Consider the following 57671-nt stretch of genomic DNA (forward strand, 5'->3'; position numbering starts at 1 on the left):
CCGGCACGCTGTTCACCCTGCAGGCCGCCGCCCGGCAGATGATCAGCCAGGGCCATGGCGGCAAAATCATCAACATGGCCAGCCAGGCCGGGCGGCGGGGTGAGCCGTTAGTCGCGGTGTACTGCGCGACCAAGGCGGCGGTGATCAGTCTTACGCAGTCGGCGGGGTTGAACCTGATCAAGCAGGGCATCAACGTCAACGCCATCGCACCGGGTGTGGTGGACGGTGAGCATTGGGATGGGGTGGATGCGCTGTTTGCCAGGCATGAAGGCCTGGCGCCCGGCGAGAAGAAGAAGCGGGTAGGGGACGAGGTGCCGTTCGGGCGGATGGGCACCGCAGAGGACCTGACCGGAATGGTGATCTTCCTGGCGTCCAAGGATGCCGACTACGTGGTGGCGCAGACCTACAACGTCGATGGCGGCAACTGGATGAATTAAAACCGCGGATCTGGAATGTGATCATTGTGGCGAGCCTGCTCGCCACAAGTGTTCGCCTGTTTATAGCGGGTTCACTCGGCAAAACTGCGATCAAAAAAATACACCGCTCCAGGCTTGAGGTTCTCTAGCGTCGCCTGGGGCCTGCCCCCTTCACCCTGCTTCTTGCGCCCCGTCTCCCGCAGATACCCCGCCTCGGTCAGCTTCAATAACCGCTGGCGGATACTGGTCTTCAGCACCGGGCGTTCCAGCACCAGGGAAAAGATCGTCGTCGCTTGCGGCGCGCTGAATTCATCGCCCAGGAACATCAGTGGCAAACTGCTGTACAGCGATTTGGATACCAGCCGCTCCTGCACCGCTGCCACGATCAGGTTGTGATCGAACGGCAGCTTGATGCTCCCGTCAGCCACTGCGCTCAACGAAAACCACGCCTGATGGTCAGCCAAGACCACCTCATCCGCCAGGATCGCCAGGTAGTACGTGGACGAGGACCAGCAGCGCGGGTCGCGAAACGCATCGCCCACCGTGCCCACTTGCTCGCTCCAGGCCAGTTTTAGTCCGACCTTGTCACTGGCGCGCAACCGCTCCACGGCATCCTTGAGGCTCAGGTCCTGCACACCGCCATTCACCACCACACCCGGCAGCGCCCAATGCCCGGCGAAGGGCTCGGCGTCGCGCTTGTTCAGCAGCAGTTTCAGTTCACCGGCCGCGCGGCAATAAAACAGCACGCAGAGGTCGACGGTATGGAGGTAGGCGCTAAGGGGCATGTGAACATCCTTCTGAACGGCGAAGAGGGCTCAGTCTAACGGATCGAAAAGATATGTCATGTTCTCGATAGAGAATAGATAAGCAAATGTTTCTTGCAATGAAAGTACATGACATGTACTTTTGTTGCCAGGCCACAGGAGAACCGCCATGACCCTCTCGAAAACTGCTATTGCATCCTTTGATGTCGACGCCCAGAAGAGCTTCACGCCGCTGTGCCCCAACGAGTTGCCTGTGGCCGGTGGTGACCTGATCGGCGCCGAACTCAATTACATGGCCAGCCTCGCCGGCCATCGAGTCGGCAGCAAGGATGCCCATACCCCCCAAGCACCCTGGGTGGTCGCGCAGCCCAGCGAGATGCTGCAACCCACCGGCCTGGTCCACGCCGACCTTACGTGGGTCAGTCACTGCGTACCGGGCACCGAAGGCTTCACCTTGCTGGACGAGTTGCCCACGCCTTATGACTACGACTACTTCATCTGGAAAGGCGTCGAGCCCGACCTGCACCCCTACGGTGCCTGCTACCACGACCTGCACGACAAGCTGTCCACCGGAGTGATCGAGTACCTCAAGGCCCAAGGCGTCACTCGCGTAATCGTCGGCGGCCTGGCCCTGGACTACTGCGTCAAGACCACCGCCCTGCAATTGCTCAAGGCCGGCCTCGAAGTCGTGCTGCACCTGCCGGCGTGCCGAGGAATCAGCGAGGAGGGCGGCGTGCAGGCCGTCAATGAGTTGCTCAAGGCCGGTGCCAGCATCAGCCGCACCCGCGAAGAACTGGCCGCGATGGCCGCGCGTTAAGGAGACTGACCATGGAAAGTGCCTACGACTACGAAGCCCCGGTCATCCAGGGCCTGCTCGACACCGACTACTACACCTTCACCATGATGCAGGCGGTGTTGCACCAGTACCCCAACGTCGATGTGGAATACAACTTCATCGTCCGCTCCAAGGAAAGACTCGGCCACTTGATCCCGCAGTTGCGCGCCGAGTTGGACAAACTTGCCAGTTTGCAGATGCGTGAAGGCGAGCTGCGTTTTCTGTTCAACCCACGTTTTCGCGAGTACCTCACCCCGGACTACGAGCGTTTCCTCGGCCTGTTTCGCTTCAACCTGCGCTATATCCACGTCAGCGAAGTTGACGGCCAACTGAACATCCGCGTGGTCGGCCCGATGCTGCACTGCATCATGTTCGAGCAGCCGGTGCTCGCGTTGGTCAGCGAACTGCGCAACCGCGACAAATACCCGCAGGTGACCCTGGAAGACGTCACTCGCAAGCTCTACCAGAAGTTTGACTGGCTGGAGAAAAACCTCAGCCGCGATGAACTGGCCGACCTGCGCGTCTCCGACTTCTCGACCCGTCGGCGGCTGTCCTTCAAGGCCCAGCGCGAAGTGGTGGATATCATGCGTCGCGACTTCCCCGGCCAGTTCGTCGGCACCAGTAATGCGCACCTGGCCTACGAATTCGATTTGCCGCTGATCGGCACCATGGCCCACCAATGGCTGATGGTGCACCAGCAATTGGGTCGTCTGCGCGAAAGCCAGAACGCCGCCCTGGAGAACTGGGTGCATGAATACCGTGGCCGTCTCGGTATCGCCCTGACCGACTGCATCAGCACCGACTTCTTCCTCAAGGACTTCGACCTGTACTTCGCCAAGCTCTACGACGGGCTGCGCCAGGACTCCGGTGATCCCATCGCCTGGGCCGACAAAGTGCTGGCCCGCTACAAACAGCTGGGCATCGATCCGATGACCAAGGACCTGATGTTCTCCGATGGCCTGAACTTCGAAAAATGCCTGCCGATCCTGCGCCACGTGCGTGGCAAGGCCAAGTTCGGTTTCGGCATGGGCACCAGCCTGGCCTGCGATGTGGAGGGCGTGGAGCCGCTGAGTATCGTGATGAAACTGGTGCGGGTGCACGGCGAACCGGTGGTGAAGTTTTCCGATGACCCGATCAAGAACGTCTGCGAAGACGCCTCGTTTTTGCAGTATGCAGCCCAGGTATTCAACGTCGGCACTGTGGAGGTGTGACATGCAAGACCGTATCGCGCAGGAACTGAATATCGACCGGCAGTTGGGGCAGGGCGGTGAGGCCAAGGAAATCCAGCGACGCATCGACTTCATCAAGACCACGTTGCGTCACTCGGGCTGCAAGGCCTTGGTGCTGGGTATCAGCGGTGGCGTGGATTCCCTCACTGCCGGCCGTCTGTGCCAATTGGCGGTGGAGCAACTGCGTAGCGAACACTACGCCGCACGCTTTATCGCCATGCGCCTGCCTTACAACATCCAGGCGGATGAAAGCGATGCCCAGGCCTCCCTGGACTTCATCACCCCGGACCACGTCGAGACCCTCAATATCGCCGCCAGCGTCGACGGCCTGATGACCAGCCTGGTCGCCAATGAGGCCAGCGCCAGCCATGTCGACTTCATCAAAGGCAACGTCAAGGCCCGCACTCGGATGATCGCGCAGTACGCCGTGGCCAACCTGCACAATGGCCTGGTGGTCGGCACCGACCATGGCGCCGAAGCGCTGATGGGGTTCTTTACCAAGTTTGGCGACGGCGCCTGCGACCTGGCGCCACTGTCCGGCCTGACCAAAACCCAGGTGCGCCTGCTCGCCAGCGCCCTCGGCGCCCCGGCAGAGCTGGTGCACAAACACCCCACCGCAGACCTTGAAGAGCTGGCGCCGGGCAAGCTGGATGAGCAGGCCTATGGTTGCTCATACGAAGAGATTGATGCGTACCTGATGGGCGAACCGGTGAGTGAGCGGGTGACGGCGATTGTCGAGGGGGCCTACACAAAGACCGCGCACAAGCGGGCGCTGCCGATTGTTCCGGTTTGATTTAGGAACGGTCCTGCTTTCGAACTGATTTTTTCATCTCGTTGTGTGTACGAATACTGCGCTCTCGGGAAGTTACTCCTGCGCGTGCCTGTCTATTTTACTGATATGACTTGGAACTATCCTGTTTTTACCGGCCACAGATCAAGGGTTGACCCGGAGCTCTTTTTACTTGGGTTGACCATTATAAAATCCCTGACCTGAGGTATTCCTGTTATGGACCTTTGTTTTCGTCAACAACCCCATTTTCAACCCGCGGCCAGCACGGGGCTTTGTTTAGTCAATATCAGCCGACTCAACCAAATGGGTAATACCGGATACAGCAATGGCGGCAATATGCCTGCATCCGCAGTAGCACGAGACTTTTCAGCCAACTTTGATTACTTCCGAACCCCAGGAACGCCATTTGTGTCACGCGAGACACTTGGTTGCATGGCTGACCGGCCATTGATCGGCGACAGATATCACGACCCGATGACATTGATAGCCAGGGCGATTCGCAATAATCCCGACATGGAACACCAACTCGATGCGATCAATCATTGTGGTGATAACGACGGGCTTATCAGCCAAGGTGATGTATCGGCCGTTATTCAACATTTTGACGCTCAAGAGGCCGCCCTCAGTAACCCGCCGCGAGGAGGTGGCGCATCTTGGCGCTCTCAGGGGGCTATGCAGCAGCAACGCGTGAATCAGCTGTTTTTCCTTGCGCATTCGGCCCAGTCGCCCAAGTATGACGATCAGGACTACGTGCAGCCGCAGCTATGTTTTGCGGGCGTGTACAGCACCCAGGACGGGGGCCCAGGCAGCAATCCCTATGCCGGTGAGGGTAAGGAAGACTTCAGCAACAAAATTCTTTCCCATTTCAGCCCCCTGGAAGATCCAAATCAGCCTGGAGCGATCACCGACAGGTCTCTTAACGCCGTCGCCGCGGGCCGTCGACTAGACGGTCAACCCGCTACTCAGGACGAGATGGATATCGCCAAGGAACTGTTGTCGCGTGGTGGTTTGTTCAAGGAACTCGATCAAGGAAAAACCGGGAAACTGGATGGTAGTTTCACCAGGGACCACTTGGGCTATGTTTCGGAGAACGCTGTTGAAATGAGCCAGTTGGAAATTCTCCAGAACGTTAAAAAACACTTCTCCGCCTACGGTGATGGTGATGACTATGTGAATCTGAATGAGATGAAAGAAGCGGCAGGCTTAGTGCCATCGGAGAAAACCTTCACCCCGGAACAGCGCATAACAGCGACCAAATTCCTTCAGGACAAAGAACTTCGAGACGAGACGGACGTTGGCGTTGATGCCAAAGGAGGGCCTGGGTACAAAGACGGCCGGTTTGATATGGACAACGTGAACCATATGATCAAGAAAAAAAGCAAAGCGGGCGCCGAAACATGATTGAGTGAACCAACGGGGCTGCCGCTGACGTCGACAGCCCTGAAGCCCTTTGGATTTACATGGATATAATGTCCTGTGGTCAGGGTTTGCAGTATTCGGTACGTCAAAGCGCAGGAACATTGGATCCACTTGCGGTATAACCCTCGGACGCTTTAGTTCTCCGAGGCCCCGTTTTTCATGCAAAGCCCTTTGCAACGTCCGCTGTGGCAGGTCTACCTGATCTTTCTGGCACCGATGGTGCTGTCGAACTTCCTGCAAAGTTTTTCTGGCACGCTCAACGGCATCTACGTTGGGCAAATGCTCGGCACCCAGGCGTTGGCAGCGGTGTCGGGGATGTTTCCCATCGTGTTTTTCTTTATCGCACTGGTGATCGGCCTGGGGGCGGGCGCGTCGGTGTTGATCGGCCAGGCCTGGGGTGCCCAGGAAACCGCAATGGTCAAGTCGATTACCGGTGCGACGCTGACCCTCGGCGCGCTGGTGGGCTTGATCGCTGCGGTGCTGGGCAGTCTGTTCGCACGCCCGGCATTGCAGGCATTGGGCACGCCGGTGGATGTGCTCGACGACGCGGTCGGCTATGCCCAGGTAATGATGCTGATCATGCCGTTGTTGCTGGTGTTCATCCTCTATACCCAACTGCTGCGGGGCGTCAGCGACACGATTTCGCCGCTGCTTGCGCTGGTGGTCTCGACCCTGGTCGGCCTGCTGCTGACTCCGGCGCTGATTCGTGGCTGGGTCGGCCTGCCGCCCTTGGGCATCCAGAGCGCGGTGTACGCCGGCCTGGTGGGTAACGCCCTGGCGATGCTGTTTTTGATTTTGCGCCTGCGCCATAAACACCACGTGATGGCGCCGGATCGCGAACTGCTCGCGGCCTTGCGCCTGGACCGCGTGATCCTTGGCAAAGTCCTGCGCATCGGCCTGCCCACCGGCTTGCAGATGGTGGTGTTGTCGCTGTCGGAACTGGTCATCCTGGCGCTGGTCAACGGCCACGGTTCCCAGGCCACGGCGGCCTATGGGGCGGTGACGCAGATCGTCAACTACGTGCAATTTCCGGCGCTGTCGATTGCCATCACTGCCTCGATCCTGGGGGCCCAGGCTATCGGCGCCGGGCGCCTGGAACGCATCGGGCCGATCCTGCGTACCGGATTGCTGATCAACACCTGCCTCACCGGTGGCCTGATTGTGCTGGGCTACGTGCTGTCCCACTGGCTGCTGGGGCTGTTCATCACCGACGACGCTGCGCGGGTCAAGGCAGAACACCTGCTGCACATCATGCTCTGGAGCATCCTGGTGTTTGGCTTCCAGGCGGTGATCGGCGGGATCATGCGCGCCAGCGGCGTGGTGCTGATGCCGGTGGCGATCTCGATCTTCTGCGTGCTGTGCGTGGAGCTGCCGATAGCGTACCTGCTCAATGCCCACTTCGGCCTGGAAGGCGTGTGGATGGCATTTCCGGTGACGTACCTGGCGATGCTGGGGTTGCAGACCGCTTACTACCGGTTGGTGTGGCGGCATAAACAGATCAAACGGTTGGTATGAACATGGCAAACCCCTACGCCGAATTATTCCAGGTCCCTGGCGCCCGGGCTTTTGTATTGGCAGGCATGCTGGCGCGCATGCCGGTGTCGATGACCGGCATCGGCATTATCACCATGCTCTCCCAGGTACATGGCGGCTACGGCCTGGCAGGTTCGGTGGCGGCGATATTCGCCTTGGCTACCGCGATTTGCGCACCCCAGGTATCACGGCTGGTGGACCGCTACAGCCAGGGGCGGGTGCTGCCGATTGCCGCGTTGATCGGTGGCGGGGCGTTGTTGATGCTGTTGCTGTGCACGCGGTTGCAGGCACCGACCTGGACGCTGTTCCTGTGCGCCGCCCTGGCCGGTTGTATACCGAACATGTCCGCAATGGTGCGGGCGCGCTGGACCGAGTTGTACCGGGGCCAGCCCAAGCTGCAAACCGCGTTTGCCCTGGAGTCGGTGCTGGATGAAGTGTGTTTTATTGTCGGCCCGCCGCTTTCGGTCGGCCTGAGCGTGGTGCTGTTTCCCGAAGCCGGGCCACTGGTGGCCGCGCTGTTGCTGGCGGTGGGCGTGACCACGTTCGTGCTGCAACGGGCGACTGAGCCACCGGTGCACGAGCATCACGATCAGCATGCCGGTTGGCTGATTTCGTCACCTTCGGTACTGATCCTGATGATCCTGCTGCTGGCCATGGGCGTGATCGTCGGTGTGGTGGACGTGGTCAGTGTCGCCTTTGCCCAGCAGCAGGGTCAGCCGGCGGCGGCGAGTATCGTGCTGTCGGTGTACGCCATCGGTTCGTGCCTGGCGGGGCTGGCTTTTGGCACGCTCAAGCTCAAGGCGCCGCTGCCCCGGCAGTTCCTGTTCTGTGGCGTAGCCACGGCCTTGACCACGTTGCCGTTGCTGCTGGTCACGAACATCCCTGGCCTGGCGGTGGCGATCTTTATCTCCGGGCTGTTCTTTGCCCCGACCCTGATCGTGTCGATGGCGCTGGTGGAGCGGATTGTCCCCGCTAGCCGCCTGACCGAAGGCATGACCTGGCTGATCACCGGCCTCAGCATCGGTGTGGCCATCGGCGCCGCCAGCTCCGGTTGGATGATTGACCACATGGGGGCTGCCAGTGGGTTCTGGGTGGCGTTGGCGGCGGGCGCGGTGGTAATGGGTTCGGCGGTGCTGGGGTATCGGCGGTTGGGCTGAGGTTTACACTTGGTATCGTCCACTGTGTCGGTGCCACTCGTTATTGCCTGCGAGCCAGGCTTTCACGCCTCCCAAAAAACGCTTGAGTGACGGTTGCGCCTGTTTGAGCAAGCGGCGTTCCTTGGCTTCATAGCGATGCACGATATCGTCGTGCATCTGGGCGGTCAGCCACACGCCTTGCTGCAACGAGCAGTGGTGTTCACGGGCCAGTAATATAGGCAGGTTGAAGTCGCCTATTTCAGGCAGGCTCTCTTTGTGGGCAGAGTACACGTCATTGGCAATGATGGTCGCGCTGGCGGCGAGGGTAACGACTTCTCGTACCTGGGCCGCGAAATACGTCTCGGCGTCGAGTTCATAGCCGTCGACCACATCAATCAAGGCCATGCAGGGTAGAAAACTGTTGACCTGTCGGTGTGCCAGGTACTCCCAGATACACGGCAGGCTGTGTTCGATGCGCCATGTGGCTTCGGCATTCATGGTCACGAACATGGCAACGGTCTCCAGCCGCACGCGAGCCATCTGGGATGCTGTGCCGAAGCGAGACAGATGGTTCATATACCCCTTTAATCCCCGCAACACCGGATCACGTTTCAGCGCCTGCTCCAGTGCCAGGTCATGCGGCGGGTTCAGGTGCGCTCTGTCCAGCGCGGCGAGTGCCAACGACAGGCGTGGGCCCAGTAACCTGGGGTTGGCGCCACTTCGCTCATCATCACAGTAGTGATCGTCCACTGCGAACAGCGCAGCGATGCATTTAGCCGAGAGCAACAGGCGGTCCGGGTTATCGGTGCCGGGGTGGCACAGCATGGCAAATCGGCCGAAATTCGAGGCCCTCACCTGGTCCCATTGCCCCTCGAAAATGCCCACTCGCCTGACCCAGGACAGCAACAAGTCGTTGACGTGATTGCCCAGCGCTTCATCCATCCGCACCGGTACGGGGTATTCCAGCTCCGGTATTTGCAGGCGGGCAGGGGCGTCGGGCGGTGGGCAGTGGATGTCGTTCATAGCAAGACTCCGAAGTGTCGGTGCCATTGGACGTTACTGCGGACCAAGAAGCAGAAAAGATAGGAGATGACTGATCTGTAAATCTAGAAGGTCTGGCGCCAAACACAACTCGTCCATTCGGCGCTATCTGGAATCAACCCGCTCATTCAGCCAATCGCGGGGAATGTTTCTGCGCAATGATGTTGCAGGAATTCATTCAGCGCCTGGCGCGTCAAATCATTGAGCGTCACTTTTTTGCGCATCGCTGCCAGGGCGGCCGCCAGGTGCAGGTCATGGCCGACCCGTACATTGAACGAGCCCTTGCACGGTTTTTCGGGTGTTTGCCCGAGGGACTGGCATGTAGCCAGGTAGTCGTCCACTGCCTCATGAAATGCCGCATCCAATTCTGCGACGGTTTTACCTTCATAGCTGACCAGCGCCTTGATGAACAGGATCTTGCCGAACAGGCAGTTGTCTTCGAGGCTGGCTTCGATGGAGCCGATGTAGCCTTTGTAATTGAGTTGGTTGTTCACGGAATCAGTTCTCCTGATCGCAATTGTTCGATGATCTGGCGCCGAATGTAGTGTTTCAGTTCGTTGCCGGGGTGGGGCCTGTGCAAGGTGATCATTGCACTGGGATCGCCGATGTCGAATTTGACGCGGCTTCCGGCTCCTTCAATCTGTGTGTAGCCCAGCCGGTGTAACAGTGTGACGAGTTCGGGCCAGGTGAATATCGTTTGCTCGTTGAGCAATTTGGCGAGCAGCTTTTCATTTTTTGACACGGCGATCCCTGCGTGTAACTAAATGTAGTTGCAAAAATTGGTGTATGTCAATGCTAGCTCGCCTTTGCATGGCTTTCCCGGGATTGATGTAACCCTTGATGACACCGCGCTCCAGCCCCTCCACCCGCAGCTAATTTTTCCCTCCGCGGTTCGTTTTATAGGGACGACGTGCCTTTGTGCTTCCTGCCTATTGCTCCGGACTCCAACAAATGAATGCTGAAGACTCCTTGAAACTTGCTCGCCGGTTTATCGGGTTGCCCCTGGAAAAACGCCAGCTGTTCCTGCAGGCACTGCAGAAAGAAGGGGTGGATTTCTCCCGGTTTCCGATACCGGCAGGAGTGGATGCCGAGGATCGCCAGGCGTTGTCCTATGCGCAGCAGCGCATGTGGTTTCTCTGGCAGTTGGACCCTGCCAGCGGTGCCTACAACCTGCCCGGTGCGGTGCGCCTCAAGGGCGCACTGAACCTGAAAGCGCTGGAGCAGGCGTTCGCCAGCCTGGTGGCGCGGCATGAAACCCTGCGTACAGTGTTCCAGCGCCAAGCGGATGAGCGTCTGTTGCAAGTGGCAGCGGAGCCGATGCTGGCGGTTGACGTCGTGGATTTCAGTGACTTGGCACCGCACGCACGTGAGCAGGCAGTCAATGACGCAGCGACCCGTCAATCGGTGCTGCCTTTCGATCTGGAGCATGGCCCGCTGCTGCGTGTGCAATTGCTCAAGTTGGACGCGCAGGAGCACGTGCTGCTGCTGACACTGCATCACATCGTCTCCGACGGTTGGTCGATGAACGTGCTGATCGAAGAGTTCATCCGCTGCTACGACGCCCATGAGCGCAACGAAACTCCACAATTGCCGGCACTGCCGATTCAATACAGCGATTACGCCCTGTGGCAACGCCGCTGGCTGGAAGCGGGGGAGCAGGCCCGTCAATTGGCGTACTGGGAGGCGCGCCTGGGCGATGAGCACCCGGTGCTGGAACTGCCGACGGACCACCCGCGCCCGGCCATGCCCAGTTACCAGGGCACCCGCCATAACTTCGCGATTGAGCCGGCACTGGCCGCCCAATTGCGTGCCTGCGCGCAAAAGCACAACGTCACGCTGTTCATGCTGTTGCTCGGTGCCTTCAATGTGCTGCTGCATCGTTACACCGGCCAGGGCGATATTCGCGTCGGCGTGCCGATTGCCAACCGTAACCGTGGTGAAGTCGAAGGGCTGATCGGTTTTTTCGTCAATACCCAGGTCCTGCGTACCGAACTGACCGGGCAAACCCGCGTTGCCGAGTTGCTGCAAGGCATCAAGGAGCACGCCCTCGGCGCCCAGGCCCATCAGGAGCTGCCGTTCGAGCGCCTGGTGGAAGCCCTCAAAGTCGAGCGCAGCCTCAGCCATACGCCGCTGTTCCAAGTGATGTACAACCACCAGCCGGTGGTGGCCGACATTGCCTCCGTCAGTACCGCCTCCGGCCTGGAACTCGCGTTGGTGGAGTGGCAAGGTCGCACCACCCAGTTCGACCTGACTCTCGATACTTATGAGAAATCCGGCACGCTGCACGCCGCATTGACCTACGCCAACGACCTGTTCGACGCGCCGTCCATCGCGCGTATGTCCCGGCACTGGATCAGCCTGTTGCAGGCCATGGTTGCCGATGGCGAGCAGCGCATCGGCGAGTTGCCGATGCTGGCTGCCGAAGAGCAGCAGGTCATGGTGCAGGCCTGGAACCAGACCGCGCAGGCGTACCCGACCGAGCGCGGTATTCATCAACTGATCGAAGATCAGGTCCAGGCCACGCCCGATGCTCCGGCGCTGGCCTTCGGCGCTGTCTCCTTGACCTACGGCGAGCTTGACGCCCGCGCCAACCAATTGGCCCATGCCTTGCGCGAACAGGGGGTTGGCCCCGATGTGTTGGTGGGAATCTGCGTCGAGCGTTCCGTGGAAATGGTCATTGGTCTGCTGGCCATTCTCAAGGCCGGCGGCGCCTATGTGCCGCTTGACCCCGAATACCCCCAGGAACGCCTGGCCTACATGATCGAAGACAGCGGCATCCAACTGCTGCTCAGCCAGCACAGCCTGTTGCCGTCGCTGCCCACTGACGGCATTCAGGTGATCGCCCTGGACCACGCCCCCGGCTGGCTTGACGGCTACAGCAGCGCCTCGCCCGCAGTCGCCATCCACGGGCTGAACCTGGCCTATGTGATCTACACCTCCGGTTCCACCGGCAAGCCCAAGGGCGCCGGTAACAGCCACCGTGCGCTGGTCAACCGTCTGTGCTGGATGCAGCAAGCCTATGGCCTCGACGCCAGCGATGCGGTACTGCAGAAAACCCCGTTCAGCTTTGACGTCTCGGTCTGGGAGTTCTTCTGGCCGCTGATGACCGGTGCGCGCCTGGTGGTCGCGGCCCCTGGCGAACATCGCGAGCCGGCGCGTCTGATCGAGACCATCGGTCAGCACGGCATCACCACCTTGCACTTTGTCCCCTCCATGCTCCAGGCGTTTATCCATGAGCCGGGCGTACAGGGCTGCAACAGCCTCAAGCGCATCGTGTGCAGCGGCGAAGCCTTGCCACTGGATGCGCAACTGCAAGTCTTCGCCAAACTGCCCCTGGCAGGGTTGTTCAACCTCTATGGCCCGACCGAAGCGGCCATCGACGTGACCCACTGGACCTGCGTCGACGAAGGCCGTGACGCCGTACCTATTGGCCGCCCAATCGCCAACCTCGGCACCTATGTGCTCGATGCGCAGCTCAACCCGGTGCCCGCCGGCGTGTCCGGCGAGCTGTACCTGGGCGGCACCGGCCTGGCCCGCAGTTACCACTGCCGTCCGGCGCTGACCGCCGAGCGTTTTGTGCCCAGCCCTTTCGGTGATGGTGCGCGTCTGTACCGTACCGGCGACCGCGTGCGCCAGCGTGACGATGGTGTGATTGACTACCTCGGTCGCCTCGACCATCAGGTCAAGCTGCGCGGCCTGCGCATCGAGTTGGGAGAAATCGAGACGCGCCTGATGCAACACCCAGGCGTGCGTGAGGCAGTAGTGCTGGTGCAGGGCGGCAAGCAGTTGGTGGCCTACCTGGTGCTGGAAGGCGAAGCGCCGACCGACCTCAAGGCCTGGCTGCTCAGCAGCCTGCCGGAATACATGGTGCCTACCCACATGATGCACCTGGCCAAGCTGCCGGTGACCGCCAATGGCAAGCTCGACCGTAAAGCGCTGCCGCTGCCGGACGTGGCGCCGCAGCAGGCGTACAGCGCCCCGGAAAACGCCCTGCAAAAAGCCCTGTCAGCAATCTGGGTCGATGTGCTTGGCGCGGAGCAGGTCGGTCTGGACGACAACTTTTTCGAGCTGGGCGGCGATTCGATCATCTCTATCCAGGTGGTCAGCCGTGCGCGCCAGGCGGGGATTCGCCTCAGCCCGCGCGACCTGTTCCAGTACCAGAGCGTGCGCAGCCTGGCGCTGGTCGCCACCTTTGAACAGGCCAGCGTTATCGACCAAGGGCCGGTCAGCGGCGAGGTCATCCTGACGCCGGTACAGCACGGCTTTTTCGCCGAGGCGATCCCGGCGCGCCACCATTGGAACCAATCCTTGTTGCTGACCCCACGCGAGGCCCTGGACTCGGTGCGCCTTGAAGCGGCGCTGACGCAGCTGATTAACCACCATGACGCCCTGCGCCTGCGCTTTGTGCAACGTCCCGATGGCTGGCAGCAAACCCACGCTGCGCCCGTCGCCGAGCCTGCGCTGTGGCACTCTCATGCCGCCGACGATACGCAACTGGCAGCGCTATGCGACGAAGCCCAGCGCAGCCTCGACCTGACGCAAGGCCCGCTGCTGCGCGCCGCCCTCGTCGCCATGGCCGATGGCACCCAGCGCTTGCTGCTGGTGGTGCATCACCTGGTGGTGGATGGGGTTTCATGGCGCATCCTGCTGGAAGACCTGCAACAGGCTTACCGCCAGGCAACGTTGCCGGCCAAGACCAGCGCCTATCAAACCTGGGCGCACCAACTGCACACCCGCGCGCAAACCCTCGGCGAACAACTGCCTTACTGGCAGGCGCAGTCCATCGACGCCGAGTTGCCGTGCGACAACCCCCGTGGCGGGCTGCAAAACCGCTTGGGCTGCAAGATTGAAACCCGCCTCAGCGCCGAGCAAACCCGTCATTTGCTGCAAGACGCGCCGGCGGCTTATCGCACTCAGGTCAACGACCTGTTGCTGACGGCGTTGGCGCGGGTAGTCAGCCGTTGGAGCGGGCAGGCTGGGGCGCTGATCCAGCTGGAAGGCCATGGGCGTGAAGATCTGTTCGACGCCGTCGACCTGACCCGCACGGTGGGTTGGTTTACCAGCCTGTTCCCTGTGCGTCTGCAGGCGGACGGCGAGCTGTCGAGCGCAATCAAGTCGGTCAAGGAGCAACTGCGTGCCGTGCCCGACAAGGGGCTGGGCTACGGCCTGCTGCGCTATCTGGCTGCGCCTCACGTGCGTGAAGCCCTTTCGGGCCTGGCCGCGCCGCGTATCACGTTCAACTACCTCGGTCAGTTCGATCGCCAGTTCAATGAGTCCGCGTTGTTCGTGCCCGCCACTCAGGGCAGCGGCCAGGCCCAGGACCCCGAAGCGCCGTTGGCCAACTGGTTGACGGTGGAAGGGCAGGTCTATGGCGGCGAACTGGCGCTGCAATGGGGGTTCAGCCGCGAGATGTTCCAGGCGTCGAGCATCCAGCGCCTGGCGGATGATTACGCCGCCGAACTCACCGCCTTGATCCAGCACTGCTGCGAAACGCCCGCCGGGCAGGTGACGCCATCGGACTTTGCGCTGGCAACCCTGACCCAGCAGCAATTGGATTATTTGCCCGTGGCCGGCCCGGCCATCGCCGATATCTACCCGCTGTCGCCCATGCAGCAAGGCATGCTGTTCCACACCCTGTACGAGCCTGAGGTCCAGGCCTATATCAACCAGTTGCGCCTGGATATTGAAGGCCTTGATCTGCTGAGCTTCGGTCGTGCCTGGCAGGCAGCGTTGGACCGGCATGACATTTTGCGCAGCAGCTTTCACTGGCTCGGCCTGGACAGCGCCCATCAAGTGATCCAGCGCCAGGTCGATTTGCAGTTGCAAGTGATCGAAGCCGCGCATCCTGACCTCGACGCCTTGGCCGATGCCGAGCGTCAGCGCGGTTTTGAGTTGAACACGGCGCCCCTGTTTCGCCTGATGTTGGTGCGCGGTGCCGGTACGGGCTGGCACATGATTTTCACCAGCCATCACATCCTGATGGATGGCTGGAGCAATGCCCAGTTGCTTGGCGAAGTCATTGCCGACTACGCAGGCCACGTTTTGCCCGTGCCGTTGGGACAGTTCCGCGATTACCTGGATTGGCTGCAGCAGCAAGCCTCGGGTGAAATGTTCTGGAGGGAAGCCCTGGCGCCGTTGCAAGCCCCAACCCTGCTGGCTGAAGCACTGCGCGTGCCGGTCGAAGGGGCGGGCATGGCTGACCATCACACCACCCTGGATAGCCAGTTCACCCGTGCACTCGGCGATTGCGCACGCCAGCACAAAGTCACCCTCAACACCCTCCTGCAAGGCGCCTGGAGCCTCTTGCTGCAACGCTACACCGGTCAGGATTGCGTGGCCTTCGGTGCCACTGTTGCCGGACGTTCGGCGCCGTTGCCGGGTATCGAGCAGCAACTGGGCCTGTTTATCAACACACTGCCGATCATCAGCGCGGCCTCGCCGGCCCAGTCCGCCGCCACTTGGCTCGCTGAGCTGCAAGCGCTGAATCTCAGCCTGCGCGACCATGAACACGTACCGCTTTACGACATCCAGGGCTGGGCCGGTCAACCCGGTGGCGCACTGTTCGACACCTTGCTGGTGTTTGAAAACTTCCCGGTGGCGCAAGCGCTCAAGCAAGGCGCGCCGGCAGGCCTGACCTTTGGCAAGATGCATAACCATGAGCGCACCCACTACCCGCTGACCCTGGGCATCGAGCTGGGGACCGGCTTGCGCCTGGAGTTCAGCTACGACCGGGCGCGGTTCACCGAGCAACAGGTCGCGCAATTGAGCGCCAATCTGCAGCACCTGCTGGTGCAACTGGTGGCGGATACCGAGGTGCCACTGGGCAACCTGCAATTGCTGGACAGCAGCACGCAGGCTTCGCTGCTCGCCATCAGCCAATCCCCTGGCACGCCCCGGCGCCAGGTGCGCGTGCATGAACGCATCGCCGCCCAGGCCCAGGCCACCCCGGATGCGCTGGCGGTGCAGGCAGGCAGTGAACGCTTGAGCTATGCCCAGCTCAATCAGCGGGCCAACCGCCTGGCTCACCGCCTGCTGGAGCAGGGCGTGGGCCCGGGCCAGCGCGTAGGCCTGGTTTCCCGCCGTGGCCCGCAGTTGATCGTCAGCCTGCTGGCGGTGCTAAAAAGCGGCGCGGCCTACGTGCCGCTGGACCCCAATTACCCCGCCGAGCGCCTCAGCTACATGCTGGCAGACAGCCGTCTGAACCTATTGCTCAGCGAGACCGGGTTGCTGGCAGAGCTGCCATTGCCCCATGGGCTCAAACGTGTGGATTTCAGCGCTCAGGGTCAAGAGCTGGCGGGTTACCCGTCGACCAACCCAGCCAACCACGCCACCGCCGCCGACCTCGCCTATGTGATCTACACCTCCGGCTCCACCGGCCAACCCAAGGGTGTGGCCATCGATCATGCTGCACTCGATCAGTTCTGCGACACAGCGGCGGATTACAGTGCGCTGACGCCGGCCGACCGCGTGCTGCAATTTGCGACGTTCAGCTTCGACGGGTTTGTCGAGCAATGCTATCCGCCGCTGTGTGTCGGCGCGGCGCTGATCATGCGCGGCGATGAGCTGTGGGACGCCGGGTTGCTGGCGCGGGAAATCGTCGAGCAGGGCGTGACCCTGGCCGACCTGCCCGCGGCCTATTGGTACTTGCTGGCCAAGGAATGCGCTGTCGATGGTCGCACCCTGGGCAACCTGCGCCAGCTGCATGTCGGCGGCGAAGCCATGGCCGTGGAGGGCGTACGTGCCTGGCACGAGGCCGGGTTGGGCAATGTTCGTTTGGTGAACACTTATGGCCCGACCGAGGCCACCGTGGTCTCCAGCGTGCATGAATGCCAGCTTGCAGATGCCAATGACGCCTTCGGCATGCCGATCGGGCGGGCTATCGACGGGCGCTCGCTGTACGTACTGGACAGCGGATTTGAATTGCTGCCCACCTGCGGCGTCGGCGAGCTGTGCATCGGTGCTGCGGCGGGCTTGGCCCAGGGCTACTTCGATCGTCCGGCGCTGACCGCCGAACGCTTCCTGCCGGACCCGTTCTCCGGCGTGCCGGGATCGCGGCTCTACCGCAGCGGCGACCTGGCTCGCTACAACGACAACGCGGCCCTGGAGTACGTGGGCCGCATTGACCATCAAGTGAAAATCCGTGGGTTCCGGATCGAGATGGGGGAAATCGAAGCCTGTCTGCAAGCCATGCCCCAGGTGCGCGAGGCGGCTGTGATTGCGTTGGACGGGCCAACCGGTGCGCAGTTGGTCGCCTATGTCGTGCCCCAGTCGAATGCCTTGGAGGCGCAAGCCTTGACGGCGGCTTTGCGTCAGTCCTTGCCGGACTACATGGTGCCGAGTTTCCTGATGCTGATCGACCTGTTGCCTCTGAGCCCCAACGGCAAGCTCGACCGAAAAGCCCTGCCAAAACCGGATGTCAGCCAACGGCAAAAACACTATGTGGCACCCCGAACGGCCCTGGAAACCCAGGTCGCGCAGGTTTGGCAAAACGTGCTGGGGCTGGAACAGGTTGGGCTGGACGATCACTTCTTTGAGTTGGGTGGGCATTCGCTGCTGGCCACCCAAGTGGTTGCACGCCTGAAGACGCTGCTGGCCTGCGACCTGACCCTGCGCGACCTGTTTGGTGCGCCGCGATTGGCAGACTTTATCGCGGCAGTGGCCACGCGCACCGGGCAGGACGCGGCACCGGCGCGCAGCCCGTTAGTGGCCCACGGCGAAAAAACCAGCGCGATGCTTTCTCTGGTGCAGCGCCGGCTATGGGTAGTGGAACAGCTGTCGCAGGCCAGTGGCGCCTATGGCATGCCGCTGGCCGTGCGCTTGCGCGGCGAGTTGTCGGTGCCGCTGCTGATCAGCAGCCTGGCACAGGTGATTGCCCGCCACGAAACCCTGCGCACGGCCTACATCACCGACGAGGAGGGTGATCCGCTGGCGGTCATCGCCGCGCACGTAGAGGTCGACTTGCCGGTATTGGACTTGTCGTCCCTGGATCCGGCCGAGCAGCAGCGCCGGGTCGCCACCGCCGTTGAAGCCAACACCCGCCAATCCATCAGCCTGTTGCAGGCGCCCTTGTTGCGTGGACAGGTGCTCAAGCTGGGCCCCACCGAACATGTGCTGCTGTATTCGATGCACCACATCATCTCCGATGGCTGGTCGATGGCGGTGCTGGTCAATGAACTGGTGGGCTTCTACGGCCGGGCGAAGGCGGGGGTGGTTGAGCCGCTGCCTGCGCTGCCGGTCCAGTACTCCGATTACGCCCTCTGGCAACACCAACTGCAACACACCGGCGTGCTGGCCGCGCAGGCGCGTTACTGGGAGCAGGCACTGGCCGGGCACAGCGGCGTATTGCAATTGCCCACCGACCAGCCGCGCCCCCAGGCGCCGACCCATGAAGGTCGCGACCTAGGCTTCACGCTGCCCGTGGCGTTGCACGAAGGGCTCAAGGCGCTGTCGGCGCGTGCCGGTGTCACGCTGTACAGCACGATGCTGGCCGCGTTCCAGATCCTGCTGCATCGCCTCAGCGGCAGCGATGACGTGCTGGTCGGCGCCGACGTTGCCGGGCGCCAGCAGCCTGAGCTGGAAGGGCTGATCGGTTTCTTCGTGAACATTCTGCCGCTGCGCTCGACCTTTGCGCCGCTGCAACCGTTCAGCGCTTTCCTGGCCACCACCCAAGGCACCGCGCTGGACGCTTTCGATCACCAGGACCTGCCCTTCGACATGATTGTGGAGGCCTCGCCACGCCCGCGCCAACGGGGTTTCAACCCGCTGGTACAGGTGCTGTTCGTCATGAACAACCTGCCGGTACAGGGTGGCCGGATGGACGGGATCGAGGTTGAAGTGCTGCCGACTCGTGGCGGTTACTCCAAGTTCGATATGGCCCTGTTCATCGATGAGGACGCAGGCGGCGTGCACGGTACCTGGCAGTACGCCAGCGACCTGTTTGAACAACAACGCATCGAGTCCTTCGTCAACGCCTGGACGGGAATTCTTGAACAAATTGTGTGTGATCCGAACATTCAATTAGGGGATATCACCATGCCTAGCAACACTGTTGAACACGCCACGACGCCCGTACCGCCAGCCATCAAGGCCGACAAGCTGGGCAAGTTCCTGAAAAAATCCCAAAGCCGCACCGACAAGCCTGCCGGCGCGCTGATGCGTGAATCGCTGTTGGTCCCCGGACAGGATTTTCCATTGCTGATGGAACCCACCGATCCGGGCCTGGACCTGGTGGCTTGGATCAAGGACAACCGCGCCCTGGTGGAAGAGAAGCTGGCCCGCCACGCGGGGGTTCTGTTCCGTGGATTTGCCCTGCGCGATATTCATGACTTCGAAGCGTTTGCTGAAGCCGTACAGCCGGGCCTCTATGGCCAATACGGCGACTTGCCGAAAAAAGAGGGCGGTAAGAACACCTACCGGTCCACGCCGTACCCCGAAAAGAAAATGATCCTGTTCCATAACGAAAGCTCCCATCAGGACCGCTGGCCGCGCAAGCAGCTGTTCTTCTGCGAGCAGCCATCGCCAATCGGCGGTGCCACGCCGGTGGTGGACTGCCGGCAGATGTACCTCAAGTTGCCGGCGACGATCCGCGAGCGTTTCGAGGACAAGGGGTTGCTGTACGTGCGCACCTTTGCCGACAAGCTGGACGTCTCCTGGCAGCACTTCTTCAAGACCGACGTGCGTGCCGACGTCGAAGCGCGTTGCCGGGCGGCGGGCATCGCCTGGACCTGGCTGGATAACGATGAACTGCAAATCCGCACCCCGTGCCCGGCGATCATCCGGCACCCGGTGACGGGGGAAAAAACCTTCTTCAACCAGGTTCAGTTGCATCACATCTTCTGCCTGGACCCGGACGTGCGCGAAGACTTGCTGGCGCTGTTCGGCGAGCAGCGTATGCCCCGGCACGTGTACTACGGCGATGGCTCGCCGATTGAAGACGAGGTCATGGCCCTGGTGGGCGAGCTGTACGAAGCCTGCGCAGTGCGGTTCGACTGGCACAAGGGCGATGTCATCCTGCTGGACAACATGCTGGCTGCTCACGCGCGGGATCCTTTCGAAGGCCCGCGCAAGATTGTCGTGGCAATGGGCGAAATGATTGAACGCAGCGCGCTGAACGTGGCGCACAGCGAGACCGAAAAGGAAGAGGCCGGAGCATGAGTACTGCACAACAGGGCACCGTGGACGCGGGACTGGCGTTGCTGGTCGAACAGCAACAGCATCTGGACGCCCGGCAACAGGGGACGAACTGGGGCGATCTGAGCCACTGCGTGAAACTGGATATTCGCGGCGAACTGGACCCGGTGCGCCTGCAACACGCGCTCGACAGCCTGGCGGTGCGCCACGAAGCATTGAGTGCGCAATTTGCGCCCGTCAGTGGTTATCACGGATTGCGCCAGCGGGTCGCGCCGGCTGAAGCGGTGAGCTTGACCCAGTGGCTCGACGTGGCGTCGCCCCAACAGGTGGTTGCACGCCAACAGCAGTGGTGGCGGCAGCAACAGCCGCTGATCGGCGCGTTGTTACAGCGCCTGGAAACGGACCACTGGCAACTGCTGATAGGCGTGGCGCGTTATGCCGCGGATGCCGGGACCCTGGCCCTGATCCAGCAGGAGTTGGTGGCCGCTTATGGGCAGCAAGGGTTTGAAGAGGACGAACCGGGGCAGTTTTCCCAGTACCTGGAATGGCGCAGCGAGGTGATCTTCGACGAAGACGCAGACACCGCCAAGGCTTACTGGCAGCAGTACCTGCAAGGGCACGAGAATCTGGTCAACGGGCCAGACTTGCCCTATCGCCTGACCTGCGCAGAAGTCCTGCCGGCAGAACGCTTGAGCGTGCCACTGGATCAATCGTTGTTGGCCCGCCTGCGCACGGTGGGGCTGCCGCTGGACGTGCTGATACACGCCGCCTGGTGGGTGCTGCTGGCACGCATCAGTGGTCGCGACTCTTTCCTGGCGGGCTGGCGGCATGATGCGCGCCAGGACTATGAGTTTTTCAGCCACAGCCTGGGCCTGTTCGAGAAAACCCTGCCGTTGGCGATTCGTATTGATCCGGCCAGCACTTTCCGTGAGCTGGTGACCACCCTTGCCGCACAGTTGGATCAGCACCGCACCTGGCAGGAATACTGGGCACCGTTGTCATTCCCCCAACAGGCCGCGCCTGCGGTCGGTTTTGGCAATCGGTTGGTGTCGGCACCGCTTGAAGTCGCCGGGACGGTCTGGGCGGGCAGCGACCTGCCGGCCCGTCTGCCTGAGTTCGAGTTGGCACTGCAGCTGGAAATCGCCGTGTCGGGCGAACCTCAAGGTTTATCACTGGACTTCACTCCCGCACGCTATTCGGCGCACGCCGTCGAGACGCTGTTGGGCCAGCTGCGCCAGTTGCTCCACAGCATTGCCGATAAACCGGATGAAACCCTTGCGCGTCTGAACCTGCTGGATAACGAGGAAAAGAGCCGGTTGCTGGCGCTGAACCCGCCGGTTCAGGGGATGCAGGCGCTGCAGCTGTTGCCCCAACGTATTGCCGCTTGGGCTGGGCAGACGCCGGATGCCGTGGCGTTGGTCGCGGCGGGCCAGACCCTCAGCTACGCCGAACTGGACGCCCGCACCGCGCAATTGAGTGCCGAATTACTAAGCCAGGGTGTGAGCGCTGGGTCGATTGTGGGCCTGGCGCTGCCGCGCTCGGTGGAACTGGTCGTCGCTATTCTCGCCACCTGGCGTGCGGGCGCAGCCTATCTGCCGCTGGACCCGCAATGGCCAGTGGCGCGCCAGGCTGAAATCGCACGGCACGCCGCCGCGAGCCTGATTCTGGTGGCACACGCGCCGAGCCAGGACGATCCGCTGACCTCGTTCAAGCTGCTCAACCTGGGCGACGCGACCCTGGATGTGCCGGCGGCCCCGGCGGTATCCGTGCAGGCCCATGATGTCGCGTATGTGCTCTTCACCTCCGGCTCCACCGGCCAGCCCAAAGGCGTGGTGATCGAGCATGGCGCGTTGCTCAGCTATGTCGCGAGCAGCAGTCAGCAATTGGGCCTGTCCGCCTGCCGCGATTTTGCCTTCAGTTCCACGGTAGCGGCGGACCTGGGCAACACCACCTTGTTCGGCGCGCTGTACAACGGCGCTACGCTGCACGTCGCGGATGACGTCACCCTGCAAGATCCCCAGCGCTTCGCCGGGTTCCTGCGGGAAAACCGCATCGATTGCCTGAAAATCGTGCCTTCACACCTGGCCGCCTTGCTTGAGGCTGATGCCGCCGTATTGCCTGGCACGCTGGTGCTGGGCGGTGAAGCCATCGGCGCAAGCCTGGTGCAGCGCATTCGCCAGCTGCGGCCCGACTGCCGTGTATTCAACCATTACGGCCCCACCGAAGCGACGGTGGGGGTGATGGTGCATCCGTTACTCCCCGCTGAGGACGTGACCCATGGCGTGCCGCTGACACAGGTGCTCGCCGGCAACCAGGTGTTCGTACTCGGTGCGGACGCACAACTGCTGGCGACGGGGGAACTCGGTGAGTTGTTCATCGGTGGCCGACAGCTGTGCCGAGGCTACTTGCAGGGCGAGGCTGACGCAGATGCGTTTATCCATAGCCCACTGGTGGGCGGCGAGCGCCTTTACCGCACGGGAGACCTGGCCCGTTACCGTGTGGAGGGTGGCGTGCAGTTGTATGGCCGCCGTGATCATCAGGTCAAGGTGCGGGGTTTCCGCATTGAGCTGGCGGAGATAGAGGCGCAGTTGCTGCGGTTGCCCGAGGTCAGTGAGGCCGTGGTGGTGCTGGTGCAGGAGGAGCCGCAAGCGTTCGTGGTCATGCGTGCGGCGACGGCAGAGGACGCAGGGCCTCAATTGAAAAACCAACTGGCTCAGCACCTCCCGGCGGCCATGGTGCCACGCCAGATTGTGAGCCTTGAACGCATGCCGCGCCTGCCAAACGGCAAGGTTGACCGCAAGGCGCTGCAGCACGCTCAACCCGTGGTTTCCCAGACGCTGTACGTCGCGCCACGGGATGCGCTTGAAACGCTGTTGTCCACGCGCATGGCCCAATTGGTCGGTTTGGAACGGCTGAGCATCGAGGAGGACTTTTTCGCCGCAGGCGGGCATTCCTTGTTGGTGATCAAGCTCGTGGCAGGTATCCGCAAACTGCTGCAATGCGAGATTCATCCGGGTGTGGTGTTTGATCACCCCAGCGTGGCGGCACTGGCGCGGGTGCTGCGCGAGCGTGAGAGTGTCGCGGGGCAGTTGGAGAAAATCGCCCAGGCGCGTTTGCGCCTGGATGCAATGACCCCTGAAGAGAAAGCGGCGCTTGTGGAGAAGGCCAAGCAGTTGCAAGCGAGCAAGGAGCAGGGATAGGCATATGAAACGGGGCTGGCAATCAGCCCCGTTGGTTAATGGCGGGAATGCTCAAGTGGCGCTTAGCGCTGTTCCCCCAACCAGCTCAACACCCCTTCATAGATACCCGCAACCGCACCGGTAATACCGTTCATGCGCAGAAAGTCATGGGTCAACCCCGACTCTACGTGCAGGCTCACCGCTGTGCCGCTCGCCGCCAGCATCTGGGCGTAAGCCTGTCCTTCGTCATACAGCGGATCGTATTGGGCCAGGCTGATATAGGCCGGGGCCAATGCTGTCAGCCCCTGCGCCAGCAGTGGCGAGACCCGCCAGTCGAGGCGCTGTTGGGCATCCGGGCAATAGTGGTGGTAGAACCATTGCAGCGTGGCCGTTTCCAGCAGGTAATCCTCGGCATACTGGCGATGGGAATCACGCTGCCGCGAGGTATCGGTGACGGGGTAAAACAGCAACTGGGCCCAGGGTTTGAACGCCAGTTGCAGCGGCGCTTTCACTGCGGTGATCGCCAGGACGGTCGCCAGCGTTGCCCCCACACTGTCACCTGCCAGGGTAATCCGGGTGTTGTCCAGTTGCAGGTTGCCAGCCTGTTCGGCCAGCCAATTGGCGGCGTCAAGGCTGTCGTTGACAGCGGTCGGGAAGCTCGCCTGTGGCGCCAGACGGTAAGCGGGCGCGAACACCGCGTACTCGCCGCTGGCCGCGAGCCTGCGGCAGATGGAGTCGTGGGAGTCCAGGCTGCCCACCACATAACCGCCGCCGTGGAAATACGCAATCACCGGCAATTGCGCGGTGCCCGGCGCCCGGTATAGGCGGGCGGGCAAGGCATGGCCATCGCGGGCGGTGAACGTCAGTTGGCTGACCACCACCGACCCTGGCGGGCTGGGGTCGAGAATGGCCGAAGTCTGTTCGAACTCCCGCCGTGCCTGTTCAACACTCAGTGCGTGCATGGGTTGGCTTTTACCGGTCAGGCGACCCATCTGTGCCAATTCCAGAAAACCTTCGAGATCAGGGTCCAGGGGCATTGCATGTTCCTTGTGAAATAGGCTGAAGCGCCGCCCCTGACCATCAGGGGCGGCGACGGTTTCAACTGGCTACGGGTTGCAGCGCCAGGTGCTGCAACAGACCCTGAAGCAGGGTCGGGTGGTTGAGAATGTCGTAGTGGCCGGCGGCGATCTGTTCGTTGCTCCGGGCGCTGGCCATGTTCGATGCAGGCTGGCCGGCAATCGCCTTGGCCCACCAGCAATGGGCCTGCGCCCGGGTGGGCGGCAAGCCGTCCAGGCGCGTGGACAACGCCTTGAGTTTCATCGCTACCTGGAAGGTGTGAGCCAGCTCCTCGGTGCTGATTGCGGCGTACGCCGAACGGGCGGCAGCACCTGCCTGGACCTGCGCGATCAGCTGCTCCAGCGCCGCGCTGTCCGTCGTCGCCCCGATCTCAAAGGTTGGCAACTCCTCGGCCGAGAGGCCGAACAGTACCGCGAGGAACCCGCGCAGGTCCTCGCTCCAGTCGTCACTCAAGACGTCCTCGCCAGTGGGTACAAAACTGTCCACCAGGCCGAGAAACTCCACGCGTTGGCCCTGGCTTTCCAGCTCCTGGGCCACCAGCACCGCAAGGGTGCCACCCAGCGACCAGCCCATCAGGTGGTAAGGGCCGCTGGCTTGCTGCTGGCGGATGTACTGGCTGTAATCGATGGCCATGGACGCCAGCGAATCATCGTTCCACTGACGGTCCAGCAGCATGCGACATTGCAGGCCGTAGACGCTGCGCTGTCCATCCAGGCGACGGGCCAGGGGCTCGTAGTCGAACACAGTGCCAAAACCGGCATGCAGGCAGAACAGCGGCGCGCTGAGCGTTGTTTCACTGTTGAGCAGCACCAGCGGATTAAGGCTCGCATCGTCTTCGGCAAACCCGGACAACTCGGCGATGGTGGGCTTGCCGATCATGTCCCGCAGTTTCAGCTCGATGCCGATATCCGGTTGGCTGCGCACCTTCGACAGCACCTTGAGAATGCGCAGCGAGTCGCCGCCCAATTCGAAGAAGTTGTCGGTGACGCCCACGCTCTCCAGTTCCAGCACCTCCTGCCAGATCGCCGCCAGTTGTGCCTCCAACGAATTGCGCGGTGCAACGAAGACGCGGCCCTTGAAATCCGGGTCAGGCAGGGCCAGGCGGTCCAGCTTGCCGTTGGGGTTGAGTGGGAAAGCTGGGAGCGCGAGGATTTGCGCCGGCACCATGTAGTCGGGCAGTTCCACCTGCAAAGCCGCTCGCAGGCGTTCGCCCAGCCCGGCCGAAGCGTCGGCTACCACGTAACCGATCAGTTGCTTGCCGCCGGCGGTATCGCGGGCGACCACCACGGCGTCTTGCACATCGGGGATCTCGCGCAGGCGTGACTCAATTTCTCCCAGCTCGATCCGGAAACCGCGGATCTTCACCTGGTTGTCCAGGCGGCCAAGGTAGTCGATCACGCCGTCGGTGCGCTGGCGCACCAGATCCCCGGTGCGATACAGGCGTGTGCCGTCGGCAGCGAACGGGTCAACCACAAACCGTTCGGCGCTCAGGCCGGGCCGCTGGTGATACCCACGGGCGACGCCTTCGCCGCCGATGTACAGCTCGCCCGCCACACCATCGGGCAGGGGGTTGAGGTGTTCGTCCAGCACATACAGGGTACGTTCACCGATGCGGGTGCCGATCGGCGCGTACACCGCGTCGCAGCGTTCATCGACACTCACTTTCCACAGCAGCGGGGTCACCACGGTTTCGGTGGGGCCGTACCCGTTGGTCAGGTACTGCGGCTTGAGCACGCGCTTGACCAACTCGAAGTTGGCCTCTGCCACCGCGTCGCCGCCGAAGCAGTAAATGCGCACGGGCGGTGGTGCATCGGTTTGGCTGTCGCCGTACTCGGCCAGCTGTTGCAGATACGCCGGAGGGAAGCACGCGATGCTGATGCTGTGCGCGTGCAGCGCCTGCCAGGTTTCTTCCGGTGTCCACAGCTGGTTACCCCTGACGACCAGGCATCCGCCGCTTTGCAGCGTCGATAGCCAACGCTCTTGGGCACCGTCGAAGGCGAACGACATGAACAGCAATTCACGGGTGCTGCTGTCCATCTCGTAACGCTCGGCGATGGCCTGGCAATGCATGCGGATTTGCCCGTGGGCCACGGCCACCCCCTTGGGCTTGCCGGTGGAGCCCGAGGTGTAAATCAGATAGGCCAGGTTATGGTCGTGCACCTGGGTTGCCGGGCACGTCGCCGGCCAGTCCGACAGCGGCAGGCGATCCAGCTCGATAAGGGTCGCCTCGCCCAGGCCGTCGAAGCGCGACCGCAGCGAGTGCTGGCTGATCAGTACGCTCATGGCAGAGTCTTCGACGATCCACTGCACGCGGTCCTGTGGGTAGTCGATGTCCAGCGGCACGTAGGCGGCGCCGGTTTTCATGACGCCATAGAACGCGACAATGACGTCCACCGAGCGCTCCAGAGCGACGCCGACGAACATCTCCGGGCCAATGCCCTGGGCCATGAGGCAGTGGGCCAGGCGGTTGGCCCGCGCATCCAGTTCGCCGTAGCTCAACGCGATACCGTCGCACACGATCGCCACTGCGTCTGGCCGCTCCAGTGCGTGTTGCCGGATCACCTGTGCCAGGTGCGCGCGTGGCGCCTTGGCTGGGTTCAGGTGGTTGCGTTGCAGCAACAATTGCTGTTCGGGGCCTGCCAGCATGTTGAGGCTGCCGACGTTGGCCTGGGCGTTGTTCAGCAGTTCCAGCAGCAGGGTTTCAAAGCTGCGCAGGATTTGTGCGGTGGCGGCCTCGGTAAAGCGGTTGCGCAGGTACAGGAACTCGATCTTCAGGGTGTCGCCGAGGTTGATCGCTAGGTCCATGGCAAAGTTGGTCACATCGCGGCTGCTGACGTCGCCGAAGCTCAGGTGTTCCTGCCCGGCTTCCTGCAGACGCTCGTCCACCGGATAGTTTTCAAACACCAGAATGCTGTCAAACAGCGGCTGGCCACCTTGGCCCGACCAGCGTTGTACATCCGCCAGGGACGCATGCTCGTGGTCGCGCACTTCCAGGTTATAGGCCTGCAACGCTTGCAGCCATAGGGCGACGGGCATATGCGGTTGCGGGGTCTGGATAATGGGCAACGTGTTGATAAACAGCCCGAGCATGTCCTCTGAGCCTGGCAGGCTGGCCGGACGACCCGCGACCGTCGCGCCGAAGCACACGGTGTCCTGGCCGGTATAGCGCTGCAACAGCAGTAACCAAGTGGCCTGGATCAGCGTGTTCGGCGTGACGCGCAGGCGTTGGGCCTGCTCACGCAAGTGTGCGGTTTGCCGCGTATCCCAATTCAGATACAGCGCCGCGTGGCCTTCCAACTCCATGGCCGGCTTGGGCGACAGGCTGTTGGCGAGGGACGAGGTGCCGTTCAAGTCCTGGAGCTTGGTTTTCCAGAACTGCTCCAGTACCGCTTGGGATTGATCTTGCAGCCAGCGGATGTAATCGCGGTAATGCCCGCGTTTGGGCGGTGCGGCCTGGCCGTTGTAGATCGCGAAGACTTCACCCAACAGCCGCGAGTTGGACCAGCCGTCCATGAGGATGTGGTGGCTGGTCCAGATCAGGTAGTGCGTCTGCGCGTCGAGCTGTACCAGGGTCAGGCGTGCGAGCGGTGCACGCAGAAGTTCGAAGCCACGGGCGCAATCCTGGCTCGCGAGTACTTCCAGGTCCTGGGCGCTGACGTCCCGTTGCTGCCAGTCGAGGACGTCGACCGGCATCTTCGCCGCGCGGTAGACCACTTGCAGCGGTTCGGTCAGTTGGTTGTCAGCCCAGAACCCGGTACGCAGGATTTCATGGCGCTCAATCACGGCGTTCCAGGCGGCGGTGAACCGCGCAACGTCCAGCCCGGTGACCGAGACGGCCATCTGGTTCACGTACAGTGCGCTTTCCGGTGCTTCCAGTGTGTGGAACAGCATGCCCTGTTGCATCGCCGACAACGGGTAGAGGTCTTCGAGCTGTGGCAACGGCACCGGCAGGCGGTCCAGTTGCGCCTGGCTGATACGCGCCAGCGCAAAGTCGGACGGCGTGACCCCCATGTTGGCGGTGTCGCAGCAGTGCTCGATCAGGGCCAGCAACTCGCGCTTGAGGTCATCGGCCAGGTGCGCAATGGTCGCCTCGTCGAACATCTCACGGCTGAATTGCCAGCCCAGGGTCAGTTCATCGCCGTATACCTGGCCATTGAGGCTCAGCCAGTTGCCCAGTGGCGCATCCGGCGCCTGCTCACGGCCGCTGCCTTCGACGGCGGGGGCCAGCAACGAGCCCTGTTTGGCATCGAAGCTGCCATCGAACTGGCCCAGGTAGTTGAAGGTGATGCGTGGCGCCGGCAAGGCGCCGAGGCTGGCCCGTGCCTGCGGCGTGCCGAGGTAGCGCAGGGCGCCATAGCCCAAGCCTTTGTCGGGAATTGCCCGCAACTGTTCCTTGATCTGCTTGATGGAGTCGCCAAGGGTGCCGGCCGGTACCAGCTTGACCGGGAACAGGCTGGTGAACCAACCCACCGTGCGAGTCAGGTCGATGTCATCGAACAGGTCTTCGCGGCCATGGCCTTCCAGCTCCACCAGGCAATGCGCGGCGCCGGTCCAGCGGCTGATGACACGCGCCAGGGCCGTCAGCAGCAGGTCGTTGATCTGCGTGCGATAGGCCTTGGGCGCCTGTTGCAGCAACTGTCTGGTCTGCCGGGCGTCGAGGTGGGTATGCAGGGTGTGGCTGTAGCGATTGTCCAGGCTGCCATGGGGGCGTTCGCAGGGCAGATCGGGCGTGTCGGTATCGAGTTGCGCCAGCCAGTAGTGCAATTCGTCCTGGGCGGTCGGGTGTTGCGCACGGTGTTGCAGGCGCTCGGCCCAGGCCTTGACCGAACTGGTGCGGGCCGGCAATTGCACCGATTGCTGGTTGCTGACCTGTTGATAGGCGTTTTGCAGGTCTTCAAAGAGAATCCGCCAGGACACGCCATCCACTGCCAGGTGGTGAATCACCAACAGCAGGCGCTGGCTGCCGTCGGCCACGTGGATCAATACGGCGCGGATCAGCGGGCCATGTTGCAGGTCGAGGCTGGCCTGGGCTTGATCGCACAGGTCCGGCAGTTGCTCGACGCTGGCGTCTACCTGTTGCAACTGCCAGTCGGCCATTGGCCGGTACTGGGCGCTCCAGTCGCCAGCGTGTTGCTCAAAGCTCAAACGCAGGGCGTCGTGGTGCTCAATCACTGCGAGCAACGCCTGTTGCAGTGCCTCGGCCACCAGCGGCTGGGCAGGTTGGAGCAGTACCGACTGGTTCCAGTGATGGCGCTCTGGGATCGCCGTTTCAAAAAATGCCTGGTGAATCGGCAGCAACGTGAGCGGGCCCGTGGCTGGGCCCTGGTCGATTACGTGGGCACTTGCGCCCATACGGGCCACGCTGGCCAGGCCTTGCACGGTCTGGTGCTGGAACAGTTCCTTGGGTGTAAAGCCGATGCCCTGCTGGCGGGCGCGGCTGACCACCTGGATGGAAATGATGGAATCACCGCCCAGTTCGAAGAAATTGTCGTTCAGGCCAACGCGTTCCAGTTTCAGCACGTCTTGCCAGATCGCGGCGATCTGCTGTTCCAGCGGGCTGTGTGGGGCCACGTAGGTTTTTTGCAGCAGGTTCGCATCGGGTTTCGGCAGGGCCTTGCGGTCCAGTTTGCCGTTGGGGCTCAGGGGCAGTTGATCGAGGAAGATCAACTGGGCAGGCACCATGTAGTCGGGCAGGTGTTCGCCCAGGCGTTGCTTGATGTGGCTGCGCAGTTCATCTGCGTCACCGGCTTCGCTGGGCACGGCGTAGGCGACTAACTGGCCGTCGGCCGCAATCACCACGGCTTCGCGTACGCAGTCCAGTTCCATCAGGCGGGTTTCGATCTCGCCCAGCTCAATGCGCAGGCCACGGATTTTTACCTGGTGGTCGATACGGCCCCGGTATTCGATGACGCCGTCGGGACGGTAGCTGGCCAGGTCACCGGTGCGATACAGGCGTTGGCCGTCACCGAACGGGCTGGTCATGAAGCGCTCGGCGGTAAGGGCAGGGCGGCGGTGGTAACCCCGGGCCAGGCCTTCGCCGCCCAGGTACAGCTCGCCGATGACACCGGCCGGCACCGGTTGCAGCTCGGCATCGAGGATGTAGGTGGTGAGGTTGGCGATCGGCTGGCCAATCGGCACGCTGGCCTTGCCTTCTTCGCGGCAGGTCCAGTGGGTCACGTCGATGGCGGCTTCGGTAGGGCCGTAAAGGTTGAACAACCCGGCGTTCGGCAACTTGGCGAACACCTGTTGCTGGGCGTCCACGGGCAAGGCTTCGCCGCTGCACACGATGCGTGTCAGGCGGGTGCACTGGGCGACGTTCTCGTCCAGCAGGAACACCTGCAGCATCGACGGCACGAAGTGCAGGGTCGTGACCTGGTAACGCTGAATCAGGCTGACCAGGATCGCCGGATCGCGATGGTCGCCAGGCCCGGCAACGGCCAAACGGGCGCCGGTCATCAGCGGCCAGAAGAACTCCCACACCGACACGTCGAAGCTGAACGGGGTCTTTTGCAGCACGGTGTCGTCGGCGGTCAAGGCATAGGCCTGCTGCATCCAGCACAGCCGGTTGGTCAGGGCCGCATGCCGGTTGCCGGCGCCTTTGGGCTTGCCGGTGGAACCTGAGGTGTAGATGACGTAGGCGAGGTTTTCGCCGTCAACGGCGACTTGCGGGTTGGTGTCGGCATAGCCGCTGACGTCCAGTTGATCGAGGGCCAGCACCGGCAGTGCGGCCGGGATCGGCAACTGCGTGAGCAGGTGTTGCTGGGTCAGCAGCAGGCCAATACCGCTGTCTTCGATCATGTAGCTCAGGCGGTCTTGCGGGTATTCGGGGTCCAGCGGCACATAGGCGCCGCCGGCCTTGAGCACGGCGAGCAGGCCGATGACCATCTCCAGGCTGCGCTCGGTGGCAATGCCCACCAGTGCATCTGGGCCGACGCCCAGTTCCATCAGCTTGTGGGCAAGTTGGTTGGCGCGCTGGTTGAGCTGGCGATAGCTCAGTTGATGGTCGCCGAACACCAATGCCGGCGCATCGGGCGTGGCGGCCACTTGGGCTTCGATCAATTGCTGGACGCTGTGGTCGAGCGGGTAGTGGGTGGTGGTGGCGTTCCATGCTCTGACGATCTGCTGCTGCTCGGCGTGGTCCAGCATCGGCAGGTCGGCAACCCGCTGTTGTGGGTCGGCAATGAGGCTTTGCAGCAAGTGCAGCCAATGCCGCCCAAGGCGCTCGATGGTGGTGGCGTTGAACAGGTCGGTGGCGTAGGTGAGTGTTGCGCTCAAGCCCTCGGCCGATTCGCTGGTGCTGAGGGTCAGGTCAAATTGCGAGGTGCTGCCTTCCCAGTCCAATCCCTCGACCTGCAACGCCAAAGGCAGTGACGGGCGTTCGGTGGCGCTGGGTTTGTCGGCACTCTGGTGGTTGAACATCACCTGGAACAGCGGGTTATGGCTGAGGCTGCGCTCCGGTTGCAAGGCCTCCACCAGTTGCTCGAACGGCAGGTCCTGATGCGCCTGGGCATCCAGTGCATGTTGCTTGACCTGTTGCAGCAGAGCCTCGACCCGCAGGTGCGAGCTGAACTCGGCTTTCATGACTTGGGTGTTCACGAAGAAGCCGATCAGCCCCTCGGTTTCGACCCGGTTGCGGTTGGCAATCGGCACACCGACGCGAATATCGTTCTGGCCGCTGTAGCGGTGCAACAGCGTCTGGAAAGACGCCAGCAACAGCATGAACGGCGTCACACCCAGGCGATGGGCAAAGGCGTGCACTGCATCGCCCAGGCCAGGCGTGAGGGTAAGTGACAGGTGGGCACCCCGGTAGCTTTGTTCAGCCGGGCGCGGGCGATCTGTCGGCAACTCCAATACGCTGTTTTCGCCGGCCAACTGGGCGGTCCAGTAGGCCAGTTGACGTTCGCGCTCGCCGGCTTGCATCCATTGCCGTTGCCAGGCGGCATAATCGGCGTACTGGATGGGCAACGGCGCCAGCGAGTGAGGCTGCCCAGCCTGGGCGGCGCCATACAGGCTGATCAGTTCCTCCACCATCAACTGCACCGACCAGCCATCGGAAACGATGTGGTGCTGGGTAAGTACCAGTACATGTTCATCGTCCGCCAGGCGCAGCAGCCTGACTCGCAGCAGCGGGCCGTTTTGCAGGTCGAACAGTTGCCGGGTTTCGTGCTCCACAAACGTCTTGATCGTGGCGTCGTCCGGTGTGCCGCTCAGCGTCTCGACCACCAGCGCCAGCGGCGCATGGTCGGCGATGATTTGGCGCGGTTGTTCGTTTTCCACCACGAAGGTGGTGCGCAGTGCCTCGTGACGGGCGATCAGTTGATTGAACGCTTGCTCCAGCGCCGCGACATCCAGCGCGCCTTTGAGGCGCAGTGCGGCCGGCAAGTGGTACGCGGCGCTATGCGGGTCCAATTGCCAGAGGAACCACTGGCGCTCCTGCGCGTAGGACAGGGGCAGCGATTGAGTGCGTTCGACGGGCACCAGTGGCAGCTCATGCTGCCGTGCGCGACCGTCCAGGCCGGCGACGAAATCCCCGAGCACGCTGCGTTCGAACAGGCTGCGCAGGGCGACATCCAGCCCCAGGGCCTGACGCACCCTGGAAATGATCTGCGTCGCCAGCAACGAATGGCCGCCGAGTGCGAAGAAGTCATCCGTGAGGCCCACCTGCTCAAGGTTGAGCACGCTTTGCCAGATTCCGGCGACCTGGGTTTCCAGGGCCGTTCGCGGCGCCACATAGTGGTTTTGCTGTTGGCTGGCATCCGGCTTGGGCAGCGCTTTACGGTCCAGCTTGCCGTTCGGGCTCAGGGGCAGCACATCAAGGAACATCAGGAAGCCCGGCACCATGTAGTCAGGCAGCACGGCGGCCAACGCGGCCTTGATCGACTGACGCAGCTCTGCGTGCTGCAAGGCCGTGGCATGGGGCACCACATAACCCACCAACTGCAAGCCGCTGGCTGCCGGTTGGGCGAGGACGATGGCGTCTCGCACCACGTCTTGCTCCAGCAGTCGGGCCTCGATTTCGCCCAACTCGATACGGAAACCGCGAATCTTCACCTGATGGTCGATCCGGCCGACATATTCGATCACCCCCTCGGGGGTGTAGCGCGCAAGGTCGCCGGTGCGGTACAAGCGGCCGCCGCCTTGGCTGAACGGGTCGGGCATGAAGCGCTCGGCCGTCAGGTCCGGGCGATTGAAATAACCGCGTGCCAGCAACTCGCCGCCGATCATCAGTTCGCCCACCACGCCAATCGGCGCCGGGGCACCGCTGTCGTCCAGCAGGTAAATGCTGCGCCCGGCCAGAACCTTGCCGATGGGCATGGTCAGTGGCGTCGGGCGGGCGCCGGTTACGTAGTCGGTGCAATCGAGGGCAGTAACCGTGACCGTGGCTTCAGTAGGGCCATAGGTGTTGAGCAATTTGACGTGGCCAAGGCCGGCCTGGCTCCACGCGGCGAGGCCTTCCGGCGGCATGGCTTCACCACCGGCGTGCACTTGCTTGAGTCGCCCGTAATCCCGTGGACCCGCCGCGGCAAAATCCTTGGCCAGCAGGTTCCAGTAGGCCGTGGTCAGGTCGACCACACTGATCTGGTGCTTGAGCAGTGCGCGGTAGAACGTCTCGGTGTCCCAGATTTCAGTGCCGCGCAGCACCACCGACGCGCCGCAGATCAGTGCCGGGTACAACTGCTCGACGAAACCGTCGAAGTTGAAGGTGGAAAACTGCAGGATGCGGTCGCCGCCATTGAGATTGAAAAACCCCAGCGACACATAGGCATGGCGAGTCAGCGAGGACTGGTTGATGCCCACGCCTTTTGGCCGGCCCGTGGAACCGGAGGTGAACATCACATACGCAAGGTTATCGGCATGGGCGCGATTGGCCAGGTTGCTATCGTCCAGATCGGCCCAGGCTTGGTTCTGGTCCAGGCACAGGTGCGCCACATCGGCAGGAATCTTCAGGCGTTCGCGCAAGTGGCCCTGGGTCAGCATCAGTTGCGTGCCGCTGTCTTCGATCATGCACAGCAACCGATCCTGCGGGTATTCCGGGTCCAGGGGCACGTAGGCGCCGCCGGCCTTGAGCACCGCCAGCAAGCCGATGATCATGTCCAGGCCGCGCTCCACGGCAATCCCCACCAGCACGTCGGGCCCGACGCCCAGGCTCACCAGATGGCGGGCCAGGCGATTGGCCTGGGCGTTGAGTTCGGCGTAACTCAGCTGGCGGTCTTCGAAGAGCAAGGCCGGGGCTGATGGTTGCTTCGCCACCTGGGCTTCAAACAACTGATGGACCCGTTGTTCACTTGGGTATTCGAGGGTGGCACTGCTCCAGTCATGGAGCATCAGGTGCCGTTCTTCACGCCCAAGCATGTCCAGTTCACCCAGGCGTTGCTGCGGGTTACGGACGATGGCCTGCAACAGGTTTTGCCAATGCCCTGCCAGACGCTGGACGGTTGGGGCTTCAAACAGGTCGATGGCATAGGTGAGGGTGGCCAGCAGATCGTCGGCGGACTCGGTGGTATCCAGCGAGAGGTCGAACTGGGTGCTGGGCAACGTGCCTTCCAAGACTTCAAGGCTCAGGCCGGGCAAGCTGACGCTGTGTTGGGGCTGCACGCTGGCATGGTTGTACATCACCTGGAACAGCGGGCTATGGCTGAGGCTGCGCTCCGGTTGCAGGGCTTCCACCAGTTGCTCGAAGGGCAGGTCCTGGTGAGCCTGGGCCTGCAAGGCATGGTGTTTGACCTGTTGCAGCACGTCGACAAACCGCGCCTGGCCGTCGAGTTCTGTACGCAATACCTGGGTGTTGACGAAAAACCCGATCAGCCCTTCGGTTTCCACGCGGTTGCGGTTGGCAATCGGCACACCGACACGGATGTCGGTTTGCCCGCTGTAGCGATGCAACAGGGTTTGGAACGAGGCCAGCAAAAGCATGAACAACGTCACGCCTTGCTGCTGGGCCAATTGCTTGAGCGACTGATTCAACGGGTGGCCCAGCGCCAGTTCCAGTTGGGCGCCGCGGTAGCTCTGCTCGGACGGCCGGGTATGGTCGGCGGGCAGTTCCAATACCGTCTGCTCGCCACCCAACTGTTCGGTCCAGTAGGCCAGTTGGCGCTCGCGCTCTCCAGCTTCCATCCACTGACGCTGCCACACGCCATAGTCGGCGTACTGCACAGGCAGGTCGGGCAGGCTGGCGGGTTGCTGCTGGCTGAAACCTGCGTACAGGGCAATCAGCTCCTGGATCATCACGTTGATCGACCAGCCATCGGAGACAATATGGTGCTGGGTGAGGATCAGGACGTGATCGTCATCCGCCAGTTTCAGCAGTTTTACCCTGAGCAGCGGGCCGTGCTGCAAGTCGAACAGCTGCTGGATTTCGTGTTCCACACACGCCTGGATCACTTGCTCGTCTGCGCCCGGCCGTGACTCGACGGTGATTGCCAGCGGGGCGTGGGCGGCGATCCGTTGCACGGTACGCTCGCCGTCCTGGGCGAACGAAGTGCGCAGGCTTTCATGGCGCTCGATCAGGTGGTCAAAGCTGCGCTGCAGTGCCTGGGTGTCCAGATGGCCTTGCAGGCGCAGGGCCGCCGGGATGTGGTACGCGGTGCTTTGAGGGTCCAGTTGCCAGAGGAACCACTGGCGTTCCTGGGCATACGACAGGCGCAGTGGCTGATCGCGTGCGACCCGTACCAAGGGCGGCTCATGGCGGGCCGGTTCTTGCTCCAGGGTGGCCACGAACGCCTGCAAGGTGCTGCACTCGAACAGGTTGCGCAGGGGCACATCGGTGTTCAGGGCATGCCGCACTCGGGAGACGACCTGGGTGGCCAGCAGTGAATGACCGCCCAGCTCAAAGAAGTCATCGTGCAGGCCGACGGTTTCACGCTTGAGCACGTCTTGCCAGATCGCGGCGATCTGCTGTTCCAGCGGGCTGTGTGGGGCCACGTAGGTTTTTTGCAGCAGGTTCGCATCGGGTTTCGGCAGGGCCTTGCGGTCCAGTTTGCCGTTGGGGCTCAGGGGCAGTTGATCGAGGAAGATCAACTGGGCAGGCACCATGTAGTCGGGCAGGTGTTCGCCCAGGCGTTGCTTGATGTGGCTGCGCAGTTCATCTGCGTCACCGGCTTCGCTGGGCACGGCGTAGGCGACTAACTGGCCGTCGGCCGCAATCACCACGGCTTCGCGTACGCAGTCCAGTTCCATCAGGCGGGTTTCGATCTCGCCCAGCTCAATGCGCAGGCCACGGATTTTTACCTGGTGGTCGATACGGCCCCGGTATTCGATGACGCCGTCGGGACGGTAGCTGGCCAGGTCACCGGTGCGATACAGGCGTTGGCCGTCACCGAACGGGCTGGTCATGAAGCGCTCGGCGGTAAGGGCAGGGCGGCGGTGGTAACCCCGGGCCAGGCCTTCGCCGCCCAGGTACAGCTCGCCGATGACACCGGCCGGCACCGGTTGCAGCTCGGCATCGAGGATGTAGGTGGTGAGGTTGGCGATCGGCTGGCCAATCGGCACGCTGGCCTTGCCTTCTTCGCGGCAGGTCCAGTGGGTCACGTCGATGGCGGCTTCGGTAGGGCCGTAAAGGTTGAACAACCCGGCGTTCGGCAACTTGGCGAACACCTGTTGCTGGGCGTCCACGGGCAAGGCTTCGCCGCTGCACACGATGCGTGTCAGGCGGGTGCACTGGGCGACGTTCTCGTCCAGCAGGAACACCTGCAGCATCGACGGCACGAAGTGCAGGGTCGTGACCTGGTAACGCTGAATCAGGCTGACCAGGATCGCCGGATCGCGATGGTCGCCAGGCCCGGCAACGGCCAAACGGGCGCCGGTCATCAGCGGCCAGAAGAACTCCCACACCGACACGTCGAAGCTGAACGGGGTCTTTTGCAGCACGGTGTCGTCGGCGGTCAAGGCATAGGCCTGCTGCATCCAGCACAGCCGGTTGGTCAGGGCCGCATGCCGGTTGCCGGCGCCTTTGGGCTTGCCGGTGGAACCTGAGGTGTAGATGACGTAGGCGAGGTTTTCGCCGTCAACGGCGACTTGCGGGTTGGTGTCGGCATAGCCGCTGACGTCCAGTTGATCGAGGGCCAGCACCGGCAGTGCGGCCGGGATCGGCAACTGCGTGAGCAGGTGTTGCTGGGTCAGCAGCAGGCCAATACCGCTGTCTTCGATCATGTAGCTCAGGCGGTCTTGCGGGTATTCGGGGTCCAGCGGCACATAGGCGCCGCCGGCCTTGAGCACGGCGAGCAGGCCGATGACCATCTCCAGGCTGCGCTCGGTGGCAATGCCCACCAGTGCATCTGGGCCGACGCCCAGTTCCATCAGCTTGTGGGCAAGTTGGTTGGCGCGCTGGTTGAGCTGGCGATAGCTCAGTTGATGGTCGCCGAACACCAATGCCGGCGCATCGGGCGTGGCGGCCACTTGGGCTTCGATCAATTGCTGGACGCTGTGGTCGAGCGGGTAGTGGGTGGTGGTGGCGTTCCATGCTCTGACGATCTGCTGCTGCTCGGCGTGGTCCAGCATCGGCAGGTCGGCAACCCGCTGTTGTGGGTCGGCAATGAGGCTGTGCAGCAAGCGCAGCCAGTGGCGTCCCAGGCGTTCAATCGTCGCCGCGCCAAACAATGCGGTGCTGTACTCGATGCTCGCGGTGATGTGCTGTGGCGCGTAGTCCACGTCCATCGACAGGTCGAACTTGGCCTCATGTTGCGCCACCGGCAGGAACGCCAGGCTCAACTCACCCAGCTTCAGCGCGCCGGTTTGTTCCTGGCTCACACGCCAGTTGAACAGGGTCTGGAACAGCGGATTGGCCTGTGTGCTGCGTTGCAGTTGCAGGTGCTCAATGATCAGTTCAATCGGGTAGTCGGCATGTTCCATGGCCGCCCGCGATTGCTGGCGCAACGCTTGGAGAAACTCGCCTGTGGTCAGGTCGTCGGTGAGTTGCGTGCGGTAGATCTGGCTGCTGACGAAGAACCCCACCAGGTCCTGGGTCTCGCTCTGATTGCGGCCTGCATTTGGCACGCCGACAGTGAAGTCCTGCTGGCCGCTGTAGCGGCTGAGCAGCAGTTGCCAAGTGCCCAGCAGCACGATAAACGGCGTCACCTCCTGTTGCTGGCAGAAGCCTTGCAACTGTTGGCTCAGGGCTGAGGGCACTGACAGCTGGAGATTGCCGGCGCGGTGCTGTTGGCCGGCATTGCGGGGGAACTCGGTAGGCAGGTCCAGCGTGGGAATCTCGCGTCCCAGGTAATCCGTCCAATACTCGGCGGCGCGCTGTTGTTCAGGCGTGTTCGGGTAATCCTCGCGCTGCCAGCGGGCGTAGTCGGCGTACTGGATGGCAGGTCGCGCCAACGGCGTCGTGTCGCCCTGGCAGGCGCGTTGGTAAGCCTGGATCAGGTCGTGCATCAGGATCGGGTTGGACCAGGCGTCCGAGGCGATGTGGTGCATGTTCAACAGCAGGATGTGGTCATCGCGCTCAAGTTTGATCAGGGTGGCGCGAATCAGCGGCGCACGCGCCAGGTCAAACGGTGCACCGGCCTCGGCGGCCAGGCGCTCCGTGACGGCGGCGGTACGCGCGTGTGGTGCCAGGCCGGACAGGTCCTCTTCGCGCAAGTGGATGCGGGCTTGCGGGTCGAGCACTTGCCGGGGTTCATCATCAACGGTGTGGAATGCGGTTTTCAGCACGTCGTGCCGGTCGATGACCTGTTGCAAGGCTGCGCCGAGCGCCGGTGTATCCAGCGGGCCGCGCAGGTGCAGTGCGTTGGGCAGGTTGTAGGCGCTGCTGTCGGGCGAGAGCTGTTGCAGGAACCACAGGCGTTGTTGGGCGAAGGACAGGGGAGTGGGGCCGCGATGGGGGGAAGCCTTGATGGAATGCTCTGAACCGACGTCGTCGGCCATCAACAAAGCCAGCAAGTCGTCGTCGGGGAGTTGATTCAGTGGGTTCATGTTTGGTCTCGTCGCCATCGGCTGCGTAAATATGCGTTGTCAGAAAGACGAAGCGTGGCCGACGAGATTTAGGTGTGACGTGGGACTTGGCGGGCAAGCGGCGAGCGGCAGGGCGCTCGCCGGAGGGTGAGGTCAGGCGAAAGCTTTTTCGGTGATGACGCGCCCGGCTTCCATGCGCACCAATTGGTCGGCGATATCGAAATAACGATCATCGTGGGAGATCACGATGATGGTCTTGCCCAGGCGCTTGAGGTCCGGCAGCAGCTCTGTGTAGAACACGCGGCGGAAGGTCGGGTCCTGGTCGGCGGCCCATTCGTCGAAGACCAGCACTGGACGCTCGTCGAGCCAGGCGTTGATCAGCGCCAGGCGCTTGCGCTGCCCGGTGGAGAGGTCGGTGGTGGTGAACGCCCCATCGCGAATGCTGACCTTGTGCGCGATTTCCATGCGCTCCAGGTACTGGTTGGCGTCGTCCGGCAGGGCCTTGTCGCTTTGCACCAGTTCGTCGAACAGGTAGTAGTCGGCAAAAATGGTGGTGAACATCTGCCGGTAATCGTCCAGGCCGTGGGCATCCACCGTTGTGCCGTTGAGGCGGATCTCACCTTGCTGCGGGGTATACAGGCCCAGCAGCAACTTGATCAGGGTGGTCTTGCCGCAGCCGTTTTCACCGACGATAAACAGGATTTCCCCAGGCTCGATGGTCAGGTTCACCGGGCCCAGCTTGAAGGGCGCGCTGCCTTCCACGGGCGGGAACGCGTACTGCACGTCGCGCAACTCCAGATGCTTCATGGGTGGCGTGCGGCTCTCATCGGCGTCGAGCAGCAAGTGTGGTTCCGGCGACGAGAAGCGTTCGGACAGGTCGGCAATGCGGCGGAAGGCGATCTGTGCGCGGCTGATAATCGGCAGGTTGGCGATCAGGTTCTCCAGCGGGCCTTTCATGTAGAGCAGTACCAGGACAAAGCCGCTCATCATCGCCGGGTTGTTGCTGGGCCAGAACGATTGCAGGGTCAGCGCCAGGCCGATGACCACGAAGAACAGCATCGAACCCAGGCTTTTGGCGATCACGAAAATATTGATCGAGCGCACGTGGGTGTCGCAGATGTGGTCGGCGGTGGCCTGGATGTTGCGGGTCAGCATGGCGTGGCGGCGCTTGCGGTGGATCCGCAGTTCCTTGGCGCCCTCGGCGATGGCCGAGTAGTGTTTTTGCAGGTTGTCTTCCGCTTCCCGCGCCGCGTAGAAGCCTTTGATGCCTTTGCTTTGCGCGATGAACTGGATGGCTGAGCCAATGCCGATGGCCAGCAGGGTCATGATGAAGATCGGCAGCGAGAGGCTCGCCAGGTAGCCCAGGCAGCCGAGGATAACGGTGATGGAAATGGCCAGCGGGGCAAAGGCGAAGGCGAAGTCGCTGATGGTGTCGACGTCGTGGGTCAGTACCGGAATAAGGCGATGGCTGCGGTAGCGTTCGATCTGTTCGATCGGTGCTGACAGTACCTTGGCGCCGAGGTCCTTGCGCAGCCTGGCAATGACTTTTTGCCCGACGAAGTTGCTGCCGATGTCGGCGGCAATGCTGCTGAGCAGGGCGAGCAGGCACAGGCCGGCGAAGGCCAGGACCACGGCGGTGGTGAGGCCGGACTCGCTGTGCAGGCCCTGGTTGACCGTGGCAAGCAGGGCCGTGACGCTCACGCCTCCGAGGATGCCGAACAGAATCGACAGGATGACGGTGTAGCGATACGGCTTGAGCAGGCTCAAGAGTTCACTGAGGGCGCTACGCGGTTTTGCAGTCATGAAACTACCTCGGTCGCGACGTGGCTACGTGCTAAGGGCGAGTGGAGGCCCGGCGATCCATTTGATCGCTCGCGGGCTTTTGTAGGAGACGTTTCGACTGCGGCGCGATTTAGCCTTATTGCGTTGAGCGCGGGGCCTAAATTTGTCCTGCCGTCCCACGTTATAGCTTGATGCGGCCGCGTTCTTCGGTCGGCACCCGTAGGCCGGTACGCCGTTCCTCTCCCGTGGACGCTTTCATTTCGATGAGCTGGCGCGCCCGAGCATTAATAGTCCTCGCGGTTGTTGGTCGAGTGCGTTTGGAGGCGCGGTGAAAAATAAGCAGGTAAATGAGTCTGGTTTTCATTACCTGAACCGTCTTATTAACCAGAGGCGCTCAAAGACGCCACTATTTCTGCCAATCACACGCCTCACTGTTCAAGGATTGCTGTCGATGCCTTATTTCCTTTGGTTGTCTACGCCCAAGCATTACGCGCTGAAGAAATTGCCGCAGACCGTGCGTCTGATGATGCTGGGTGCCGCGCTGGCTGTGCCAGCTGCTGCCACATTGATGCCGAGCGCTGCATTTGCCCAGAGTGAAGCGGGCAAGGTTGCCTTCGCGATCCCGGCCGGTAAATTGTCGGATGCGCTGATGGCATTCGGCTCGTCTGCCGGCGTATCGATTTCCTACGATCCGGCGCTCGCCAGCCAGCGCTCCACCCCAGGGCTGAGAGGGCAGTTCGGCGTGGATGAAGGCCTGTCTCGACTGTTGTCGGGCAGTGGCTTGCAGGCCAGTCGCGAAGCGAACGGCAACTACATCGTGATGACGCCCACCAGCGGTTCTGCGCTGAACCTTGGGGCAACCACCATCAGTGCCGAGGGGCTTGGGGCGACGACCGAAAATACCGGTTCGTACACTACAGGGGCCACCAGCACGGCAACCAAGCTCCCTTTGTCGTTGCGTGAAACGCCTCAGTCGGTCAGCGTGATTACCCGCCAGTTGATGGATGATCAGCATCTTTCGACGCTCAACGAAGTCCTGGCCTTCACGCCGGGCATCAGCATCAACCATCGCGACAGCGAGCGTTATTCTTTCTATTCCCGTGGCTTCTCAATCCAGAACTTCCAGTACGACGGCATTCCGTCGCAAGTGGCCAACGAGTCCCAGCAGTACACCGGCCCACTGTCTGACATGGCGATTTATGACCGCGTTGAAGTGGTGCGCGGCGCGACCGGCCTGATGAGCGGTGCAGGCACTCCGTCTGCCACCATCAACCTGGTGCGCAAGCGTCCGACCAAAGACTTCCAAGGCTACGTTTCCGGTGAAGCGGGTGCGTGGGACCGTTACCGCTCCGAGGTGGACGTGTCCGGCCCGTTGACGGAAACCGGCAACGTACGCGGGCGGTTTGTCGCGGCTTATCAGAAGCAGAACTCGTTCATTGATTGGTACAAGCAAGAAAAACGCGTGATGTACGGGGCGTTGGACATCGACTTGAGCGACGACACCACGTTACGCACCAGCCTCGATTACCAGAACAACAACGCTGATGGCACGACATACGGGCATATCCCGTTGTTCTACAACACGGGTAAGCAGACTAACTTCTCTCGTTCGTTCAACCCTGCCAGCCGTTGGGCATTCCAGGACAACACCAGTTACAACTTCAGCACCATGCTGGATCACAAGCTGGGTAATGACTGGAGTTGGAAAACCGCCTACAGCCACCAATACAGTTATCGCAAAGGGGAAGGTGCTTCTGCCAGTAATGGCGCGCCCGACCCAGTGACAGGCGTCGGCGCGAACGCCTACATCAGCCGCCTGGATAGCTATCAGACGCAAGACACCCTGGATACCTTTGCCACCGGGCCGTTCACTTTGGGCGGGCGTGAGCATGAGTTGGTAGTCGGTGCCAGCACCTCGCGCACGCACCTGAACTTCCCTGACTACGTCAGCACCGGAGCCGATGGGGACTTCGCAGCGGTGGATAATATTTTCGCCTGGGATGGTCGCCAATTCGCCAGGCCGAAGTTCGCAGAAAATGGTGGAACGGTTACGACCCTGCAGCAATCCGGGATTTACAGTGCGGTACGTCTAAAGCCATTCGATCCATTGACCGTGATTCTTGGCACCCGTGTTAGCTGGTGGGATCAGGAAGATCGCGTAACGAGCATTTCGAATCAGACCAAAGCCACTGACAAAACTCGAAAAACCGGGGTTGTCACTCCCTATGCAGGGATTGTCTACGAGCTGAATGACACGTACTCGGCATATGCCAGCTATACCAACATCTTCTTGCCGCAGACGTTCTATAAGACGGTTGATAACAAGTCTCTTGAGCCGTTGCAGGGCGATAACTATGAGATTGGACTCAAGGGTGAGTTCTTCAACGGTGCGTTGAACGCCAGCATTGCGGTGTTTGACGTAGAACAGAAGAACAGCCCTGAGGAAGTCGCCAATCCGAACTCCAACAAGGCGGCCTATAAAGCGATCAGCGGTACCAGTACGCGCGGTGTTGAGACCGAGATCTCGGGCGAGTTGACCACTGGTTGGAACGTATTTGGTGGCTACACCTATCGTGAGTCGCACGACAAGAACGGTGAGCGTGTCCAGACCAACCAGCCTTCCAATCTCCTCAAACTCGGCACTACCTACCGCTTGCAGGGTGACCTGGAGCGTTTGACCATCGGCGGCAATGTGACCTGGCAGAGCAAGATGTACGCCGAGGGGCAAATTCCACAATATACCGGCCCTACCTACAAGGCGACGCAGGATCCGTTTGCAGTGGTGGGCCTGTTGGCGAACTACAAAGTGGATGAGCACTTGACCGTTGGTCTGAATGTAAACAACCTGTTCGATAAGAAATATTACGACGGTATTGGCACATTCGCGTCGGGCTCTTACGGCGAACCGCGCAACGCAATGATCAACGCCAAGTACGCCTTCTGATTCACTGACCCACCGGAAGCGGGCGCTCGCGCCAGCTTCCTCCAGACATAAAAAAACCGCCTGGCACATGCCAGGCGGTTTTTTTTATGCCGATTTCAGCGTGCGTTATCAGAGATCACGCACCACCCTGAAACCGATCCAGTCCCCCCGCGTCTGCGGGTAGATGGTGTTGCGGTTGCCCGAGCGCGAAAACACGGGTGCTTCGCCCCAGTCATTGCCGCGAATCTGATAGGACTCGCAGTTCGGCTCCACCCAGGCGCTACCGTCAGTCGGGGCACCGATGTAGTTGGTGTGTTCGCAGTCCGCGACGCGCTCGTAGACGTTGCCGTGCATGTCGTACATGCCGAACGCGTTCGGCGGATAGCTGCCCACGGGCGAGGAGTAACTGTAGCCGTCTGCCGGTCCATAGGTATTGGCGTGCTGGGCGATGCTGTAGCCCTTGCCTTCATCGAAGGGGAACGGGAACGGCCCGGTGGAGCCGGCGCGGGCAGCGTATTCACGTTGGGCTTCGCTGACCATGTGGTACTTCTGGCCGGTCTTTTTCGACAGCCAGGCGACGTAGGCTTTGATGTCGTCCATGTCCATGCACACCGCCGGCTGGCGCGGGCCTTGCGGGTAACGCGGCTTGCTGGCGATGCATTCGCGGCCCGGGCGTTCGTCGCCGTTGGCGATCTTCACACCGCTCTGGCGCACATAGCTGTCCCATTCACCGGCGGTGACGTGGAAGCGGCTCATGGCGAACGGTTTGGCGAAGGTCACGTCATGCATCGGGCCTTCATCCGGCTCGCGTCCGACTTCATCTTCAGGCGTTCCCATGGCGAAGGTGCCGGCGGGCAGTACGACCATTTCCGGGCAGTCCTTGCAGTCCTTGAACACCTTGCCCGGTTGTGGCGCGGCGGCCTGGGCCAGGCCCGGCAGCATTGCGCTGCACAGGGCCATCAGCGCCAGGGCGCTCAAGGGTTTGGGTCGGAATGGAATCATGTGGGCATCTCGTTCAAAGGGAAAAGTAAGCGTCACACCCGCTGGCGCAGCAGGGTCATGAACCGCTGGATTTCGTCGGCGTTGTTAAGCAGACCGGGCGAGGTGCGGATCACGGGGCCGACATCACGCTCCACTGCATCGATCACCACGCGGTGTTTCATCATATGGGCCACCACCGCGTCGCTGTCCTGGCCCTTGACCCGGAAGAAGGTGAAGCCAGCGGACAGCTCGGTGCTGCGCGGGGTGACCAGTTCGACTTGGGGTTGTGCCAGCAACTGGTCTTTCAATTCGGTATTCAGCGCATGGATGCGCGCCTGCACGTGCGCCTTGCCCAACTGCAAGTGCAGCTTGAAGGCCTCGTCCGCCGCCCAGCGATGCTCGAAGGCGTGGTAACCGCCCGGCGTCATGCTGGTGGCGAAATCCTTGTCCTCGGAGAAGGTCGGCACCATGGGTGTCACGTATTTGTTCTCGGGGTCGCGGGCGCACACCAGGCCGGTGCCGCGTGGGCCGAACATCCATTTATGGGTGCCGGCGATGAAGAAGTCGCAGTGCATGTCGGGAAAATCGAGGTTTTCCACGCCGAAGCCGTGCACGCCGTCCACCACATAGAGGAGGCGGTCCTGCTCGTCGCGGTCGCGGTTGTGCTCGTCCACCCACTTGCCGATTTCGCCGATGGGCAGCTTCACGCCGCTGCCGGACTGCACCCAGGTCATCCCCAGCACGCGGGTGTTGGGCCGGATGGCGCGCTGGATATTGCCCAGCACTTCGTCGGCGGACACTTGGTTGGCATTGTCGAACAGCGTGATCCGACGGACCTGGGTGCCTTGCTTGAGGACGCGATAATCCAGCACGTTCTGGGTAGCGTAATGCTCGTGAACGGTGGTCAGGATTTCCTGGTCGGGCCGCACCTTGATCCCGCCATAAATCATCGCCAGCCCTTCGGAGGTGCTGCCAGTCAGGGCGATCTGCGGGGGTGTGGCCTTCAGGTAGTGACCGGCCCATTCGCGCACCTGGCCTTCGCGCTTCCAGGTTTCCTGCAGGTCCCAGTCCATGGCCAGCCCTGGGTTGCGGTCGATCTGCGCACGGTAGCGCTCGATGGCCTCGCGTACCGGCTTGGGGTGCGAGGCCACCAGGAAATTGGAGAAATGCAGGTAATCCGGGTCCTGGTTGAACAGTTGCTTGAATCCCGTCCATGGGTCTTGCGTGGGGGCTGCCTGTGCGTGAGGCAGGATGGCAGCGCCAAGCGGCAGGCTGGCGGCAAATACCCCGGCCTGCTTGAGAAACGTACGGCGGTCGGTCATGGACAGGCTTCCAGGTGGTTAGCGGTTGGCCAATGGCTTGGCGGATTTTTGTACCTGGTCCCACACCCGCAGGAAGTTGCCTCCCCACAGCTTGGCGATATCGGCTTCGGAGTAGCCGCGCTGGATCAGCTCGGCGGTGACGTTGCGGATTTCGCCCACGTTGTTCCAGCCGTCGATGCCGCCGCCGTCGTTGAAGTCCGAAGACAGGCCGACATGGTCGATACCGATCTTGCGCACGGTGTAGTCGATCGCGTTGCCGAGGTCCTTGAGGGTGGCCTTGGGTTCTTCTTCGAGGATGCCGTACAGCGCGCTGGCGTACTCGCCGAACCGCTGCTCGGGCCAAGCCGCGATGATGGGGTCGCCGGGCATCAGTGCCATGGCCAGGTTCGGCAGGGGCGGCAGGTCGAAGCGGGCGCGCAGAGCGTTGAGCTTGTCCTGGGTCGGCTGGCTCAGCGGGCGCAGGTAGGCGGAGAAGGCCACGATCTGCACCACGCCGCCGCTGTGCTTGATCAGCTGCAACTCCTTGTCGCTGAGGTTGCGCGGAATATCCACCGATGCTCGCGGTGCCGAGTGAGAAGCCACCATCGGCGTACGGCTCAGCTGTGCCACCTGCTCCAGGGCCTTGGTGGACATCTGCGACACATCAATGATCACACCCAGGTCGTTGAGGCGATGCACAGCTTGCTTGCCAATGTCCGACAGGCCGTCCAGGGCATCCGGGCTGTCATTGAAAAACGGCAGCGGGCGCGAGGAGTCCGACCAGGCGTTATTGCCCACATAACTGAAGCCGAACATGCGCATGCCGCGCGCGGCCCACAGGTCCAGTTGGTTCAGGTCGTTGCCCAGAGGGTAGGCGTTGAGCATGCTCATAAAGATCGCAAACTTGCCCTCGCCATGCAGGCGCCGGAAGTCATCCGGGGTGTAGGCAATGGCAACCTGGTTGGGGAAGTCGCGCACCATGGCGCTGATGATCTTGTAGCGCACTTCCTGTTCATGGCGTGCCGCTTCTACGAACCCTTCGGTGGGCTTGTGTGGTGCGTTGGGGCCGTTCCAGATCTCTGGCCAGCCGAAGATGGTCAACGCGGCGCCGGACAAGCGGCCACGACTGGCCTTGACCAGGTCGAATTGATCACTGCCGTCCTTGTCCGCTTCCTTGCCGGCGGTGCCGAAATCCACCGGCACGGTGATATGGCTGTCGAATGACAGCAGGCGGTCCTGCATTTCATTGGCCTGCTTGATCACCTCCAGCGGGTAGCCGGCATTGCCCCTGAACCAATGATCCCAGGCCAGCAAGCCAGCGCCGACCGCCAGGGCCAGGGGCAGGCCGATGTACAGCGCCTTTTTCGAACGTGATTTTGTCATTGCCATCTCAGTCAGTTGAGGCCTTCGCTATCAGGGAGGAACGAGCAATGCGCGGGGAAATTTAGGCGGGCGAGGCGGCAGCGGTAAATTTCCCCTGTCAGCAAACGTTCTAGCTCTGATCAAGCCGTTTCCTAAGGTAAACAATGACCATCTCTCGACGTGGGTTCATCGCAGGCCTCGCGCTCACCGGCGCCGCTGTGCCGGCCGCCTTCTATGCCCATCGCGAGTGGACGCGTGAAGAATTCCCCATCACCCCCGGCGAAGCCACGGTGGATCTGGCTGACACTGCCGGCCAACACTTGGCCAATACCTTGCGCGGTGTCTGGAGCCTGCGCCTGGAAGGCCGCGATGCGGGCCTCAAGGGCCTGCCGCTGCAAGGTCTGGAGCTGCTGCTCGACATCGCACCCCGTGGCCGAGGCCTGCGCGGCTACCTGGACACTGCTGCGAACCTGCGTGCCGAAGGCGAACCACGTTATCGCGTATTGGGCGATTTGCTGACGGGCGAGGGCGCCTTGCTCTACTGGCGCCTGATCGACCGCGACGCGGCCGATGGCCGGCCCGCCTATGAATTCAAGATGACCCTCGATGAAGTCTGGGCCGACTTCGGCAACGCCGGCAGCGGCACCCTCAGCGGGCAGATCCTCGACCTTGATCGCCCCTTGGCGCTGACTGAGCGCGACAACCGTTTTATCGCCCACAAACAACTGTTTCCCGAAGCCCGCCAGCGCATTGGCCATAACCCGACGCTGCTCGCGTGGCTGATTGCCCCCGAACACCGCCTGTTCCACCAGTTGTGGCACGCTACGCGCGACCAATGGCACAAACTCTCCGAAGAAAAGCGCGACGCCCTGCGCGGCATCGGCTGGCAACCCGGGCCCCGTGGCCAGGAGCGCGATGCCCGTGGCAAACGCAAAGACCGCAACGGCTCGGGTATCGACTTCTTCTTCATGCACCGGCACATGCTCGGCACCGCCCGTGCCATGCAGGACTTGCCCTCGTGGCCCGCCTTCCCCGAGCCGCAACCGGCGCTGGAACGTGATCGCCTGGGCTTTGTGCGCTACTTCGACAACCACGATGGCTTCGCGCTGCCGCCCACCTGGTCAGCCCCGGACGACAGCGAATACACCCAGTGGGTCAGCGACATCAAGTCCGAAGAGACCTACCACAGCAACTTCCAGGTCTGGGAGTCCCAATACCGCGACCCACGTTACCTGGCCAAATTCACGCTTGGGCAGTTGGGCTCGCAAATGGAACTGGGCCTGCACGACTGGCTGCACATGCGCTGGGCCTCGGTGCCCCGCGACCCCTCCAATGGCGCGCCAGTACCCTTTGCCCGTGACCCAGCAGACTTTGCCGCACGCTGGTATGCCGCTGAAAACGACTTCCTTGGCGACCCGTTTTCCTCCCACGTAAACCCGGTGTTCTGGCACTTCCACGGCTGGATCGACGACCGCATCGAAGACTGGTTCCGCGCCCACGAGCGCTTCAATCCAGGCGAAGTCAGCCGGCTGGAGGTCAACGGCGTGGCTTGGTTCGCACCCGGCCGCTGGGTCGAAGTCGGCGATCCGTGGCTCGGCCCGGACACCCATGGCTGCAGCACCACACCGGGCTTGCAGATGGGCAAGTCGATGGAAATGGACCCGGAGACCATGAAGCTCGCGTTGAGGATTACGTTTGGCGCTGATGACGATGCGCTCAAAGGCTTGTTCAAGCGGGTGCCGAAGCGGCCTTGGTATGCGCGGCATTTGAAGGTGAAGGCGCGGGAGGTGTGACTGCGCACGCGTAAATTTCAATTTTTACGATATTGACCAGCGGTGGCGGGCAGTACTCTGCACCTGCCGCCGCTTCCGCTTCGGTGTCTGCTTGACGGTACGGAAGTGTTTCCTCCTGATTGGGCGGTTTAACTGTTCCTCCTTGATTGCCTCTTACGTTATAAACACAGCGCCTATAACTGTAAGAGAGTGTCCGCTTTTTGTTATTTTAATAAAACTTCCTACAGTGATTGCCTACAAATAGTTTGAAGCTCTGACGGATCTTTCTTGTGTTCGTAGTTAAATATTAAACGTTGATTGCGAGAGGGCCGATCTGGGCAATTTGTGGGAAGTTTCCGCAAAGCGCCTCGGAAAGCTCTTGCCCGTGATTTGGGGGTGGTAAATATAAAAGGCAATACTTCATTCTAAATAGAAGGAGTTTGCCAGCGGCCGGGTAGTGCGTTGGCTTTTCCAGTAAGGAATCCATTTTCTCTCTATGGATTTCGGTCTTTATTTTTTCAATGGCTAACTGCGCTGTTGAAAAGGCGACTTACGGATGGAGTTATGACTTTAAGCAGCTTTCAAAATGAAGTACCCAAAGCCAGGATCAATATCAAGCTTGACCTGCATACCGGTGGTGCGCAGAAGAAGATTGAACTGCCACTTAAACTGATGCTGATGGGTGACTACAGCAACGGCCAGGAGCAACGTCCGCTGTCAGAGCGAGGCAAGGTCAACATCAATAAAAACAACCTCGACAGCGTCTTGGCGGACTTCTCGCCCAGCCTGAAGCTCGCCGTTCCCGATACGTTGAGCGACGAGGCATCTGATACGTCTGTCGAACTGAACTTTCACTGTATGAAGGACTTTGAGCCCGAGCAAGTAGCGAGGCAGATTCCGCAACTACGGGCCTTGTTGGCTATGCGCAACCTGTTGCGCGATCTCAAATCGAACTTGCTGGATAACGTGACCTTTCGCCACGAGTTAGAGCGTATTCTCAAAGATGACGCGCTCAGTGATGAACTAAGGACGGAGCTGGCTGCCTTGGCGCCTGTGGAAGATCGTTGATTTAATTCATGCTTTTTAAAGGGAAGTGCCGTTATGACTGTAGAAGGTTCCAGCGAACAATCGCGCAGCGCTACTGTGTTAACTGAAGCGTGCGGTGGTATTTACGGTGCGCTGTTTAGCAAGATCAATCTAAACCCGATAGTAACGATGGGTGGTATAGAAGCGTTTCAAAACGCCGACGCGCTGTCTGAGGTATCAGCCGATGAGCGGGTGACCGCAGCGGTCAGCGTGTTTTTAAAGTTGCTTAAACAATCACCGCAGAAAGTAGAGCGTCTGGATAGAGTCCTGCTGGACGAACACATCGCCTCCCTGGACATGCAGATCAGCCGTCAACTCGACGCAGTCATGCATCATCCGGATTTCCAACGTGTCGAGTCGACTTGGCGTGGCGTGAAGTCGCTGATTGATCAGACGGATTTCCGTCAGAACGTGCGCATCGAACTGTTGGATATCAGTAAGGATCACCTCGTGCAGGACTTCGAGGATGCGCCGGAAATCGCCCAGAGCGGCTTGTATCTGCACACCTATACCCAGGAGTACGACACTCCCGGCGGTGAGCCGATTGCAGCAGCTATCTCCAACTACGAGTTCGACCGAAGCCCTCAGGATATCGCCCTGCTGCGCAACATTTCGAAAGTGTCCGCCGCCGCGCACATGCCATTTGTGGGCGCGGTCGGCCCAGCCTTCTTCGGCAAAGAGTCCATGGAAGAAGTTGCCGCGATCAAGGACATCGGCAACTACTTTGACCGCGCTGAATACATCAAGTGGAAGGCGTTCCGCGACAGTGACGATGCACGTTACATCGGTCTGACCATGCCACGCGTCCTCGGGCGCTTGCCCTATGGCCCCGACACCATTCCAGTACGCAATTTCAATTACATCGAAAGCGTCAAGGGTCCGGATCACGGTAAATACCTGTGGACCAATGCCTCATTTGCCTTTGCGGCCAACATGGTCAAAAGCTTCATCACCAATGGCTGGTGCGTGCAGATTCGTGGGCCGCAATCGGGCGGCGCGGTGACGGAACTGCCGATCCATCTGTACGACCTGGGCACCGGTAATCAGGTCAAGATTCCTTCCGAAGTCATGATCCCGGAAACCCGTGAGTTCGAATTCGCTAACCTCGGCTTCGTTCCGCTCTCGTACTACAAGAACCGCGACTATGCATGTTTCTTTTCGGCCAATTCCGCGCAGAAACCGGCGCTGTACGACACGGCCGACGCCACCGCCAACAGTCGAATCAACGCACGCTTGCCTTACATCTTTCTGCTCTCACGCATCGCCCATTACCTGAAGCTGATCCAGCGCGAAAACATCGGTACTACCAAGGACCGACGTCTGCTGGAGCTTGAGCTGAACAAATGGATTGGCGGGCTGGTGACCGAAATGACAGACCCCGGCGATGACCTGCAGGCCTCGCATCCACTGCGCGATGCCAAGGTGACGGTCGAAGACATTGATGACAATCCGGGCTTCTTCCGCGTCAAGTTGTACGCCGTGCCGCACTTCCAGGTCGAGGGCATGGACGTGAACCTGTCGCTGGTTTCGCAGATGCCCAAGGCCAAGGCCTGATTCAATCGTAGGGAAACGATGCCATGAAGATCGATCGCCCTTTATGGGCCGCCGGAGCATTGCTGTCGCCGCAGCAATTTCAGCAGCAGACACGCTACGAGGCTTGGACCAATAACCAGCTCGCTCTACTGACCTGGGTACATCCCTGGGGCGTCCAGGCTGTGGAGTTCGACCTGGATGCGTTGCGACTGGGCAAGCTCAAGGCCGCTCTGTTGCAAGTGCGAATGCCGGATGGCACATGGGTCGACACCGAATGCATGGATCGGCTGCCTCCCGCGTTGGAACTGGCGGCGCTGCTCACCGACGAGGTTCAGGAAGTGACCGTGCTACTGGCGCTGCCATTGGAGCAAGCCAACGGCAACAACTGCGTGTTTGAAGGCAGCAGAGTTGATCGGCCCACTCGTTATCGTCAGGACTGGCGTCAGGTTCAGGATATCTACGCAGACGAGGCCCAGTCGATTGGTGTGCTGGAACACGCGCTGAGCCTGCGCCTTCACAGTGACGATAACCCGGATTACGTAACGTGTCCGGTCGCACGTCTGGTGCGAGACGGGAAAGGGGCCTGGAGCCTCGACCTCGGTTTCGTGCCGCCATTGCTCAGCTTCGCCGCGCATCCTGGGCTGGTGAATCAACTGGACAACCTGTTGACCCAGTTAGCTGCCAAGCGGCAACGGCTCATGGGCATGCGGCGCGAAAGCAATCAGCGCATGGCCGACTTTGCGGTGGCCGATGTCTCGCTGTTCTGGCTGCTTAATGCGCTGAACACCTATCAGCCGGTGCTGGCGGATCTGCGTGCATTTGCGGCGCGTCATCCAGAGCATGTCTATCAAGTGCTGATCAAACTGGCGGGCGGCCTGCTGACGTTTTCACTGGAGCACGATGTCGATGAAATCCCGGCTTATCGACACGCGCATCTGGAGGCCGTATTCCCACCCTTGATGCACAGCATTTCCCTGCTGCTGGAGGCCAGCCTGCCGTCGCGGGTCGTTGCCTTGCTACTGGAGGCGCGTGGGGCCAATCGCTGGCAAGTCACGCTCAATGACCCGCGCCTGCGTGAACGCAACGGTGCCGACTTCTATTTGTCAGTGCGTTGTCGGCTACCGGCGGCGCAGTTGCAGGATCAGTTCCCGCGCTTGTGCAAGATCGGCACGCCCGACGCTGTCAACTACCTGGTCAATGCGGCGCTTGATGGGGTGCCGTTGCAGTCGCTCAGCCATGTGCCGGCGGCGATTCCATTACGCCTGGAAAATCAATATTTCGCCCTGGACCTCGGCCATCCCAGTGGGCAGGCAATGCTGGACGAAGGCGTTTGCGCGTTCTACGTCCCCAGCACATTGGCCGACGTCAAGCTTGAACTGTTCGCGGTGCTGCGCTCATGAAAGTGACGTCTTTGGAAGAGCGCAATTCGGCTGCGGTGGATATCGATGCGCTGCTGCAGGACACCTATCTGTTGGTGGTTGAGTTGCGCCAGGGAGCCTCGGTGCAGAACAGTCGGGAGTTGGAGCAGCTTTGCACGGCGCAAGTGGAGCAGGTGCGCCAGCAGCTCAAGCTGGCGGGCCTTGGTCAACGCAGCATTGATCACATCAGCCATGCGCAATGTGCGTTGCTCGACGAGACGGTGCTGACCTGCGCCAGCGATGATGCGCGGGCGTCGTGGGCCAGCGAACCGCTGCAGGCCAAGTTTTTCAACCGTCACCAGGCGGGTGAGTTTCTTTATGAAGACATACGCGAAGTGCTGCGCGGGCCGGCACCTGATCGGCATGTGCTGACCGCATTCCAGCGGGTATTGATGCTGGGTTTTCGCGGGCGCTACCGTGACCTGGACGATCCTGAACGTGAGCAATTGCGGGTTGCCCTTGACGCGCAGGTCACTCCGCGCAAGGTCAGGCAAACCCTCGTTACGCAAGCGGCCCGCGCAGGCGTGCCTGCGTGCCTGTCCTGGCTGCACTCACCGCTGATCCAGATCCTGGCGATGGGCTTGTTGCTTGCGGCTACGGGATGGGGTTTGGATCAGTTGTTGAGCGATGCGATGGCTTTGCTTATGCCTGGTCAGGGGTGAGCGGACGATGACCTTCAACCTGCATCGAATTCTTTACCTGTGGGCGGGCTTATTGGCCTTGGCTTTACTGGTCATCATTCCGCTTGAACTGTGGGTGCGAGCGCTCGGGGTGTTGATCGCGGTGTGTTGTGTCGCCTGGGTCTGGGTGTCGCAGAACCGCCGAGCCGAGCGCCTGTCAGGGGCGTTTAGGTTGGCGGATAACGTGGCATTGCCTGTGACGTCGTTTCGTCACCCAGTGGTACTGGTCTGCGGAGACAGTCTGAACAATCTGTTCGGTGAGATCCCGGCCGAGCACTTGGCCCTGCGTGTTACGGCCTTGGGTTGCTATGTGCGTGTACCGAACGTGGAGCAACTGCCGGCTGTCACCGACGCACTGTTGGCGCTGCGTCCAGAGTGGGCAGGGCAACTGGGTGTGATGTATATCGTCAATCCAGGCGTTCACAGCGACGGTGCAATCCTCGCGGGTAAGGTGCGCGGTTTCAGCGATCAGCTTGCCCTGGCTCGCAAGCGTGGGAGCGCACTGCCACTATTGCTCGCGAGCTACCTGCAAACCTTGCAGGGCGAGGAACCATGGTTCTGTTGGGACAACGGCCATGCCGAAGTCCGCGTCCATGACGCCGGTGCATGTGTCAGTTCGGATGAATGGCAGCGGCAGACCTCCGACAGGTTCCTACAGGCTGCGCGGATGCACGCGAGCGTACAGCTCAACAGCATTGTGACCTGGTTGCATGAAGCGGTGCGGCCACACCTCGTCGCTCGAAACTCGCGCAATTGCCTGGCAACGACGTGGGTGATCAAACTGGTGCCGTCGCTGCCTCAGGCGGTACCCGAAAACCTTTGGCAGCAATGGTTGCACAGTAGGGTGGCGCTGGCGGATAACCGGCAGGTCATGACGGATGTGCTGTTGCCATTTCCCGATCCGTTGCTCAACCTCCTTGCGCTGCGACCGCTACGCACCCCACTGCAACGCGCAAGCGTCGTTGCGCTCTGGTTGTTCACCGGCGCGCTCGTCATCGCTCTGGCTAGCTCGGCATGGCAGAACACCCTGTTGGCGCGCCAGATCAGTGATGACCTGCGGCGCTATTCGGCTATACCTGTGCCGACCCAGCGTAATCAGCGTGAGTTTCTTTGGCGTGAAAATGCGCTGGGCGTACTCCGGCAGCACGCCCAGCGCCTGGACGCTTACTACCGGCACGGCGTGCCCTTGGCCTTTGGCTTGGGCCTGTATCGCGGCGAGCAGTTGCGCGCACCGCTCCAGGCGGTGTTGGCGGCCCACAGTGAGCCGCCACCGGCTACAAAACCCGAGCGGAGCGCCAGTTCAGTACGGCTGGACAGCCTGTCATTGTTCGCTCCCGGCAGCGCCCAGCTCAAAGCCGGCTCGACCCACGTCCTGATCAAAGCGCTGGTCGATATCAAGGCTCAGCCAGGTTGGCTGATCGTTATCGCGGGACACACCGATGCCACCGGCGATTCCGAAAAAAACCTTCGGCTTTCCCACGCCCGTGCCGCCGCCGTGCACGCCTGGATGCAGCGCATGGGGCGTATTCCTGCCAATTGCTTTGCGGTGCAGGGCTTCGGCGCCACTTATCCGATAGCGAGTAATGACACCGAGGCGGGGCGTGCCGCCAATCGCCGCGTCGATATCCGCCTGGTACCAGAGGCGGGGGCCTGCGAGCTCGCGACCCCTGGTCCGAACAGACAACCCCCTGTCGCATCCCGCGACGTTTAACTTCCTGAGAAAAGGAGCTTCACATGGCAATTCCCGTTTACCTCTGGCTGCAAGACGATGGTGGTGCCGAAATCAAAGGCTCGGTGAATGTCGATAAGCGTGTGGGCAGTATCGAGGTGGTCGCCCAGGATCACAGCCTGTACATCCCCACCGACAACAACACCGGAAAGCTGACCGGCGCGCGGGTTCATACCCCCTTTCTGTTCTCCAAGGAGATCGATGCGTCCAGCCCCTACCTCTACAAGGCCGTGACCACCGGGCAAACCCTCAAGAGTGCCGAGTTCAAGTGGTACCGCATCGACGATGCCGGGCAGGAAGTCGAGTACTTCATCACCAAGCTGGAGAACGTCAAGGTGGTGAAAGTCGCGCCGAAAATGCACGACGTCAAAGACCCGAGCAAAGAGAAACACAACCATCTGGAACAAATTGAGTTGCGCTACGAGAAGGTCACCTGGACCTACAAGGACGGCAACATCATCCACTCCGACTCCTGGAATGAACGCCAAAGCGCTTGATACGTATGGAGCAGCAGGCGCGCTTTCGCCTGCTGGCCCCGGTGTGCTGGGTTGAGCGCCTGCTCGCGGACGCTCAGCCAATCACATCGATTCCAGACGCCATTTCTTAATGAATCTTTGCACAAGGACGCAACCGTATGGCCCCCAACTCCACCCGCTTGCTTCGCCGTCTCAACCCCTACTGCGCCCAGGCATTGAGTGCAGCGGCTTCGTTGTGCCAGAACCGGGCACATGCGCAGATCAGCATTGAGCACTGGTTGCTCAAGTTGCTGGGGCAGGGCGAAGGTGACCTGACGGTGATCGCCCGTCGCTACGAGTGGAATCTGGAGGCGCTGTGGTACGGGTTGCTCGAACATATTGATCAGCTGCCGCGTAGTGTGCAGAGCAAACCGCAGTTGTCTCAGCCATTGCAGCAACTGATCCGTGATGCCTGGGTGCTGGCCTCGCTGGACGACAACAACGACAACCTTCGCTCAGTGCATCTTCTGAGCGCGCTGATGGAAACACCAGGCCTGTTGGCGTGTGAGTCCGCCTGGCCTTTGCTCAGCCTCAGCCACGTCCAGTTGCAGCGTCTCTCGGGACTGTTGGATCACACGTCCGAGGAGTGTCCGCAACTGCAGGCACCTGCCCAGTCGGGGAGTGCCGCCGACATCTGCGGCGAGCTCGCCACAGCTCCACCCCGTGTCAGCCAGGAGGGTTCATTGCAGGCAGTGCTGGACAGATTCACCCACGACCTCACTGCCCAGGCGGCGCAAGGCAAGATCGACCCGGTATTTGGCCGCGACGACGAAATTCGGCAGGTCATCGACATCCTAAGTCGTCGGCGCAAGAACAATCCTATTCTGGTGGGCGAGCCTGGTGTCGGCAAAACAGCACTGGTTGAAGGCCTGGCCTTGAGCATCGCCCAAGGCAGGGTGCCGGACAGCCTCAAGTCGATCAGTGTGCGCACCCTTGACCTGGGCTTGTTGCAAGCTGGGGCCGGGGTCAAGGGCGAATTCGAACAGCGCCTGAAAAACGTGATCGACGCCGTACAGCAATCCGAAAGACCTGTGCTGTTGTTTATCGACGAGGCCCATACCCTGATCGGCGCCGGCAACCAGGCCGGCGGGGCCGACGCAGCCAACCTGCTCAAGCCGGCTTTGGCCCGTGGCGAATTGCGCACCATC

General features: G+C 61.6%; 28 protein-coding genes (2 of these 28 running past the window's edge). 18 read left to right on the forward strand and 10 right to left on the reverse strand.

Annotated elements, in window-relative coordinates:
• On the forward strand, positions 1-437 hold the 3' portion of the coding sequence (locus AB3G88_RS11070; RefSeq protein WP_480454005.1) for an L-iditol 2-dehydrogenase. The gene continues 337 nt to the left of window position 1, outside the view; only the last 437 of its 774 coding nucleotides appear in the window; its start codon lies beyond the left edge, outside the window; the stop codon is at positions 435-437.
• 71 nt (positions 438-508) lie between these two features.
• Here the strand turns inward: AB3G88_RS11070 and AB3G88_RS11075 are convergent, their stop codons facing one another.
• The gene (locus tag AB3G88_RS11075; protein ID WP_099584219.1) at positions 509-1201 is read right to left on the reverse strand and encodes an NUDIX hydrolase; all 693 of its coding nucleotides are present in this window, start codon (positions 1199-1201) and stop codon (positions 509-511) included.
• 148 nt (positions 1202-1349) lie between these two features.
• Between AB3G88_RS11075 and AB3G88_RS11080 the strand changes: the two genes are divergently transcribed.
• The 6 genes from AB3G88_RS11080 (at position 1350) to AB3G88_RS11105 (ending at position 8143) form a co-directional block, all read left to right on the forward strand.
• A complete protein-coding gene (locus tag AB3G88_RS11080; RefSeq protein WP_480454007.1) occupies positions 1350-1997 on the forward strand; it encodes a nicotinamidase in 648 nt (215 codons plus the stop codon).
• A gap of 11 nt (positions 1998-2008) precedes the next feature.
• Positions 2009-3226 (forward strand): nicotinate phosphoribosyltransferase, encoded by a 1218-nt coding sequence (pncB, locus tag AB3G88_RS11085; RefSeq protein ID WP_099584221.1) that lies wholly within the window; start codon positions 2009-2011, stop codon positions 3224-3226.
• A 1-nt stretch (position 3227) separates the two neighbouring features.
• The gene (gene nadE, locus AB3G88_RS11090; protein WP_480454009.1) at positions 3228-4037 is read left to right on the forward strand and encodes an NAD(+) synthase; all 810 of its coding nucleotides are present in this window, start codon (positions 3228-3230) and stop codon (positions 4035-4037) included.
• A 213-nt stretch (positions 4038-4250) separates the two neighbouring features.
• Positions 4251-5435 (forward strand): hypothetical protein, encoded by a 1185-nt coding sequence (locus AB3G88_RS11095; RefSeq protein WP_480454011.1) that lies wholly within the window; start codon positions 4251-4253, stop codon positions 5433-5435.
• A gap of 177 nt (positions 5436-5612) precedes the next feature.
• Positions 5613-6968 (forward strand): MATE family efflux transporter, encoded by a 1356-nt coding sequence (locus AB3G88_RS11100; RefSeq protein ID WP_480454012.1) that lies wholly within the window; start codon positions 5613-5615, stop codon positions 6966-6968.
• Between the two features lie 2 nt (positions 6969-6970).
• Positions 6971-8143: an MFS transporter gene (locus AB3G88_RS11105; protein ID WP_480454014.1), complete on the forward strand. Its 1173-nt coding sequence runs from the start codon at positions 6971-6973 to the stop codon at positions 8141-8143.
• 3 nt (positions 8144-8146) lie between these two features.
• Here the strand turns inward: AB3G88_RS11105 and AB3G88_RS11110 are convergent, their stop codons facing one another.
• The 3 genes from AB3G88_RS11110 to AB3G88_RS11120 form a co-directional block, all read right to left on the reverse strand.
• On the reverse strand, positions 8147-9145 hold the full coding sequence (locus tag AB3G88_RS11110; protein WP_480454015.1) for a family 2 encapsulin nanocompartment cargo protein terpene cyclase: 999 nt from the start codon (positions 9143-9145) through the stop codon (positions 8147-8149).
• Between the two features lie 146 nt (positions 9146-9291).
• The gene (locus tag AB3G88_RS11115) at positions 9292-9657 is read right to left on the reverse strand and encodes a type II toxin-antitoxin system HicB family antitoxin (protein ID WP_099584226.1); all 366 of its coding nucleotides are present in this window, start codon (positions 9655-9657) and stop codon (positions 9292-9294) included.
• Positions 9654-9905, reverse strand: coding sequence for a type II toxin-antitoxin system HicA family toxin (locus tag AB3G88_RS11120; protein WP_099584227.1), 252 nt, complete (start codon positions 9903-9905; stop codon positions 9654-9656). The genes AB3G88_RS11115 and AB3G88_RS11120 overlap by 4 nt, the downstream gene beginning before the upstream one ends.
• 209 nt (positions 9906-10114) lie before the next feature.
• Between AB3G88_RS11120 and AB3G88_RS11125 the strand changes: the two genes are divergently transcribed.
• Both AB3G88_RS11125 and AB3G88_RS11130 read left to right on the forward strand, forming a co-directional pair.
• A complete protein-coding gene (locus AB3G88_RS11125) occupies positions 10115-20317 on the forward strand; it encodes a non-ribosomal peptide synthetase (RefSeq protein ID WP_480454017.1) in 10203 nt (3400 codons plus the stop codon).
• Positions 20314-23493, forward strand: a complete 3180-nt coding sequence (locus tag AB3G88_RS11130; protein WP_480454019.1) for a non-ribosomal peptide synthetase — start codon at positions 20314-20316, stop codon at positions 23491-23493. The genes AB3G88_RS11125 and AB3G88_RS11130 overlap by 4 nt, the downstream gene beginning before the upstream one ends.
• A 62-nt stretch (positions 23494-23555) precedes the next feature.
• Here AB3G88_RS11130 and AB3G88_RS11135 read toward each other — a convergent pair whose 3' ends face one another.
• From AB3G88_RS11135 to AB3G88_RS11145, 3 genes are all read right to left on the reverse strand, one after another.
• The gene (locus tag AB3G88_RS11135) at positions 23556-24509 is read right to left on the reverse strand and encodes an alpha/beta hydrolase (protein ID WP_480454021.1); all 954 of its coding nucleotides are present in this window, start codon (positions 24507-24509) and stop codon (positions 23556-23558) included.
• Positions 24510-24570: 61 nt separating this feature from the next.
• Positions 24571-39462, reverse strand: a complete 14892-nt coding sequence (locus tag AB3G88_RS11140; protein WP_480454022.1) for a non-ribosomal peptide synthase/polyketide synthase — start codon at positions 39460-39462, stop codon at positions 24571-24573.
• Between the two features lie 132 nt (positions 39463-39594).
• The gene (locus AB3G88_RS11145) at positions 39595-41244 is read right to left on the reverse strand and encodes a cyclic peptide export ABC transporter (RefSeq protein ID WP_158879325.1); all 1650 of its coding nucleotides are present in this window, start codon (positions 41242-41244) and stop codon (positions 39595-39597) included.
• A gap of 430 nt (positions 41245-41674) precedes the next feature.
• On the opposite strand from AB3G88_RS11145, the gene AB3G88_RS11150 reads away from it, so the two are divergent.
• Positions 41675-44167 (forward strand): TonB-dependent siderophore receptor, encoded by a 2493-nt coding sequence (locus AB3G88_RS11150; protein WP_480454024.1) that lies wholly within the window; start codon positions 41675-41677, stop codon positions 44165-44167.
• Positions 44168-44275: 108 nt separating this feature from the next.
• Here the strand turns inward: AB3G88_RS11150 and pvdO are convergent, their stop codons facing one another.
• Genes pvdO through pvdM form a run of 3 tightly spaced genes read right to left on the reverse strand, consistent with a single transcriptional unit; the run spans position 44276 to position 47811 of the window.
• Positions 44276-45148: a dihydropyoverdine dehydrogenase gene (gene pvdO / locus AB3G88_RS11155; RefSeq protein WP_480454026.1), complete on the reverse strand. Its 873-nt coding sequence runs from the start codon at positions 45146-45148 to the stop codon at positions 44276-44278.
• 32 nt (positions 45149-45180) lie between these two features.
• On the reverse strand, positions 45181-46449 hold the full coding sequence (gene pvdN, locus AB3G88_RS11160; RefSeq protein ID WP_158879328.1) for a pyoverdine-tailoring periplasmic protein PvdN: 1269 nt from the start codon (positions 46447-46449) through the stop codon (positions 45181-45183).
• Between the two features lie 18 nt (positions 46450-46467).
• Positions 46468-47811, reverse strand: a complete 1344-nt coding sequence (gene pvdM / locus AB3G88_RS11165) for a pyoverdine-tailoring dipeptidase-like protein PvdM (RefSeq protein ID WP_112194881.1) — start codon at positions 47809-47811, stop codon at positions 46468-46470.
• Between the two features lie 143 nt (positions 47812-47954).
• Between pvdM and pvdP the strand changes: the two genes are divergently transcribed.
• The 8 genes from pvdP to tssH form a co-directional block, all read left to right on the forward strand.
• Positions 47955-49583, forward strand: coding sequence for a pyoverdine maturation tyrosinase PvdP (gene pvdP / locus AB3G88_RS11170; RefSeq protein WP_099584237.1), 1629 nt, complete (start codon positions 47955-47957; stop codon positions 49581-49583).
• 543 nt (positions 49584-50126) lie between these two features.
• Positions 50127-50630, forward strand: coding sequence for a type VI secretion system contractile sheath small subunit (tssB, locus tag AB3G88_RS11175; protein ID WP_099584246.1), 504 nt, complete (start codon positions 50127-50129; stop codon positions 50628-50630).
• A gap of 33 nt (positions 50631-50663) precedes the next feature.
• Positions 50664-52202: a type VI secretion system contractile sheath large subunit gene (gene tssC, locus AB3G88_RS11180; RefSeq protein WP_480454029.1), complete on the forward strand. Its 1539-nt coding sequence runs from the start codon at positions 50664-50666 to the stop codon at positions 52200-52202.
• Between the two features lie 23 nt (positions 52203-52225).
• Entirely contained in the window at positions 52226-53581 is a 1356-nt protein-coding gene (gene tssK / locus AB3G88_RS11185) for a type VI secretion system baseplate subunit TssK (protein ID WP_099584239.1), read from the forward strand.
• Positions 53578-54261 carry a type VI secretion system protein TssL, short form gene (gene tssL / locus AB3G88_RS11190; protein ID WP_480454031.1) on the forward strand — a complete coding sequence of 228 codons (684 nt, stop codon included), beginning with the start codon at positions 53578-53580 and terminating at the stop codon, positions 54259-54261. Before tssK ends, tssL begins: the two co-directional genes overlap by 4 nt.
• 7 nt (positions 54262-54268) lie before the next feature.
• The gene (locus tag AB3G88_RS11195; RefSeq protein WP_480454033.1) at positions 54269-55990 is read left to right on the forward strand and encodes an OmpA family protein; all 1722 of its coding nucleotides are present in this window, start codon (positions 54269-54271) and stop codon (positions 55988-55990) included.
• A 23-nt stretch (positions 55991-56013) separates the two neighbouring features.
• Complete coding sequence (locus tag AB3G88_RS11200) at positions 56014-56505, forward strand: Hcp family type VI secretion system effector (protein ID WP_112194891.1); 492 nt, start codon at positions 56014-56016, stop codon at positions 56503-56505.
• A 137-nt stretch (positions 56506-56642) separates the two neighbouring features.
• Positions 56643-57671 carry the 5' end (the start) of a type VI secretion system ATPase TssH gene (gene tssH / locus AB3G88_RS11205; RefSeq protein WP_480454035.1) on the forward strand. It continues 1638 nt past the right edge of the window, so only the first 1029 of its 2667 coding nucleotides appear in the window; the start codon lies at positions 56643-56645; the stop codon falls past the right edge of the window.

It is taken from the genome of Pseudomonas arvensis (assembly GCF_056688935.1).

Coding starts and splice junctions, on each gene's coding strand:
- tssB (WP_099584246.1), top strand. CDS start 50,127: ATGACTTTAAGCAGCTTTCAAAATGAAGTACCCAAAGCCAGGATCAAT.
- AB3G88_RS11080 (WP_480454007.1), top strand. CDS start 1,350: ATGACCCTCTCGAAAACTGCTATTGCATCCTTTGATGTCGACGCCCAG.
- AB3G88_RS11150 (WP_480454024.1), top strand. CDS start 41,675: ATGCCTTATTTCCTTTGGTTGTCTACGCCCAAGCATTACGCGCTGAAG.
- AB3G88_RS11075 (WP_099584219.1), bottom strand. CDS start 1,201: ATGCCCCTTAGCGCCTACCTCCATACCGTCGACCTCTGCGTGCTGTTT.
- tssL (WP_480454031.1), top strand. CDS start 53,578: ATGAAAGTGACGTCTTTGGAAGAGCGCAATTCGGCTGCGGTGGATATC.
- tssK (WP_099584239.1), top strand. CDS start 52,226: ATGAAGATCGATCGCCCTTTATGGGCCGCCGGAGCATTGCTGTCGCCG.
- AB3G88_RS11105 (WP_480454014.1), top strand. CDS start 6,971: ATGGCAAACCCCTACGCCGAATTATTCCAGGTCCCTGGCGCCCGGGCT.
- AB3G88_RS11130 (WP_480454019.1), top strand. CDS start 20,314: ATGAGTACTGCACAACAGGGCACCGTGGACGCGGGACTGGCGTTGCTG.
- AB3G88_RS11110 (WP_480454015.1), bottom strand. CDS start 9,145: ATGAACGACATCCACTGCCCACCGCCCGACGCCCCTGCCCGCCTGCAA.
- pvdO (WP_480454026.1), bottom strand. CDS start 45,148: ATGATTCCATTCCGACCCAAACCCTTGAGCGCCCTGGCGCTGATGGCC.
- pncB (WP_099584221.1), top strand. CDS start 2,009: ATGGAAAGTGCCTACGACTACGAAGCCCCGGTCATCCAGGGCCTGCTC.
- nadE (WP_480454009.1), top strand. CDS start 3,228: ATGCAAGACCGTATCGCGCAGGAACTGAATATCGACCGGCAGTTGGGG.
- tssC (WP_480454029.1), top strand. CDS start 50,664: ATGACTGTAGAAGGTTCCAGCGAACAATCGCGCAGCGCTACTGTGTTA.
- pvdM (WP_112194881.1), bottom strand. CDS start 47,811: ATGACAAAATCACGTTCGAAAAAGGCGCTGTACATCGGCCTGCCCCTG.
- AB3G88_RS11145 (WP_158879325.1), bottom strand. CDS start 41,244: ATGACTGCAAAACCGCGTAGCGCCCTCAGTGAACTCTTGAGCCTGCTC.
- AB3G88_RS11125 (WP_480454017.1), top strand. CDS start 10,115: ATGAATGCTGAAGACTCCTTGAAACTTGCTCGCCGGTTTATCGGGTTG.
- AB3G88_RS11200 (WP_112194891.1), top strand. CDS start 56,014: ATGGCAATTCCCGTTTACCTCTGGCTGCAAGACGATGGTGGTGCCGAA.
- AB3G88_RS11195 (WP_480454033.1), top strand. CDS start 54,269: ATGACCTTCAACCTGCATCGAATTCTTTACCTGTGGGCGGGCTTATTG.
- pvdP (WP_099584237.1), top strand. CDS start 47,955: ATGACCATCTCTCGACGTGGGTTCATCGCAGGCCTCGCGCTCACCGGC.
- pvdN (WP_158879328.1), bottom strand. CDS start 46,449: ATGACCGACCGCCGTACGTTTCTCAAGCAGGCCGGGGTATTTGCCGCC.
- AB3G88_RS11095 (WP_480454011.1), top strand. CDS start 4,251: ATGGACCTTTGTTTTCGTCAACAACCCCATTTTCAACCCGCGGCCAGC.
- AB3G88_RS11140 (WP_480454022.1), bottom strand. CDS start 39,462: ATGAACCCACTGAATCAACTCCCCGACGACGACTTGCTGGCTTTGTTG.
- AB3G88_RS11100 (WP_480454012.1), top strand. CDS start 5,613: ATGCAAAGCCCTTTGCAACGTCCGCTGTGGCAGGTCTACCTGATCTTT.
- AB3G88_RS11135 (WP_480454021.1), bottom strand. CDS start 24,509: ATGCCCCTGGACCCTGATCTCGAAGGTTTTCTGGAATTGGCACAGATG.